The organism is Lactobacillus sp. ESL0228, assembly GCF_003692825.1.
Taxonomy (GTDB): domain Bacteria; phylum Bacillota; class Bacilli; order Lactobacillales; family Lactobacillaceae; genus Lactobacillus.
This window is the reverse complement of the sequence record NZ_REHJ01000011.1, coordinates 115,343-173,013: the sequence shown is the minus strand read 5'-3', so window position 1 is coordinate 173,013 and position 57,671 is coordinate 115,343. Positions and strand designations below refer to the sequence as shown.

At 34.5% G+C, this 57,671-nt stretch carries 50 protein-coding genes, 1 pseudogene and 1 riboswitch (1 of these 52 cut by a window edge); of the genes and pseudogenes, 27 read left to right on the top strand and 24 right to left on the bottom strand.

Annotation, left to right across the window (positions count from 1 at the left end):
* Nucleotides 1–48 precede the first annotated feature (48 nt).
* Nucleotides 49–690 carry a hypothetical protein gene (locus F5ESL0228_RS07880; RefSeq protein ID WP_122023403.1) on the bottom strand — a complete coding sequence of 214 codons (642 nt, stop codon included), beginning with the start codon at nt 688–690 and terminating at the stop codon, nt 49–51.
* 222 nt (nt 691–912) lie between these two features.
* Here F5ESL0228_RS07880 and F5ESL0228_RS07875 point away from each other — a divergent pair, with 222 nt between their 5' ends.
* A complete protein-coding gene (locus F5ESL0228_RS07875) occupies nt 913–1,938 on the top strand; it encodes a branched-chain amino acid aminotransferase (RefSeq protein WP_122023402.1) in 1,026 nt (341 codons plus the stop codon).
* A gap of 328 nt (nt 1,939–2,266) precedes the next feature.
* Here the strand turns inward: F5ESL0228_RS07875 and F5ESL0228_RS07870 are convergent, their stop codons facing one another.
* Together F5ESL0228_RS07870 and F5ESL0228_RS07865 are read right to left on the bottom strand one after the other, a co-directional pair.
* Nucleotides 2,267–2,788: a DUF2812 domain-containing protein gene (locus tag F5ESL0228_RS07870; protein ID WP_158592506.1), complete on the bottom strand. Its 522-nt coding sequence runs from the start codon at nt 2,786–2,788 to the stop codon at nt 2,267–2,269.
* A 1-nt stretch (nt 2,789) separates the two neighbouring features.
* On the bottom strand, nt 2,790–3,107 hold the full coding sequence (locus tag F5ESL0228_RS07865; RefSeq protein ID WP_199688591.1) for a PadR family transcriptional regulator: 318 nt from the start codon (nt 3,105–3,107) through the stop codon (nt 2,790–2,792).
* 552 nt (nt 3,108–3,659) lie between these two features.
* On the opposite strand from F5ESL0228_RS07865, the gene F5ESL0228_RS07860 reads away from it, so the two are divergent.
* Nucleotides 3,660–5,252, top strand: a complete 1,593-nt coding sequence (locus F5ESL0228_RS07860; RefSeq protein WP_122023400.1) for an ABC transporter ATP-binding protein — start codon at nt 3,660–3,662, stop codon at nt 5,250–5,252.
* 789 nt (nt 5,253–6,041) lie between these two features.
* On the opposite strand, the gene F5ESL0228_RS07850 is transcribed toward F5ESL0228_RS07860, so the two are convergent.
* The 5 genes from F5ESL0228_RS07850 to F5ESL0228_RS07830 are packed head-to-tail and all read right to left on the bottom strand — an operon-like array spanning nt 6,042 to nt 9,193.
* Entirely contained in the window at nt 6,042–6,812 is a 771-nt protein-coding gene (locus tag F5ESL0228_RS07850) for a class II aldolase/adducin family protein (protein ID WP_122019336.1), read from the bottom strand.
* A 3-nt stretch (nt 6,813–6,815) separates the two neighbouring features.
* Nucleotides 6,816–7,025 (bottom strand): hypothetical protein, encoded by a 210-nt coding sequence (locus F5ESL0228_RS07845; RefSeq protein WP_122019332.1) that lies wholly within the window; start codon nt 7,023–7,025, stop codon nt 6,816–6,818.
* A gap of 10 nt (nt 7,026–7,035) precedes the next feature.
* Nucleotides 7,036–8,388: a PTS galactitol transporter subunit IIC gene (locus tag F5ESL0228_RS07840; RefSeq protein ID WP_122019329.1), complete on the bottom strand. Its 1,353-nt coding sequence runs from the start codon at nt 8,386–8,388 to the stop codon at nt 7,036–7,038.
* 27 nt (nt 8,389–8,415) lie between these two features.
* The gene (locus F5ESL0228_RS07835; protein WP_122019326.1) at nt 8,416–8,739 is read right to left on the bottom strand and encodes a PTS galactitol transporter subunit IIB; all 324 of its coding nucleotides are present in this window, start codon (nt 8,737–8,739) and stop codon (nt 8,416–8,418) included.
* 1 nt (nt 8,740) lies between these two features.
* Complete coding sequence (locus F5ESL0228_RS07830; RefSeq protein ID WP_122023399.1) at nt 8,741–9,193, bottom strand: PTS sugar transporter subunit IIA; 453 nt, start codon at nt 9,191–9,193, stop codon at nt 8,741–8,743.
* 163 nt (nt 9,194–9,356) lie between these two features.
* Here F5ESL0228_RS07830 and F5ESL0228_RS07825 point away from each other — a divergent pair, with 163 nt between their 5' ends.
* The 5 genes from F5ESL0228_RS07825 to F5ESL0228_RS07800 all read left to right on the top strand — a co-directional run bounded on the left by F5ESL0228_RS07825 (nt 9,357) and on the right by F5ESL0228_RS07800 (nt 17,989).
* Nucleotides 9,357–10,100: a DeoR/GlpR family DNA-binding transcription regulator gene (locus tag F5ESL0228_RS07825; protein WP_122019320.1), complete on the top strand. Its 744-nt coding sequence runs from the start codon at nt 9,357–9,359 to the stop codon at nt 10,098–10,100.
* Between the two features lie 22 nt (nt 10,101–10,122).
* Nucleotides 10,123–11,076 (top strand): 1-phosphofructokinase family hexose kinase, encoded by a 954-nt coding sequence (locus F5ESL0228_RS07820; RefSeq protein WP_122023398.1) that lies wholly within the window; start codon nt 10,123–10,125, stop codon nt 11,074–11,076.
* Nucleotides 11,077–11,333: 257 nt separating this feature from the next.
* A complete protein-coding gene (locus F5ESL0228_RS07815; protein WP_122023397.1) occupies nt 11,334–12,224 on the top strand; it encodes a DUF3737 family protein in 891 nt (296 codons plus the stop codon).
* 9 nt (nt 12,225–12,233) lie between these two features.
* Nucleotides 12,234–13,394 (top strand): MalY/PatB family protein, encoded by a 1,161-nt coding sequence (locus tag F5ESL0228_RS07810; protein WP_122023447.1) that lies wholly within the window; start codon nt 12,234–12,236, stop codon nt 13,392–13,394.
* 365 nt (nt 13,395–13,759) lie between these two features.
* Complete coding sequence (locus tag F5ESL0228_RS07800) at nt 13,760–17,989, top strand: BspA family leucine-rich repeat surface protein (RefSeq protein ID WP_122023395.1); 4,230 nt, start codon at nt 13,760–13,762, stop codon at nt 17,987–17,989.
* Between the two features lie 284 nt (nt 17,990–18,273).
* Here F5ESL0228_RS07800 and F5ESL0228_RS07795 read toward each other — a convergent pair whose 3' ends face one another.
* From F5ESL0228_RS07795 to F5ESL0228_RS08335, 3 genes and pseudogenes are all read right to left on the bottom strand, one after another.
* Nucleotides 18,274–18,828 (bottom strand): hypothetical protein, encoded by a 555-nt coding sequence (locus tag F5ESL0228_RS07795; protein WP_122023394.1) that lies wholly within the window; start codon nt 18,826–18,828, stop codon nt 18,274–18,276.
* Nucleotides 18,829–19,029: 201 nt separating this feature from the next.
* Nucleotides 19,030–19,269 (bottom strand): annotated as a pseudogene (locus tag F5ESL0228_RS07790) (NAD(P)H-dependent oxidoreductase); the annotation flags it as partial.
* 15 nt (nt 19,270–19,284) lie between these two features.
* A complete protein-coding gene (locus F5ESL0228_RS08335; RefSeq protein ID WP_158592505.1) occupies nt 19,285–19,455 on the bottom strand; it encodes a hypothetical protein in 171 nt (56 codons plus the stop codon).
* A 284-nt stretch (nt 19,456–19,739) separates the two neighbouring features.
* Here F5ESL0228_RS08335 and F5ESL0228_RS07785 point away from each other — a divergent pair, with 284 nt between their 5' ends.
* From F5ESL0228_RS07785 to F5ESL0228_RS07760, 6 genes are all read left to right on the top strand, one after another.
* The gene (locus tag F5ESL0228_RS07785) at nt 19,740–20,630 is read left to right on the top strand and encodes an SDR family oxidoreductase (protein WP_122023392.1); all 891 of its coding nucleotides are present in this window, start codon (nt 19,740–19,742) and stop codon (nt 20,628–20,630) included.
* Between the two features lie 280 nt (nt 20,631–20,910).
* Complete coding sequence (locus F5ESL0228_RS07780) at nt 20,911–21,303, top strand: cytidine deaminase (protein ID WP_233553592.1); 393 nt, start codon at nt 20,911–20,913, stop codon at nt 21,301–21,303.
* Complete coding sequence (locus F5ESL0228_RS07775; protein WP_122023391.1) at nt 21,303–21,746, top strand: ASCH domain-containing protein; 444 nt, start codon at nt 21,303–21,305, stop codon at nt 21,744–21,746. Before F5ESL0228_RS07780 ends, F5ESL0228_RS07775 begins: the two co-directional genes overlap by 1 nt.
* A gap of 280 nt (nt 21,747–22,026) precedes the next feature.
* Entirely contained in the window at nt 22,027–23,586 is a 1,560-nt protein-coding gene (locus F5ESL0228_RS07770) for an ATP-binding cassette domain-containing protein (protein ID WP_122023390.1), read from the top strand.
* A 93-nt stretch (nt 23,587–23,679) separates the two neighbouring features.
* Nucleotides 23,680–24,408, top strand: a complete 729-nt coding sequence (locus tag F5ESL0228_RS07765) for a gamma-glutamyl-gamma-aminobutyrate hydrolase family protein (protein WP_122019267.1) — start codon at nt 23,680–23,682, stop codon at nt 24,406–24,408.
* Between the two features lie 12 nt (nt 24,409–24,420).
* Complete coding sequence (locus F5ESL0228_RS07760; protein WP_122023389.1) at nt 24,421–25,818, top strand: APC family permease; 1,398 nt, start codon at nt 24,421–24,423, stop codon at nt 25,816–25,818.
* An 87-nt stretch (nt 25,819–25,905) separates the two neighbouring features.
* On the opposite strand, the gene F5ESL0228_RS07755 is transcribed toward F5ESL0228_RS07760, so the two are convergent.
* The 5 genes from F5ESL0228_RS07755 to F5ESL0228_RS07735 form a co-directional block, all read right to left on the bottom strand.
* The gene (locus F5ESL0228_RS07755; RefSeq protein WP_122023388.1) at nt 25,906–27,087 is read right to left on the bottom strand and encodes an MFS transporter; all 1,182 of its coding nucleotides are present in this window, start codon (nt 27,085–27,087) and stop codon (nt 25,906–25,908) included.
* A gap of 75 nt (nt 27,088–27,162) precedes the next feature.
* Nucleotides 27,163–28,041 (bottom strand): helix-turn-helix domain-containing protein, encoded by an 879-nt coding sequence (locus tag F5ESL0228_RS07750; RefSeq protein WP_122019256.1) that lies wholly within the window; start codon nt 28,039–28,041, stop codon nt 27,163–27,165.
* A gap of 68 nt (nt 28,042–28,109) precedes the next feature.
* Nucleotides 28,110–29,006: an alpha/beta hydrolase gene (locus F5ESL0228_RS07745; protein ID WP_122023387.1), complete on the bottom strand. Its 897-nt coding sequence runs from the start codon at nt 29,004–29,006 to the stop codon at nt 28,110–28,112.
* Nucleotides 29,007–29,160: 154 nt separating this feature from the next.
* Entirely contained in the window at nt 29,161–30,171 is a 1,011-nt protein-coding gene (locus tag F5ESL0228_RS07740) for a CAP domain-containing protein (RefSeq protein ID WP_233553586.1), read from the bottom strand.
* Nucleotides 30,172–30,396: 225 nt separating this feature from the next.
* The gene (locus tag F5ESL0228_RS07735; RefSeq protein ID WP_122019252.1) at nt 30,397–31,389 is read right to left on the bottom strand and encodes a GMP reductase; all 993 of its coding nucleotides are present in this window, start codon (nt 31,387–31,389) and stop codon (nt 30,397–30,399) included.
* A gap of 192 nt (nt 31,390–31,581) precedes the next feature.
* On the opposite strand from F5ESL0228_RS07735, the gene F5ESL0228_RS07730 reads away from it, so the two are divergent.
* Nucleotides 31,582–32,874, top strand: coding sequence for an adenylosuccinate synthase (locus tag F5ESL0228_RS07730; RefSeq protein ID WP_122023386.1), 1,293 nt, complete (start codon nt 31,582–31,584; stop codon nt 32,872–32,874).
* Entirely contained in the window at nt 32,875–34,170 is a 1,296-nt protein-coding gene (gene purB, locus F5ESL0228_RS07725; RefSeq protein WP_122023385.1) for an adenylosuccinate lyase, read from the top strand.
* 158 nt (nt 34,171–34,328) lie between these two features.
* Here the strand turns inward: purB and F5ESL0228_RS07720 are convergent, their stop codons facing one another.
* Complete coding sequence (locus F5ESL0228_RS07720) at nt 34,329–35,243, bottom strand: MFS transporter (RefSeq protein WP_305018332.1); 915 nt, start codon at nt 35,241–35,243, stop codon at nt 34,329–34,331.
* A 519-nt stretch (nt 35,244–35,762) separates the two neighbouring features.
* Between F5ESL0228_RS07720 and F5ESL0228_RS07715 the strand changes: the two genes are divergently transcribed.
* From F5ESL0228_RS07715 to F5ESL0228_RS07705, 3 genes are all read left to right on the top strand, one after another.
* Nucleotides 35,763–36,620, top strand: coding sequence for a helix-turn-helix domain-containing protein (locus F5ESL0228_RS07715; protein ID WP_122023383.1), 858 nt, complete (start codon nt 35,763–35,765; stop codon nt 36,618–36,620).
* 185 nt (nt 36,621–36,805) lie between these two features.
* Entirely contained in the window at nt 36,806–37,264 is a 459-nt protein-coding gene (locus F5ESL0228_RS07710; RefSeq protein ID WP_090092622.1) for a LytTR family DNA-binding domain-containing protein, read from the top strand.
* Nucleotides 37,261–38,016 carry a hypothetical protein gene (locus F5ESL0228_RS07705; RefSeq protein ID WP_122023382.1) on the top strand — a complete coding sequence of 252 codons (756 nt, stop codon included), beginning with the start codon at nt 37,261–37,263 and terminating at the stop codon, nt 38,014–38,016. Before F5ESL0228_RS07710 ends, F5ESL0228_RS07705 begins: the two co-directional genes overlap by 4 nt.
* Before the next feature lie 184 nt (nt 38,017–38,200).
* Here the strand turns inward: F5ESL0228_RS07705 and thiE are convergent, their stop codons facing one another.
* The 3 genes from thiE to thiM are packed head-to-tail and all read right to left on the bottom strand — an operon-like array spanning nt 38,201 to nt 40,480.
* Nucleotides 38,201–38,863, bottom strand: a complete 663-nt coding sequence (gene thiE / locus F5ESL0228_RS07700; RefSeq protein WP_122023444.1) for a thiamine phosphate synthase — start codon at nt 38,861–38,863, stop codon at nt 38,201–38,203.
* A gap of 5 nt (nt 38,864–38,868) precedes the next feature.
* Nucleotides 38,869–39,678 (bottom strand): bifunctional hydroxymethylpyrimidine kinase/phosphomethylpyrimidine kinase, encoded by an 810-nt coding sequence (gene thiD / locus F5ESL0228_RS07695; protein ID WP_122019238.1) that lies wholly within the window; start codon nt 39,676–39,678, stop codon nt 38,869–38,871.
* Between the two features lie 13 nt (nt 39,679–39,691).
* Entirely contained in the window at nt 39,692–40,480 is a 789-nt protein-coding gene (gene thiM, locus F5ESL0228_RS07690) for a hydroxyethylthiazole kinase (RefSeq protein ID WP_122019236.1), read from the bottom strand.
* 71 nt (nt 40,481–40,551) lie between these two features.
* A riboswitch (TPP riboswitch) is annotated at nt 40,552–40,655 on the bottom strand.
* 91 nt (nt 40,656–40,746) lie between these two features.
* On the opposite strand from thiM, the gene tenA reads away from it, so the two are divergent.
* The gene (tenA, locus tag F5ESL0228_RS07685; protein WP_122019233.1) at nt 40,747–41,403 is read left to right on the top strand and encodes a thiaminase II; all 657 of its coding nucleotides are present in this window, start codon (nt 40,747–40,749) and stop codon (nt 41,401–41,403) included.
* 33 nt (nt 41,404–41,436) lie between these two features.
* Here tenA and F5ESL0228_RS07680 read toward each other — a convergent pair whose 3' ends face one another.
* Both F5ESL0228_RS07680 and thiD (F5ESL0228_RS07675) read right to left on the bottom strand, forming a co-directional pair.
* Nucleotides 41,437–42,108 carry a type 1 glutamine amidotransferase gene (locus F5ESL0228_RS07680; RefSeq protein WP_122019231.1) on the bottom strand — a complete coding sequence of 224 codons (672 nt, stop codon included), beginning with the start codon at nt 42,106–42,108 and terminating at the stop codon, nt 41,437–41,439.
* 64 nt (nt 42,109–42,172) lie between these two features.
* Nucleotides 42,173–42,985 (bottom strand): bifunctional hydroxymethylpyrimidine kinase/phosphomethylpyrimidine kinase, encoded by an 813-nt coding sequence (gene thiD, locus F5ESL0228_RS07675; RefSeq protein ID WP_369916874.1) that lies wholly within the window; start codon nt 42,983–42,985, stop codon nt 42,173–42,175.
* Nucleotides 42,986–43,127: 142 nt separating this feature from the next.
* Between thiD (F5ESL0228_RS07675) and glpK the strand changes: the two genes are divergently transcribed.
* The 3 genes from glpK to F5ESL0228_RS07660 all read left to right on the top strand — a co-directional run bounded on the left by glpK (nt 43,128) and on the right by F5ESL0228_RS07660 (nt 49,310).
* On the top strand, nt 43,128–44,630 hold the full coding sequence (gene glpK / locus F5ESL0228_RS07670; RefSeq protein ID WP_122023380.1) for a glycerol kinase GlpK: 1,503 nt from the start codon (nt 43,128–43,130) through the stop codon (nt 44,628–44,630).
* Between the two features lie 33 nt (nt 44,631–44,663).
* On the top strand, nt 44,664–45,437 hold the full coding sequence (locus F5ESL0228_RS07665) for a tyrosine-protein phosphatase (protein WP_122023379.1): 774 nt from the start codon (nt 44,664–44,666) through the stop codon (nt 45,435–45,437).
* Between the two features lie 966 nt (nt 45,438–46,403).
* A complete protein-coding gene (locus F5ESL0228_RS07660; protein ID WP_122023378.1) occupies nt 46,404–49,310 on the top strand; it encodes a MucBP domain-containing protein in 2,907 nt (968 codons plus the stop codon).
* Between the two features lie 790 nt (nt 49,311–50,100).
* On the opposite strand, the gene F5ESL0228_RS07655 is transcribed toward F5ESL0228_RS07660, so the two are convergent.
* Nucleotides 50,101–51,036, bottom strand: coding sequence for a class A sortase (locus F5ESL0228_RS07655; RefSeq protein ID WP_233553583.1), 936 nt, complete (start codon nt 51,034–51,036; stop codon nt 50,101–50,103).
* A gap of 259 nt (nt 51,037–51,295) precedes the next feature.
* On the opposite strand from F5ESL0228_RS07655, the gene F5ESL0228_RS07650 reads away from it, so the two are divergent.
* From F5ESL0228_RS07650 to F5ESL0228_RS07635, 4 genes are all read left to right on the top strand, one after another.
* Nucleotides 51,296–52,186 carry a PRD domain-containing protein gene (locus F5ESL0228_RS07650; protein WP_122023377.1) on the top strand — a complete coding sequence of 297 codons (891 nt, stop codon included), beginning with the start codon at nt 51,296–51,298 and terminating at the stop codon, nt 52,184–52,186.
* 127 nt (nt 52,187–52,313) lie between these two features.
* A complete protein-coding gene (locus tag F5ESL0228_RS07645; protein ID WP_122023376.1) occupies nt 52,314–54,272 on the top strand; it encodes a beta-glucoside-specific PTS transporter subunit IIABC in 1,959 nt (652 codons plus the stop codon).
* Between the two features lie 24 nt (nt 54,273–54,296).
* Entirely contained in the window at nt 54,297–55,742 is a 1,446-nt protein-coding gene (locus F5ESL0228_RS07640; RefSeq protein ID WP_122023375.1) for a glycoside hydrolase family 1 protein, read from the top strand.
* 33 nt (nt 55,743–55,775) lie between these two features.
* On the top strand, nt 55,776–56,600 hold the full coding sequence (locus F5ESL0228_RS07635) for a histidine phosphatase family protein (RefSeq protein WP_233553581.1): 825 nt from the start codon (nt 55,776–55,778) through the stop codon (nt 56,598–56,600).
* An 89-nt stretch (nt 56,601–56,689) separates the two neighbouring features.
* On the opposite strand, the gene F5ESL0228_RS07630 is transcribed toward F5ESL0228_RS07635, so the two are convergent.
* Entirely contained in the window at nt 56,690–57,541 is an 852-nt protein-coding gene (locus F5ESL0228_RS07630; RefSeq protein WP_122023374.1) for a helix-turn-helix domain-containing protein, read from the bottom strand.
* Between the two features lie 98 nt (nt 57,542–57,639).
* Between F5ESL0228_RS07630 and F5ESL0228_RS07625 the strand changes: the two genes are divergently transcribed.
* On the top strand, nt 57,640–57,671 hold the beginning of the coding sequence (locus F5ESL0228_RS07625) for an MFS transporter (protein WP_122023373.1). It continues 1,198 nt past the right edge of the window; the window shows 32 of its 1,230 coding nt (coding positions 1–32); the start codon lies at nt 57,640–57,642; its stop codon lies off the right edge, out of view.

Genomic DNA, 57,671 nt, shown 5'->3' with positions numbered 1-57,671 from the left:
AGTGAAAAGGAATTAGCTTTTCTCTGGATTCCCTTTTGCCATTTTTCTTTACAAACTACCAATTAAAAGTGTAGGTATTTTGGCATAGCGCTCATCCTTAGACCATTGTTTTAATTCTTTTAGTGATTCACGTGCAAGTTTTCGATCTTTACCTTTTAACTTAGTTGTTGCTTTTTCTGCTTTTCCAAATTGCTTTAATGCTGCTTGGGGATGGGCATCTATAATTATCTTAGTTTCAATATTAATTAGTGCCTTCAGTGACTTTTTATGACCATTAACATTATCAATATCAGTTAAAAAGTTCGCCCAAAAGCGATATTTACCATTTTGTGAAATGATATGAACAGCACTACCATTCTCAATCGATTTAGCTTGATCTACTTTAAATAACATTTTCTTTGCAACTATCTTTTTAGCATATTTTTTACTATAAGCTTGATGATCTATCCAGTTATCAGGATAGAGTGTTGAATATACACTCTTAGTTAGTCTAAAAACATAACCAGCCTTAGCTAATTTCTGTGACCAAGCTTGATCAATTGTTTCATCCTCTTTAGTTTTACTAGTAGTAGCAATTTTAGTATCTGGAACTATATCTGACGCTTGAATGGTCCCATTAAAACTGCTAAGCACACTAATACCAAACAAAAGTAGAATAGCTACTTTACTAATTATTTTTCTCATCTTCATGCTTTAATCCTTAATCTAATATTAATTTATATTGGCTATATGTAATAAAAATATTTAATAATTTAATTATATGCTTTTAATTGCTTAAATGTAAACATATGGGGTATGACTAAATAAAATAACCAAATTATCTTTACTGACTATTGACATTAGGAGTTTTATAGCATAAATTAGTCAATAATTAAATTGTTATTAAATAAATTGGTTAAGCAGGAGGCTTTTATGAAACAACGAGTAGAAGATCTTGATTGGAAAAACTTAGGTTTTGTGTATCGCGATTTGCCATATCGCTATGAAGCAAAATTTAAAGATGGTCAATGGCAGGAAGGTAAATTAGTCGAATCTTCAACTTTGACGCTGTCTGAAGGAGCTGAAATTTTACATTACGGCCAGGAAATCTTTGAAGGTCTAAAGGCTTATCGTAGAAAAGATGGTAAGATCAACTTATTTCGTCCGGAGCAAAATGCCCATCGTTTTACTTTGTCAGCTGAGCGCTTGGCGATGCCACCATTCCCAGAAGAGCGTTTTGTGGCAGCAGTTAAGCAAGTCGTTTTGGCTAACCAAGAATTTGTACCACCGTATGATAGTGGAGCCACCTTATATTTACGACCATTCATGGTAGGAACTTCCAATGTTTTGGGCGTTCAAGCCGCCAATGAATATACTTTCCGTATTTTTGCCGTACCAGTTGGCGCATACATTAAGGGGTTAAATCCGGCGGCTTATATTGTCAGTGACTACGATCGGGCTGCTTATGCTGGGACAGGTCAAGCTAAGACTGCCGGAAATTATGCCAGTAGTTTATTGCCATCAGTTGAAGCCCATCAAAAAGGTTATGCTGATTGTCTTTATCTTGATCCACGCGAGCATAAATATATTGATGAATTTGGCGGAGCTAATTTCTTTGGCATTACGCAGGAAGGGCAATTTGTGACACCTAAGTCACCATCGATTTTGATTTCCATTACTAAAAGATCACTGCTCGAATTGGCCAAAGAGCAAGGGTTAAATCCAGTTGAACGCCAGATTACTTTAGAAGAAGCCTTTGGGATGAAAGAAGCTGGGGCAATGGGTACGGCAGCTGTTATTTCGCCAGTTGGGTCAATCACTTATCAAGGGCAAAAACATGTGATTTATAGTGAAGAAGAAACAGGCCCGATTACGACCAAGCTGTATCAAGAATTGGTTGACATTCAATATGGTAATGAAGAAGGTCCAGAAGGTTGGGTACAAGAAGTTAGTGAATAAGGGAATAAAGGATGAGTACGTTATTGCTGTTTTATCATTCTCGCTTTTGAACTTTTACCAATAGACGACTCTTTGGCTAAATAAGCATAATCTAATCTATGTTATCCCTGTTTACTATAGTATATTGCTGATTTTAGTTTTGCTACTTTCCGTATTTGGTTTTACGAATGCTTTCCATTGATGCGACTATGTAATAGCAATCATTGCCTTTATTTATGAATGGCTTGTACTTTTTAAAAGTATTAGAAAAAATTAGGTATCTTAATAAAAAACAAGCGGCAACGATTATGATGGTTGCCGCTTTTATTTACTGGCATAAATTAAAAAATTAACTAGCAATTAATTTTTTAATACGGATCGACAAAGTACTTAGTTTGAGTAGAAAAAATAATTCAAACAAGGTAAAGAAACCTAAGCTAAAGTATCTTGCCCAGCCACTATTGCCATTACTAATATCAGTCATGAGCATTTGAATTAGTGGTAATGGAAATAGCGTTGTGAGTAATATTTGTCTGCGAATGCGTTTTAAATAGCTTAACTTGGAGTCATTATCTGAATAAAGTTGAAAGTCTCCTTGAACTGCGGGACGCCGGAAATAGATCCATTGGCCAATTTGAGCAATTTTTTCGGCACCGGTCTCTTCAATAAAATTAATATAATCTTGTTGTTTCGTTTTAGAAGCTTTAGGATCAAGAAAATCAATGCGATAAATATACTTGGGCTTTTGATTAGTAAAATAATAGAGTAACCCCTTAATTTTGGTTAACTGCCAGCCAGCAGCTGCCATTTGATTAAGCCAAGTTTCTTCTTGTTTGTCACTAAAAAATAGCCGGAACTTCTTCTTTTCCAATTTAGTTATCCTCCATAATTTTGTGCCCATTATTTACCAATTCTTCTAATCGCTTAAGTTCATTGATTACAATTTCTTTTCCTTGGGAAGTAATAACGTATTGTTTTTTGTGATCAAAGTTGTTTACGGGCAAGGCTTTAATCCATTGATTTTGCTCTAATTTACTCAGTGCACCATACAATGTACCTGCAGCTAGCATGACTCTGCCGTCAGATAGCTCAGCAATTTTCTTCATAATGCCATAGCCATGTAATGGTTTAAATAATGATAATAGGATGTAGTAATAGGCTTCTGTTAAGACGATATGTTCAGGATTCAAAATTGACACGATCCTTTTTTATTATCAGTATATCGGCATCCGATATATAAGTAAAGTATCAAATGAATTTTAGTAAGATATTTATAAAAACAAGAGTGTCTGGGAAAAAATATAGACCAAGAATTCCCTTTTGGAAAAACTTGATCTATTTTTTACTCTTTTAGTGCCTTTTTTCAGACAATTTTTGTTTGTTCTTTTAATGTAATTGATCCAGTAAACGTAATCATGCAGCACTGCAAAGGCAGGCTAAGATCAGGGCTTTATTAGTTTACTCGTGTTTATACTTGAAAAAATAAATTAAATATGATAATTTTATTAACAAAATTAGAGCAGCAAACATAATATAAAAGTAAGTTTATTGATAAGTCTGGAAGCAGATTTAAATCGCAAAAAAAATTATTAATACTCCTCAATTAATTTATTTTTAGGACTAACTATGATAGAACGTTAGAGCCTAGCTTAAAGTTTAATAATCTGTGCTAATTATGGGGTTTAGATTAAGTGTTTTCCATTACATGAAGAGTGAGTTTGAAGCAGATTCGGGAGAAAATTATGGTATATAAATATTATTCACACTTTAAGTTTTTTTGCTTAAATATTTTTGGATTAATTTCCAGTATGCAAAATATTGTTATGGCGTATAGCATTGGCACATTGATTAATATGGCAACAGCTAAAAATTTTGACGGCATTCCCACTTTTATGGGTGAAACTGTCCTAATGTTACTGCTAGTTTTAGCATCGGCTTTAATTTTTGATTATCTTAAAGCAGATGCTGTTAAGCAGGTCAATACTGAGTTAAGGCTTAAAGTGATGAGGGGCATGCTTTTTGATGAGCAAGAAAATGCTTCTAATCTAGGTTTTTTAACTAATGATTTTAAACTTTTAGAAACAAATCGATATAATGCCGAAATAGAAATCTTGGTTTATTCATACACGGTTGTACTTGCTATGACGTATGCTTTGTATTTAAATTGGCAGCTCACAATAATATTTTTTATCGGTTCGGTTATACCAACAATTGTCTCCAGCTTTTTTCAAAAACCTATTCAAAATGCTGCACAAGCTTGGACAGATGCTAATGATAAATATGTTAGCCAAACCAAAAATTTGTTATCTGGTACTGCTACCTTTAACTTGTATGATAAGCAGGATAATGCGGTTAAACAAAACCAGCGTAAAGTTAATCAATTAGAAGAAAAATTAGCCAAGATGAATTTGCTTAATAATAATACTAATGCTTGTCTTAGCGCGATTGCAATTATTGGTACTTATTTACTGCCGTTTGCAATTGGAGTTGTATTAGTAATTAAAGGCCAGACTACTTTAGGAGCCCTTTTTGCAATAACGCAGTTATCTAATTCATTTGTAAATCCAATTTTACAAATTTTGCAGGAACGAAATAATCTGTCTACTACAAAGCCAATTGTTCAAAAGGTAAAGCAGTATGTACAAAAAGCAGATAAGGTGAAGCAGAACCAAACCGATATTCCGGCATTTAATGAACTGCAAGTACAAGACCTAGATTTAATGCGCCAGGATAAGGTGTTAGCACAACATATTAATTTTAATATTAAGTCTGGTCAAAAGATTGCAGTCATCGGACCTTCAGGATCAGGGAAATCTACCATGTTACAGTTTCTGATGTATGGTAAGTATGGCAACGCGAAGAAAATTATACTTGATCAGAAGGAAGTAGCAGCAGGATCATTTACTAAGTTGTTTGCATATTCTAGCCAGAGTGCGGTTATTTTCTCTGATACACTTTGGTTTAATCTGACTTTAGGTGCCAATATAGCTAAAGAAAAAGTTCTTGAAGTGTGTCAAGGACTGCAATTAGGTCAATTAATTGAAGAAAAAGGCTTTGATTATCAATTAGGTGATAATGCGGATCAACTATCCGGTGGCCAATTGTCCAGAATTGAGGTGGCACGGGCTATTTTGGCCAATCGCCCAATTTTATTACTGGATGAAATTAATGCTTCGCTTGATAAAACTTCGTCAAAGGCAATTCATCAATATATTTTTGATTCAAATTTTACTTTTATTGAAGTTATCCATCATTACGATCCAGAAGAACTACAAAAGTATGATGTAGTTGTTGACTTTGACCAATATCAATTTAATGGTAAACATAAGCTATAAAAAAGTTTTTAGAAATCTGTATTATCTAACATAGAAATAATTTTCTTTTAAATTTTTATGATGATTTTAAGATTTTTTATTTTGAAGGCTGTAAAATGAAGTTAAAAACTTTTCCTAATTAGAAAATAAAAAGTTCATAGGATTCTTTTGTAGATAGAATGAATTAAAATATAATTTAGTGCCAGCAGAGTCAGATTTGCTCTATCTTTATCGTTACTGCGCTACGACTGCCAAGCGAAAGTAAATTCTTAACTTACGTGAAAAAAGAAGAGATTGCGCGATATAGCAACTTGATCAGATTGCTAGAAAATGGCATTACAGTGGACAGTATGATTTTTATGATATGGAAAATGATCCTTCTGTCAGTGGCTAGCTTTAATAAACGTGCAATTAAAGTCTATCAGAGAGCAGGATTTAAAAAAGCAGGTTCTAAAATGCAAAAATCAAACGATGGGATATATGAATTTATTAACTTAACAAAAAGAATAGAGGATTGTAAATAATGAAGAATGAACTTTAAAGAACTTTTGACAAGTACTTTTCTAAATTTTCAAAAAAATATTTTTGAAAATTGTAATATTAAGTTTAACTCCTACATTAATTTGATAGATACAATCTAATTGGTGTTCAAATAAGACAAAGAAGCCTATGAATTTTAGTAAGATATTTATAAAAACAAAAAAATCTGATCAGTTGATCAGATTTTTTGTTTTTTTAAACTTAGTAGTTGCAATTTAATTTAATTTATTATATTGTCAAAGTAGTCAAACTTTATGAGAAGGGTACTTTTTAATCGCCCTTTTTATTTTGGGCAATTTTTTTATTATAAAGTGCTTTTCCAGCTTTTACATCTTCCCATGTACCAATTTTAGTTCCTTCAGAATAATAACCATCCATTACACCGATTTGTTGAAAAACGGTTTGTTTGTACGCAACTTTAGCGTTATATTCGGTAATGTCAACATCTGCTAGAGATTTGTGTAGCGCAGTTATAGCATCCATATCCTTACCACCAGAAGTAAACAGTGTACCATGTGAATTTAATATAAATCCATTTCTTAAGGCTTTTGAACCAAGCTTTTTAATTTCAGTAGCAACGTACTGTGCTAAGTCTTCTGTACACATTGGGTGCCATGCCAATGTTCTAATTTCTTTCAACTTTTGGGTTGCTTCTGTCACATTAGGCATATTTAAGCCACTAGTTCCCCAAAACATACATTGATCTGCATGAGAGTGGAAAACACATTTAATTTCAGGATTAGTGTCATATATTGCTTCATGCATGTTAATTTCACGTGTAACTTTGCCATTTCCAGAAATCACTTTACGAGTGTGCGGTTCAATAACTAAAATTTGATCAGCTGTCAAGTATCCCATATAGGCTTCAGACATCATTGTTGGTGTCATGACATAATAGTTTTTTCCAGTTTCATCTTGAACTTTGATGCTGATATTGCCACCTACTATATTGGTATCACGTCGTTCCATAACTTCTCGGACAACTTTAGCTAGATCTTCACGCTCATATTCAAATGGAATTCTTCCTGCTGGATATTTCATAAATTATTTCCTTTCTAGTTTATTATTTTTGTTAAATATTTTTGTTTTTTTAGTGAATAAAGTATCGCTTCCTTTCTTATTAATTAATAGTCCGAAAATAATAACGAAAATATTTATCCAATAATTTTTTGAAATAATTGCTAGACTAAATAAACCAAAAGTAAGAAAAGATAAGCATGTCCAAAAAAACTTTTTATTCGATACTTTCTTCATAGCTAAACTCCTACTTTAATTTGCTGTATTTTAAAGCTGGAATAGGATTCTTTTTGAAACTACGGTAGAGTAGCCAAAACAGGGCAATTAGTGCTACTAATCCAACAATAGCCCAAATATTGCCACGTCCAGCCCAAGCCATTAAAAACCTTAATTCAGGAGCCTCAATGGAACTCCAAGAAACTTGTGAACCAGTAGGAACTTTAATAGAAGTGCTTGATTTAGCTAATTTTGTAAATACATTTGCAAAGTAAGAAGCTCCATATAGGAAGATAGGTTCATAGATAATGCCTAAAACAAGCATTCTTAAAAGATTACCGCCAGTAAGAAGTAAGCCACCAACTCCAATACAATAATTGATAACGCCAGCAATAGGTAAAATTTTATTTCCAGGTAAAATTGCAGCATAAATAATAGAAATAGGAATCATTAACACCATAGTTACCCATAACTCTGTACTTTGACCTAAAATAGGCCAATCTAAGCCAATAGAGAATGTTCTACCTTTGACATGTTTTTTCATAAAATTACTCATGGTTGAACCAAATGGAGTCAAAGCATCCATAAAGAATTTAGCCATGACAGGAAAAATAGCCATAACTGCGCCAACAGTAACAGATAAGTTGAGAGCGTCACCAATACTATAACGACCAGCAAGTGCAAGAACTAGGCCAATAATAGCTCCCATAGTTACAGGTTCACTAAATACACCTATTTTGCGCTTTAAAGAAGTGGCGTCCCATTCCCGGTTAAAAACAGGAATGTAATCCATTAACTTGTTAACAGGTGACATTATAATTGCAGTAAATGCTTCAATATGTGTTACGGTTACTCCTTCGTAACCAAGCATGTTGGCAATTTCCTTACTCCACATGTCACCTAGTTTTAGACAAATTATTACTTGAATTGCACCACAAATGAATCCCCAAATTAAGCTTCCAGAAATTTGATAAACAATGTAAGCTGTTAATGCAATTCCCCAAACATTCCACATATCCGCATTCATAGTATCAGTTAACTTAGTAAGAAGCATAACTAAATTAACTGCAATTTCTACTACAAAGAATAAGAAAGCCAATGTCCAACTCCAAGTTATTGCTGCAGCACCGGTCCATCCAAAATCAACAGCTGGTAGATTAATTCCAGTATATTTGGCTAAGGCTTTTGCTGCTGGACTAACAGTTTCAGTGAGTTGGTTGATAGCCATTGACATTCCAATAAATCCAGTACCTAAATAAAGTCCGGATAGTATTGCTTTTGATGGTTTCATTCCAAAGATTAATCCCAAAATCATAATTAAGATAGGAATTAATACTTGAGCTCCGACTCCCAAAATACCTTGAACTATCGAATTCCAGTCCATAAAAAATCACCTCCAAATTATGGATTCTTACTTAGTAGCTTGTTTAACAATGTCTGCAACTTTTTGGTTAGCTTCATCTTGCCCCATTCCTGTTAACCATGGCAATCCAACCATGCCAACAACATTGTTGGCGTCGAGAACTTCTTGAAGCTCCCCATCGGCAGGAGCTATTCCAACATATATGATTACATTTGAATCATTTTCGATAGTAGTTTTCGCTTCGCCAATTGGTTCAGGTGTTGCCTTTGCTAATTGATCTAATCCCTGTTCAGCTAAAAAATCATTTATTTTATTAGAAACTTGCGGACTTGTGGCAACTCCAGTGCCACAACAAACTAGAATAGTTTTCATTTTATAACTCCTTAAATTTTACTTCTAACAGTTTAAGCATATCGCTAGCTGTCTCTGTACTTTTAAATTTGTCTACAAAGTGTCCATCTTGAAAAGCAGATATAATTTGTGATAAAAGCTCGGGTTGTTTTTCTCCATTTTTCAAACCTAAGAACAAAAAGTTGCTAGATTGCATCTCTAAACTATCTCCCATTTGTTTTACTTTTAGCGCTTTATTAGTGCGTGCTATATAAATAAATGGTTTATTAACATATTGTGGATCAACGTGTGGTAGAGCTAAAGAAATTTGGGGGAATTTTAATCCAGTAGGATAGGATAGTTCCCTTTTTTCTAGATTGGATATGTATCCTAAGTTAGCGTAAGCTGAGTTAATAGTACGGGACCCAATCAAGTCAAATAACTGTTCTTCTGTGTTGACAGAAATATTTAAATCAATTAAATCTTGATAAAACATAATTTAACCTCCTTTCAATCTGAATACGTTTTCAATATAATACGCTAGTTGAACAATGTCAACCTAAATTTAACAAAGTTTAACATATACGAACTTTAATTGTTTTAGATTGTTTGATATACTTGCATTGTGATGATAATATTAAGTAAAAGAAGTGATTTTTATGAGTTTACAAGAAAAAAGATTAACAGCTATAAACAATCTTTTACATAAAACTGGATTTATGACTACCGTTGATATTGCTGAAAATTTACAAGTTTCTGCAATGACAATAAGGCGTGATTTAAAACGATTGGAAGAAATGGGGACAATTACCAGAATTTATGGTGGTGCAAAAAGTAACGATCAAACTGAATCAACGACAAATGAGAAGTTACAAAAAAATATTGAGGAAAAAAAAGAAATTGCTACATTATTGACAGAGCAAATAGCTAATAATTCAACAATTTTTTTGGGAGCAGGAACAACTTTATTGATGGCAGTTCCTTTATTGGTGCAGAAGAATTTAACTTTTGTTACTAATAGCCTGTTGGCTTTTAATGAAATTAATAAAAGTAAGTGTCGTTTACTTTTAACTGGCGGTGAATTACATAGAAATACTGAAGAATTTCTAGGAGTAAAGGCTGAAAATATTTTTGAAGGTTTAAATTTTGACTATGCAATATGCTCTACGAATGGTATTAGCAATAATAATGTTACGACCAGTATGATACCTGAAGGTACTATTCAGAACATTGCAATGGAGCATGCTGAAAAATCTATTATTGTAGCAGATCATACTAAGCTTAATCATTCAGACATTATAACTTTTCAGGATCTTGATAAATTCGACTTTTTAGTGACTGATTCTAAAACCAAAAAAGATGATGTTATAAAATATTCGAAATATACAAAAGTAATTTATTGATTATTGTGGAATAGGAATAGAAATGGACATTACAGTTACAATTAATCCATCAGTTGATCGATTATATAGATTAGATGAACTAAAAGTAGGGGGACTGAATCGTGTACATCTAATTAAGAAAATGGTTGGTGGCAAGGGTATCAATGCTGCACGTGTCTCTGCCTGCTTGGGGGCGCCAACTTTTGCAACTGGTTTTTTAGCTGGTTCCAATGGGAAATACATTTTAGATCAAGCAAAAAATGATCATTATACTTGTGATTTTATTAAAGCAATTGGGAATACTCGTAATTGCTATACGATCATCTCAAAAGATGGAAAAAAAACAGAGATTAATGAACATGGAGATTGTCTTGTACAAAGTTATTTTGATGAATTATTAGAAAAACTTACTTCGCTTATTAAAAATAATGACGTGAATGCTATTTCGTTAAATGGAAGTTTACCCGTTTCAGAAGTTGAAAATGTTTATTCTAGAATTATTGTTAAGATTAGAGAACTTAATCCTCAAATTAAAATTGTTTTGGATACTTCTGGACAAGCTTTGAGAGAAGTTTTAACAAGTAATAATTTACCAGATGTTATTAAGCCAAATGAACACGAAGCAGCTGAAATATTATCAATACCTGTAACATATGATAGTCATTTGTTGAAAAGAGAAATTGAAGTAAGCGATCTAAGTAGAGTTGATAATATAATTATTTCCTTAGGTGCTAAAGGAGCATTAGTTAAGCAACAAAATGATTTTTATAAAGTCAGTTTTCGACCTGTTTCTGTTGTAAATACAGAGGGATCTGGTGACTCTGTAGTTGGGGGATTGCTGTATGCTCTTGATCAAAAATATGATTTTAAGGATGCTATTTGTTTAGCAATAGCTGCTGGTACAGCGAATGCAATGGAAATTAAGACTGGATTTGTGCAGCCAGAACGTGTTTTTGAAATTATGAAAACAATTGAAATAACACCAATAAACGACTAAATAAAGATTAGTAAGTCATTTATATAAGAAATGTAACTATATATAGATTGCTTTTAATTGTGACTAATTTATGATATTTATCATAGTTAGTTTTTTTGACAAGTCCCTAATTAAGTAGGTAATTTTTTTAAAATCTAATTGTCCTATCCTTAACGATAACTTTTAGTAATACTTGGTACTATGCAATTGATATTTTGAATTAAGTGATTTTTGCATGATAATTAAAATATGCAAAAATCATGATAGAAGGAATAACAATGAATAGTATTAAGAATCATTATTTTACGGGAGAACGAATTCTTTATGGTCTTAAAGATACAGAATTGACTGGAATTACCTTCGGACAAGGTGAATCACCACTTAAAGAAGCAGGTCATATTGCTGTTAAAGATTCGATTTTTCAGTGGAAATATCCTCTTTGGTATGATACCGATGTTGAAGTTGATAGTACCACGTTTGAAACGATGGCACGTAGTGGAATTTGGTATACCAAAAATATCAAAATTACTAATTCCGCACTGCAAGCGCCAAAATTATTTAGGCGAGCTTCTGACATTGTATTAGATCATGTGCACTTTGCTAATGCAGAAGAAACCATGTGGAATTGTCAAAATATTAAAATGACCAATTGCCAGGTTAATGGTGATTATTTTGGTAAAGATAGCGAGAATATTTACCTTGACCATGTAAGTATTATTGGCAACTATGCTTTTGACGGTGCTAAAAATGTTGAGGTTCATCATTCTACCTTAATTTCAAAAGATGCGTTTTGGAATTGTGACAATGTTACAGTTTACGATTCTACCCTCGATGGCGAGTATTTGGCATGGAACTGTAAAAATATCAAGTTTATCAATTGTAAAATTGAAAGTAATCAGGGATTGAATTATGTCGACCAGCTTGAAGTAAAAAATAGCAGTTTACTTCATACAGATTTGGCTTTTGAATATGTGTCAAATCTTGATGTTGAGGTGGTAACTAAAATTGATAGCGTCAAAAATCCCATTTCTGGAAAAATTGTTGCACCAGAAATTGGTGAATTAATTATTGATGCAACTAAGGTGGATCCAAGTCAAACGCAGATTATCTGTGATAAGATTGGCATTAAGACTATACATTCAGATTTAAATCAGAAACCAGAGGATTAAATAATGGAAATCAAGTATGATTTTGTCAATGCACCGGATCGTAAACAAGTTGATTCTGTTAAGTGGGATGTAAACCCCGGTGAATTACCAATGTCAATTGCTGACATGGATTTTAAAACGGCACCAGAAATTGTGACAGCGATGAAAGAAAAAATTTCGTTGGGCTGTTTTGGCTATGAGTGGCCACGAAATGATTATTTTAAGGCCGTTGCTGACTGGTATGAAAAAGAACACAATCAGCGTCCTAGAACGGAGTGGATGATTTTCACTACAGGAGTTGTCCCGGCAATTTCTTCAATTGTGCGACGGGTGTCGCATGTGGGCGACAATGTCGTAGTGCAGGAACCGGTTTACAATATTTTTTACAATTCAATTGAAAATAATGGTCGGCATGTGTTGAGTAACGACTTAAAATTTGATGGTGCTGAGTATACTATTGACTGGCAAGATCTAGAAGAAAAATTAGCCCAGCCTCTGACCACCTTAATGATTTTCTGTAATCCGCATAATCCAACGGGTAAAGTCTGGTCAAGAGCAGAAGTACAACGCATTGCTGAACTTTGTCAGCAATATCACGTTATTTTGCTATCAGATGAAATTCATGGTGATTTAGTAAGACAGGGACAGGACTATACACCCGCTTTTGCCGTTAAAGGGACTGCACAAGCTAGTGTTATTTCACTGGTTTCGCCTAGTAAAACTTTTAACGTTGCTGCCTTACATGCTGCTACGGCAATAATACCCGATGCTAATTTGCATGCTCAAGTAAGTCGCGGGATAAATAGCGATGAAGTAGGCGAACCAAACTTGCTGGCAATTCCTGGAACCATTGCTGCTTATGAAAAGGGTCATGAATGGCGCCAGGCTTTACTGCAGCAACTCAATAAAAATTTTGCTTATGCTCAAGATTATCTTGCTCATGAATTGCCGCAAATAAAAGTTGTTTCGGGCAGGGCCACATATTTAATGTGGCTTGATACCTCTAAAATTAGTAGCGACTCACATAAGTTAGCAGACAGTTTACGTCAAAAAACCGGACTAATTGTTTCTCCTGGTAGCATTTACCGTGGCAATGGGCAGAACTTTTTACGGATGAACTTTGCTTGTCCATTAACAATGGTTCAAGATGGTCTGACTCGCTTAAAAGTTGGTTTTAAAAATAATAATTAATGTTGTAGTTGATTTTTCTAATCAAGCTCAAAAACACCTAGCTGGTTTATTAGCTAGGTGTTTTTTTGCTTTTATTTTTAATCATCCAAATAGCAATATTGAGATATGGCAGGCTAAGATGGTGTTTGGTTTTAAATGGTTTTCGTTATTGAATTATATTTTTATAGTTATTAAAAACTTAATGATATAACTGTGCTTATATAACTTTGCTAATACCTAAATAAGGAGCAGATTATTATTTGGTAATATTGCTATTTTATTATATTTAACGATGTTTATAATATAATAATTTTGTGGAAATATTTTAATATTTGTGAGAAAATTATACTTAATAAGTGTATTATAATAGGAATAGAGGCCATGTTTTGAATAAACATAAACTAATCGAAGATGTTAAAAACACAAATTATAAAATGCATAAAAGTAAAAAAGGATGGGTAGTTAGTTATTCTTTATTAACTTTAATGCTGGGAGGATTATTTTATAGTAACACCTCACTTGTACAGAATGTAAAGGCTGCAGAAATCCAATCGCCGATTAACCAAAGGCTAGGACATTCTGCCCACGATAGCCATCAGATGGCTGATGATCAAGAAATAAGTGAGGCTAAGAAAAATGCTATTAGTAGTTTAGAAGTAGAAGCTGCGAAGATTAGGGACAAAATTCGTACTGATAAGCAGCTAAACAATCTTAAAAAGCAAGAACAGCTTGCTGGCGTAGATACGATGCTCAACCAAGCTAAAGATAAAGTTGAGACTGCAACTACCTTAGTAGATATTAAAATAATTACTGCCAATAAAATTTTAAAGATTGATTCGTGTTATAAAGCTGTTACAGATACAGTAAATGTTAGAAGCAGAGAATCAGCTGTTTCCCTCAACAAGCGTGTAGATAAAGATGTTTCAATTGGTAACATACATGTTGCAAGCGATACCCGAACAACAATTACGGCAACATATGAGGATAAAAACGGCAATAAACTTGAACCGAGTGAAGCAATAAAGATTACTGGTACTATCGGTGAAGAAGTAGCCATTCCTAAAGCTCCAAAAATTCCAGATTATACATTTGACCATGTGGAAATAGATGGTCAAGAAGTAGCTAACGATGCAAAGATTACTATTAATAGTAAAACAAAAGTTAAATATGTTTATCATGCATTAGCAGATGATAAGGACATTGGCAAACGAGCCATTGATGACGTAACCGGAAAGCCAAAGCAAAAGGACAACGTAGATCAAGTAGAGCCAGAGGCCAAAAGCGCAGGCACCAAACTAGACCAAGCAAAGAACCAAGCGTTGCAAGCTCTCAAGGACGAACACGATAAGATCATGGGTAAACTCGGCGGTGATAGGTACTTGATAGCGTCTGAACGCTACCAGCAACTGCGCGTTCTTGAAGATGTCTACATGAACGCTAGAGTGCAGATAGACCAGGCGATAAGTGCGGATGAAATAAATCAAATCGTACGCGCAACTAAAACTGCCATCGATCAGGCGTATAAACCAAGCATAGACGTATATCCAGCGTTCGAGGAGGAAGCCGCCAAGATCAACGCTGATCAATCGGCTAATACTGCAAATTTAAATCAAATTGCAAATACAACTAGTGGTGCTGATGATAATTTATCAAATCAGACAGGTAGTGAAACAAATGAAAAAGTTCAACCTCCTGTTAATGATAATCAACCAGCGCAACCAAAACAGACTATAAAAACGGTAGCTGCTTCGTCAACATCAATAAAATGGAAAGATAGGACAGGAAAAGATAGCAATGTAACTTTGACGCTAACTGACGATGGTAATGATGGTTACGAGTTAGACATTTCCGGTGGTACTATTACCGCTCCTGAGCTTTTATCAACTGCTTGTGATCAAATCGGTAGCATTAGTACGAAACTTAAAAAAATAAAAATAACCGGTAATTTAACAATTACAGGGAATGCTTCATATTTATTTAGTGGCCTAGGAGCTTTAACTCAAATTGAAGGGCTAGAGAAATTAAATACTTCAGGTGTGACTGACATGAACAACATGTTTGGGTTATGTTATGGTTTAACTTCATTAGATGTCAGCCACTTTGATACGTCAAAAGTAACTAGCATGAGCGAGATGTTTTGGGGATGTGAAGGTTTAACCTCATTAGATTTAAGCAAGTTTGATACGTCAAACGTGACTGATATGGGCAGCATGTTTAATTATTGCTCTAGTTTAACCTCATTAGATTTAAGCAAGTTTGATACGTCAAACGTGACTGATATGGGCAACATGTTTTGGGGATGTGAAGGTTTAAAAACATTAGATGCAAGTAACTTTAACACATCAAACGTGACTAATATGTCCATCATGTTTAGTGATTGTAAAAGTTTAAGCTCATTAGATGTCAGCCACTTTGATACGTCAAAAGTAACCGCGATAGGCAGCATGTTTAGTGATTGTGAAAGTTTAAAAACATTAGATGTAAGTAGCTTTAACACATCAAACGTGACTAATATGTCCAGCATGTTTAGTGATTGTAAAAGTTTAAGCTCATTAGATGTCAGCCACTTTGATACGTCAAAAGTAACTGACATGTCCAACATGTTTAATGGTTGCACTACATTGAATACCTTAAAGTTAGGCTCTAACTTTAATAGAAAAAATAATACTTTAGACCTTAGCGGAAGCTGGCATAGAGTAGGTTCAGGTACTTTAAATAATCCTGAAGAAGTGACCGGGCAGCCAGGTACTCGCTTTGATAGTTCTACGGTTTCAGCGGATACTTATGTTCGTTTCGGCTGGGTTACTGTTCATTACCTAGATAGTAGTAATAAAGAGATCGAAAAAGAAACATGCAGCGGATTGCTTGGTGGGGAATTTAGTCCAAAACAAGAGATAACTGACAACAATGGTCAAAAATATTTTTTAACTACCGATAGCAAGAATTCTCAGAATGTTATTTTTACTGATATTAATCCTGATGTGTATTTTTATTATGCTGGCGCAGCAGAGCAACAGAGCCAAGCTAAAGCTGAGATAGACCAAGAAGCTACAAAGATCAAGGAAGACATAGCAAAAGATCCGACCCTAGATGATGAGGCTAAGAAAGCGCAACAAGGTCAAGTTGACAAGGATGCCCAAGCTGCCAAAGATGCCATTGATCAAGCAACGAATGCGCAAGGCGTAAAGGATGCCAAAGCTAATGGGATAACGAAGATTGATGGTGATCATCAACCAAATAAGACTTCACTAACTGATCAACAGAGCCAAGCTAAAGCTGAGATAGACCAAGAAGCTACAAAGATCAAGGAAGACATAGCAAAAGATCCGACCCTAGATGATGAGGCTAAGAAAGCGCAACAAGGTCAAGTTGACAAGGATGCCCAAGCTGCCAAAGATGCCATTGATCAAGCAACGAATGCGCAAGGCGTAAAGGATGCCAAAGCTAATGGGATAACGAAGATTGATGGTGATCATCAACCAAATAAGACTTCACTAACTGATCAACAGAGCCAAGCTAAAGCTGAGATAGACCAAGAAGCTACAAAGATCAAGGAAGACATAGCAAAAGATCCGACCCTAGATGATGAGGCTAAGAAAGCGCAACAAGGTCAAGTTGACAAGGATGCCCAAGCTGCCAAAGATGCCATTGATCAAGCAACGAATGCGCAAGGCGTAAAGGATGCCAAAGCTAATGGGATAACGAAGATTGATGGTGATCATCAACCAGGCACCGGTAAGGATAATAATTCTAGTTCAAATAATATTCCTCTCCCTAATGCTGGAAATGGCAACTCAAGTTCAAACTCAAATCCAGGTGACAGTAAAGTATCAGAAGTTAGTCCTAAACCTATTCCAAATGCCGTAGAGAAGACTTTAAAACACAATGCTTACTTCTATAATAAAGAAGGCAAACGAGCTAATCTGTTAATTGCTAAGAAGGGGTCAATCATTGCCACTTATGGCACAGAAAAGATTAATGGTCATGATTTCTACTTGACTGATAATGGCTTATATGTTGATATTTACAACGTTATCGGACAAAAGCGGAATTTGGTTCATAATGCCTTTGTTTATAACCGCTACGGCAAGCGAATTAGTTCTAAATTGCTTAAGAAGAATACAGCAGTTATTACTTATGGAGATCCTGTCAAGATTCATGGTAAAGCATATTACCTGACAATTAATAATCACTATGTCAAAGTCGCTAACTTTGCCCCATCTATTACTAGACCAAATAGAGAAGTAGCAGATGGTGTAACGGCCAATGCAGTGATTAAGCATAATTCTTATGTGTACAATGATGAAGGCAAACGGATTAATCAAGTTATTCTTAAGATAGGTTCTAGATTTACCATTGGACAAAGAAAAGTAGTGAGCGGTCGTGAATTTTTAGAAATTGCTCCTAATCAGTATGTGGCAAGTGGGAATGTTATTGGTACAAAACGGCGGTTAAAAGTAGCTAGTCATATTTATAACAAAGATGGTAAGCGTTTAGCTGGCAAGCAATTAAAGAAGCATAAGACGATTAGAACTTATGGCAATGCAGTCAAAATTCATGGTAAAGCATACTACATAATTGGGCATAACCAATATATTAAAAAGAGAAATTTTTAAGGAGGATAGTTTAATTATTTTGAAATAAGAAAAGAAGCTCTCATAGCAATGGGGAGCTTCTTTTTTGTTTAATAAAATTCAAGATTGGTTAAAGATAAAATGATGTAAATAGATTACTATGAACAAACTATTTTAAATCCAAAAAAGTCTTCTATTTTTCTTTGAAAGAATTCTATCAGAAAATGGTAGTTAGTTTTAATAAAGGGCTTGAGGTAATAATTTGATTAATTTTTCTAATCAAGCTCAAAAACACCTAGCTGGTTTATTAGCTAGGTGTTTTTGAATTATTTATTTTTATTATTTTGAAAATTTTTAGCTAAATCAATAGCGGTCATGACATAATCTAAAATTGTAATGACTGACATTAAAGCTTTTTTAGCACTAAAGGTTCCCTTAAAAAGAAGTGGTACTTGTGTCCCTAGAGCGATGAAAAGAACTATAACCAGTAAAGTTCCGGAAGAAAATGAACCATTCTTTTGATCAAATTGATCTAGTAAAGAGGTAATCGTTTGAATAGTATGCGGTGAAAGTTTCATTTTATGTGCTAGTAGTTTTAAAAATTTTTGATTTTTGAAAACAGGAATCAGCTCAGAATTGGCAGGTTGCAATAAACTGGTTAGTTGCTTTTGTACGTGTTTACTGTGTTTAGCACATACCAGTAACAGGTGTTGTACTTGCTGCAAACCAGTTTTTGTCCAAGTATAGTTTTTATCACATAATTTTTGCCAAACTTTGGGAACAAAATTAGTTACTTGTTGAACTCGTTTTAACAACTCTTGTGTTGGGTTGGCACGCAACAGGTGTTGTGGTAAATTGGTAAAACTATTTTTGTTATGCATTAACTCTACCTCCTAGAGGCCCCATTATAGCAGGAATATCAACTAAATGAATTAAATATGCTTGATTTATATTGCAATAACTTAAGTATATTATACTTATTTAAGAATCAAAAAGAGTGAAAGGTTCTCATGTGAGAACCTTTCACTCCGTTAAAATTTATTCAATTTTGCCATTTGTTTTTAGATGATTTTGCTGAATTATTAATGCTGAGTAAAATTTTGTTGAATATCAATATATTCCATGTGAGCGACTTGGGCAAATCTTTTGATAATTGAAGTCACTGGTTTAATCGTATCTGCAGGATTACTACCTTGAATAAAGACGGAAAGTTTTTTTCCTGCTAAAGTGTCCAGTTCGGGATCTTGACCAATTCGTTCAATTAAGGTTTTGAGATAACCGCTCATATCATGCCAATAAGCAGGTGTACCAAGGACAATCCAATCTGTTTTTTGTAATCAGGCTAATACTTTTCCAAATTGATCATCGGGATAATGTTGATTGATTTGGTAAATTTTATAATCAACTAAATTGATTTGCTCAAAGGCTTTGTTCTTAAGAAAAGCCTTTCCCATCCGGCTAGTGTTACCTGCTTGATTTTGACTAGCATTAATGAATAAAATTTTCATTTATACCTCCTTTTTGTTACTTACCAAAAGTATATGACCTTAGAGCAACTCTAAGTCAACTTTTTTAAAAGCTATTTTAGTTAATAATTAAATTTACCTAGTATTAGATAGATATGAATTTTTAAGAGCTATTATGGAAAAGTATCAAATAAAAGATGTTAATGAACTATTATGAAAGGATTGGTTCGCTAATGCAAATTTTAAAAATTTTCCTTTCAAGCATAATTATTGCTTTATTTTTGTAAGCGCTATAAATTATAGATAGGTTAAAAAAGGAGACGATAATGATGGATAATAATTTAATAAACCCGTTAACCCGTTATCATGCTGATGATTTTTCAAAGCAGTCACAAAAATATCCAGGAATTCAAAGTAAGATGAATCCGTTACCTAATGGTGATATGCGCGACTATGAGGGACATAATTTACTTACTGGTCGCCATGCCTTAATTACTGGAGGCGATTCAGGTATTGGTCGAGCAGTAGCGATTGGTTTTGCTAAAGAAGGTGCCGATGTTGCTATTCAATATTTACCAGAAGAAGCTGATGATGCCAAAGAAGTTGCAAAATTAATCGAACAAGAGGGCCGCAAGGCAGTGCTGATACCGGCAGACTTTCGTAAACGTGGTGAAGCATCCCGGGTGAGTGAACAGGCAATTAAAGAATTTGGTAGTATAGAATTACTGGTAATGAATTCAGCAATCCAGCAAAACTCTGCTAGCTTGGAAGATTTATCAATGGATCAAGTTCATGATACGTTTGAAGTTAACATTATTTCAATGTATGAAATGGTCAAAACCGTGGTACCAAAGATGAAACCAGGTAGTGTGATCTTGACGACGACCTCACTTCAGGCATTTAGTCCAACACCAATTTTACTTGATTATGCCGCAACTAAAGCAGCCATTGCTAACTTTTCAATCAACTTGGCGCAGGAATTGGCGCCTAAAGGGATTAGGGTCAATAGTGTTTCGCCAGGTCCCGTTTGGACACCACTTCAAGTGGCAGGGGGACAACCGACCGACGCTTTAGAGAAATTTGGACAAGAAGAACCATTGAATCGTGCTGGTCAACCCGATGAATTAGCTCCAGTCTATATCTTCTTAGCCTCTAATATGGCTAGTTATATCACTGGTCAAGTTTATGGTGTGACTGGTGGTCAATCAATTAATTAGATTAAAAGTTATCTTGAAGCTCCATTGCTATTTGAAAATTATCAAGTAACATTTGGGGCTTTATTTTTATTTAATTTTTTGATAAATTATATTTAATAAAATGATGGAAGTAATAGAAGAGTATCTTAATGAACGCTTTTACTTTGTTTCATTGTTATCAGCGGTAGCCAAATTTAACAAACGCATATTGAAAGTATATTAAAAGGGTTATAGAGTGATTGGCTCAGAAAAAGAATCTACAAATAGCTCTATTATTAGAAAAAAGCTTGAGGGAGCAAAAATGGATCAACAATGGCAAGAGATGCTTGCGGCAGCAAAGAAAGTCCAAGGCTTTCGCTTAATTGGTAATCACATGGAGGTCGGCGGTGTAGCAGCCGCTGTTTTATCGGAGTCTGGTAAAATTTATACTGGCGTTTGCGTTGATACTGCCTGTGGGTTGGGGCTATGTGCGGAAAGAAACGCCTTAATGAGTATGCTTACTCATGGCGAAACAAGAATTACTAGAGTGTTAGCGATTATGTCAAATGGGCAAAATGGCGCCCCATGTGGAGCTTGCCGTGAATTTATTGTTCAATTAATGGAAAAAGATTATCAAAAAGTTGAAGTAATGCTAGATTATAAGCAAGCAAAAGTAATGACAATGGGTGAATTAACACCACAATGGTGGCTCTAATGAATGAAGAAACAATTAAATATTGGCAAGACTTTTGTCAAAAGCATCAATTACCTCAAAATACTCCGGTTACTGCCTGGTCATTTGACACTACTAGTGACAAATTAGCTAATTTAGTAAAGCAGGGGCTTAAAACGGCAACAACTTCTGCATATGAACTTTATGCAAAAGATGAGCCACTGCCACAAGTTGGGGATTGGAATATCATCCTTGATCATGCTGCTAGGCCAATTTGTGTAGTTCAAGATAAAGTAGTTGAAATAATTTCCTATGAGCAAATTTCAGCTGAGCATGCTTATCATGAAGGTGAGGGAGATCGCAGTTACCAATATTGGCGCCAAATTCATGATGAGTTTTTTAGGCAAGAATATCAACAAGAAGGAAATAAGGAATTTTATCCGCAAGCGCCAATGGTCTGTGAAGTTTTTGAAAAGATTGATTAGATTTTATTTAATCTTTTAACAAATATGATATAATAATTAAAAGATGAAGAAAGAGAGACTACTACTAAAATGAAAAATTAATTTCTGAAATATTATTATGCGAAAAAGATTGATAACCCATACATTTCGGTGTGTGTTTTTTTGCTGATAATCAGAAATTAGTATTGAATTTAGTTTAGGTAGTCGTATTTGACACTGGCTTTTTTGTGCACTGCTAATTTAGGTTGGAAGCAACTGTTATCAGTGCTTTTTCTTTACTCAAGAAAGCGAGTTGTTAGATATGGAATATCTCAAAATTAATCAATTACTACTTGAATACCAAGGAGAAAAACTATTATACATTGATAAGCTAAATGTACAAGATAGACAAAGGATTGGCCTGATTGGTAAAAACGGTACGGGTAAAACGACCTTGTTTAATGTAATCAGCCAAAAGCCAGTGGCGTTTAATGTTACGGGGCAAATTCAACGTAATTGTCAGTTAGTAATGGTGTCACAAATTATTAGTTACGGTAAACAAAGTGGTGGTGAAAGGGAACGACAGGAAATTGTGACGGCAATTGAGCAAATGCGCCATAGTAGTAAGAAGACTTTACTATTATTGGATGAGCCCACTTCAAATTTAGATATTGGTCAGCAGCAATGGCTCATTGAAATTTTAAATCATCTCAAAAACCCATATATTGTAATTAGTCATGATCGTCATTTTTTAACACAAACAGTCAATACAATTTGGTATTTGAACAATAAAAAAGTTATTGCGTATAAAGAATCATTTTTGAATTTTGAACAAGATATCAAAAAAAGAAGAGAAAATGAAGAAATACAATACCATAATCAGATAAAGCAAATCAAAAAATTAAAAAAGGCGCAGCAGCGAAAGAAACAACAAGTGGATCGTGCAAATTGTAAGAAAAAAGATTTATCTTGGTCGGAATGGAAAAATCGAGATTATGGTGGTAAAGAAAAACATTTGGCGCATACACAAAAGATAATCAAGCAACGCATTGAACAAGAAACCACAAGCATAGTAAGACCATATATTCATAAACCAATAACATTAAATAATTTAAAGTGGCAATCTTCAGCTGTTTCTATAAACGATACTTTATTACGTATTGAGCCACAAAAAATAACTATTGCCCAGCATGAATTATTTACTATTACAACGCAACTAAAACTTAAAACTGGCCAAAAAGTAGCTTTGACGGGTTCTAATGGCTGCGGAAAGTCTGTTTTTTTAAGCCAGTTAGTCGCGAAAACTTTGGCCGAATGGATTAATCCCCAAGCCCAAATTGGCTTTTTTAAGCAGAATATGAGCAAAGAAATAGAAAACAGAACAACATTGCAAGTAGCAATTCAAAAAATTAGTCAATTTGATCGGACAACTACCATGCAGCTTTTAGGGGATTTACATTTAACTAAGTCGTTGACAAATGAAATTCGCACTTTGAGTGGTGGCCAGATGATCTGTTACAGATTGGCCCGAGTTCTTCTGGGCCAGCATAACTTATTAATTCTAGATGAACCAAGCAACTTTCTTGATCTTAAAAGCCTTAAAGCAGTAGAGAATTTTCTTAAAAGTTATCCTTTTGCGGTGCTTATTGTGACTCATGATCAACAGTTACTCGCAAATTTAAATTTTAAAACCTGGAAAATTCAAAATAATCAATTAGTTTCAGCAACTTCTAATTTAAGCCAAAAAGCAGTACCAGTAAGTAATGAACTTGCGCTATTAAAATTTAAACTTGCTCAAGCAATTACCGATCCCAAGATTTCGATTGCCGAGATACAGCAGCTTAGGCAACAAGTTGTGCGATTAGGTAAAAAAAGTAATTAAGCTGCTTCCAAACAGATAAATGCCAAAATTCACAAATTACTCTTATAATAGAATTAAGATAATTAATAAAGTAGACAAAAAGCAGGTGAAACAATGATAAAACCAGTTATTGGTATTTCGGGTTCAGTAATCGTTGATGCAGGAGGAATGTTTCCGGGCTATCGTCGCAGCTATGTCAATGAAGATTACGTTGATTCGGTTGTCCAAAATGGTGGCGTTCCATTTATTATTCCATATACTGATGATGAAGAAGTTATTAGGACACAAATGAAACAAGTTCAAGGGCTAATTTTGTCAGGTGGACATGATGTTGATCCTCATTTATATGGGGAAGAGTTAGATCCAAAAATTGGTGAAATTTGGCCTGCACGAGATCACTTTGATATGTTATTACTCAAATTTGCAGAAGAAATGAATAAGCCAATATTAGGTGTTTGTCGAGGAGCCCAAATCGTTAATGTGGCACATGGCGGTAGTCTTTACCAAGATATAACCGATCGCTCAGAGAAAACATTTAAGCATGAACAAGGACATACACCAGATTTGCCCACTCATCGTGTACATGTAAAAGAAGGCAGTTTTCTAGCGCGGACTTTGGGTAAAACCGACTTCTTAACTAATTCTTTTCATCACCAATTAATTAAAAAGGTTGCTCCAGATTTAAATGCTGTTGCGCAGACTGAAGATGGTGTAATCGAAGGACTTGAAAATGAGTCTGGCAATATTTTGGCGGTTCAATGGCACCCCGAAATGTTACATCGCAATCCCGACGTTAAATTTATGAATAACTTATTTAAATTTTTAATTCAAAATGCGAATTAAAGGGGGACTTTGATGAATAAGGAAAGTGGAATAAATGATAAGCTTGGCTTTTGGTCGATAGTTTTATTAGCGATTAATTCGATTATTGGTTCAGGAATTTTTTTAACGCCAGGCAGTGTTGTTAGACAAGCTGGTAGCAAAGCGTTAATAGTTTACTTAATCGCAGCAACTTTTGCGGCGATTTTGGCTATTTCGTTTTCGGCCGCAGCTAAGTATGTTACGAAATCGGGTGCGTCCTATGCTTATGCCAAAGCAGCTTTTGGGGACAATATCGGTTTTTATGTTGGGATTTTACGTTATTTCTCAGCCAGTGTAGCATGGGGCGTAATGGCTGTGGGAGTAATTAAGTCAACTATTTCTATTTTTGGTGGCAATCCAGATAATATTAGCAGCGTCACTATCGGATTTATTGTCTTGATGGTATTGATTACGATTATTAACGTTTTTGGTCAAAGATTTGTTAAATTAGTCATGAACATGGCTACTGCAGGTAAATTAGCTGCTTTGGTATTAATTATTGTTGCAGGTGTGGTACTTTTACTTATTAGTGGTGCTTCTCACCAGTTAACTGAAGTCGACCAAATTACGCAAAATGGGCAAAGAATTGTCCCTACATTAACTACAACAGGATTTGTAATGGCAATCGTTTCAGCCTTTTATGCCTTTACCGGTTTTGAATCAGTTGCGTCGGGTTCAGATGATATGCAAGAACCTGAGAAAAATTTACCACGGGCGATTCCATTAGCTATTTTTGTGATTGCAGCAATCTATATTGGTGTGGTGGCAGTTGCTATGGTGTTAAATCCTAGGGCATTGATGACAACTAAGCAAGTTGTAGCAATTAGTGCAATCTTTAATAATGAAATTTTGCGCGATGTAATTTTGATTGGAGCTTTAATATCAATGTTAGGGATAAACGTAGCTTCAAGTTTCAATGCTCCAAGGATATTAGAAGCAATGGCGCGTGAGCATCAGCTTCCAATGTCTTTAACGAAGAGAACCAAAAATAATTTTCCAATTAGAACATTCTTTATTTCTGAAGCATTAGCTTTGTTAGTGCCTCTTGCCTTTCAATATAACTTGGTTAATTTAATCACTCTCAGTGCAATGGTAAGATTTTTGGGATTTATCATTGTTCCACTTGCAGTTATTCTATTTTATTTTGAAAAAAATAAAGAAGCTGTTTTACCAGCTTCTAAAAATATTTGGACAGATATTGTTGTTCCGATTCTTTCAATATTACTAGTTATTTTTTTATTAATTAATTATAATTGGCAAACTCAATTTGGAATTGTGGTTAATGGCAAAGTTGTCGGTATCAACTGGTATGCCATTTTAATGATGGTCTTTGGGTTTATCATTTTACCAGCGTTTATGTTTTGGCTTTCTAGAAAAGAAAGAAATAAATGATAGTTATTTTAAGCCGTAAATTCAAGATAATAACTTGATTTACGGCTTTTACTTGCCTAAAAAAGTTATACGCGAATGGTCCTTAAACTAATGCTGCTTTTGTGTTTTGAAATAGTGCATGATACTGTAACAAAATAAAATTGTCATCCCTAAGCCAGCAATTGTCATATCTGCTCGTGGAGATCCATTACTTAAATTATTACCTAGCCAGTTAATAATCGTTGGTGAAACTGCACAGCCTATGTTGACTAAAATCAAAGTAATTGTTGTTGCGAAGTTAACTGAATTTTTCGGAGCAACTTCTCCTAGCCAATTAAAAATATATGGTACTGATAAGCCAAAGCCAGCTCCTAGAACAATTGCAGCAATCATTAGTATTGGAAGATTAACTGCAAATGCAATTGCTAGTAATCCAATGACTTGTAAAAATAAACCAATTGGTAAAATTAAATCCTGTAATTTTTTCTTCAGATAGCCATAAAACATACCAACGGGAATTCCAATAAGAGTCACTATAGTAGAAACAAAAGCTACTTGACTAACATTAGCAATTTTTTGAGTAATTGCTAATTGTGGCAACTTAAAAGTCATTGGCATAAAGAAAACGTACATAAAGAACATTAGTAAAGCAATTTTAATTACAGCTATATTTACTTTGTTTTCATCTTTAGTCATAGGTATCTTTTGAGTCGATATATTTTTTTGCTCATGAGGTAGAACTACTATCCAGCCAAACAAAATTAAGATAGGCAATGCTGCTAAATAAATGGAAAAAGTAATATGCCAACCTTGAAAAGCTAAGCACCCTACACAGAAAGAAAAGATAGCAGCACCAATGCTACCCATTGAGTTTTGAAATCCTAGCATAGTTGATAACTCATTGCCTTGATAAAATTTTGATAAGAGACTAACTGCTAAGGAATTAAATAATCCAATTCCAGCTCCTAATAAAAAACGTGAAATTAAAATTGTGGGATAATCCGTGGCATATATGGGATATGTACCTGCTATTAAAGTAATTACAAGTCCAGCTATGATTGTTAGCTTAGTTCCAATTAATTTTATTAAAAATGGGCTTAGTACTAATCCAATAACGATTCCAATATTAGGAATGGTACTTAATGTTTCAACGCCAGCTCGTGAAATGTTAGGGAAAGCTGAGTACATTAAAGGTAACACTGGTGAGATTTGTGGTGCAATCATTAATAGTAGTGAAATTGATAATAAAGAAATCTTGAATAGTTTAGATTTTGGCTCGGCTTTTTTCATATTAAATTCCTCTTTTCTTTAGTTTTAAATTGTTTACTTACATTATTACGCATATTTTTATTTTAAATAGCGCTTTCAGTAACTTGCATGTGGCGCTGAGAAACTTTTACGAATTTGCTTACTAGGCTGTCCATAATTGGCAACTAAAGCGCGATTCATTGAACGAATACCGCTAAACCCATTATTCATTGCAACGGTGGTTAAAGTATTTGAGGTATTACATAATTCCTGATAAGCCATTTGCGCACGATATTTTTTGAGGTATTTTCCTAAAGTAATTCCCATATTTTTGTGGAAAATTCTTTGTAAGTATTGTCGAGCCAAATGGCAATTATTTGCAATGTCTTGTAGAGAAATTTGGTCTTGATAATGAGTATGAATAAAACTTAATGCATGACGCAAGTGACCAGTAATAATTAAGTTATCGGATAGTTGACTGTTATGATTACGAGGGTATAAGAAATGCTTAAGCAAAATTTCTAGAACTTGATAACTAAGAATTGTTAATTCTAAATCCTTAAGTGTTTCGTTATTATTTAAACTTATTGCAATTATTTGACTAAGCATAGTTTGTAATTGATGATATTTGGTTACTTGGTTAACTGATAGTTCAGTTAAGTTTTTTATACAAATTAAATATTGATCCATTGCTGGAAACATGCGTCGAACTAGGGAGTAAGGGAAAAGCAGGGTTAACATTAAATCTTTTTGATTGTTGTTTGTATTTTGTATACTATGAACAATTTGGGTATTAATGATTAAAATTTCACCAGGCTGTGTTTGATGATCAATCCCTTCAATTACAAAATGATCAATTTTACCTTGTAAAGTAAAACTTAATTCAATACTTTGATGCCAATGTGGGGCTACTTCAGTTTTTCCTACTTTTTGATGTACTTTAACATAAATGGGCAATTTATCTAGTTGTACTAATTCATGTATATTAGAGTTCATAGCTCCTACCTTTATTAAAAAAGGTTGAGCATGTGTTAACCATGTCAACCATTATATCTATCAATACGTTAATTAATATACTTACGGAAAAAGTCTAATTCATCTAGATTACATTGTTTAGCTAGGTCGTCTTTTTGGTTAACGTGAAACACATGTCCAAGCCGGTGGTTATCATCACCATAAAAATGCATTTCATGAAAAATGTTTTTAGCGTGTAAATATCCTGAAAGCATATATGCACTATTACGTAAAAAATCATCATTACTGGTCATTAAAAAAATTGGTGGAAGTGCTTTGGTTAAGTATTGTTCTACATTTAGTTGATCATGTTCAGTTAAACGAATTTCTGGACGAAAATAAGATTCTGGTGCTCCTACAATTAAGTCAGTTTCGGTTAAAAAGTATAGGCCACAATTTAGGGCAGCCGCTTTTATTGTTAATTCAGGTACGCTGTAGCCAAAATATTTGCGATATTCACTGTTGGTGTAAACGGCTAAAATTTGCTCTGCCATTTGCCCTCCAGCACTATCCCCAACGATAAACACATTATTAAGGTCAAAGTGGTATTTATTTGCGTTCGTACTTTTTGCTATCCAATGGAAAACTCGATTTATATCATCAAGTTCGCCTGGATAGACTACATCAGGCGCTAAGCGATAATTGGCGTTAACTACGGCAAAGCCTTTTTTAGCTAAAAAAAGACAATAAAATTGGTATGTTTCTTTTGTACCATAAACCCAACCGCCACCGTGAATGTTGACAATTACAGGTAACTTTTCATTAGTTCTTTTTTTAGGTAAATAAACATCAAGCAATTGAAATTGTGCGACATTACCGTACGGTAAATTATCAAAACGCTCAACTTCAGGAATTTGCGTTGGTAATCCCGCATCGCGTTTATCATCTCCTTGTTTAAATTCACTCCGCATTTCGTTAACTAATTTTTGATAATCTGGTTCTGTCATTTTCAAACTCCTTTTATGAAATCGTTTTAATAAACCATATTTTAGGTCATTACGAAGAAAAATAAAGGACAAAAAGATACTTTAAAATGGCGATTAGGTATTTTTATGGATAATAAAAATGCATCCTTTAAGAAAAAAAGATGCATTTTTTAGATTATTTCTTCAGCCACTTAGTGACTAATTTTTTATATTGATTGAAACTAATAGCACTAGATGAGTCTTTATAGTTGGCATTAAGAATGTCAACAAAGCCGTAATTACTTTTGGTCATATGAGCCATTCCCATAACGCGATGTTGTTTGTTTACCAAATTTAAATAATGACCGGCAGTCCTATAACCATTTGTACCAAAAACGGCATTATCATATTTGATATTAGACCAATTAGGAGAAAATTCATTCGGTGCTAGACTTGGTGTTTTTTTAACATCCCACTTCCAATTGATTTCTTCACTCAGCCATTTAGCAACTGGTTCAGTACCTCCCGCAATATTTTCTAAGTTGTTGGTATATTCATAATAATGTGGCTGTGTTAAACCACCACGTTTTTGATAGTCAGCATCAATCATTGAGATTGCTATTAAGGGTAAAGAAACTTTAAGGGCCTTTTCACCAATTGCTGTGCGTGCTTGATTAACTTTAGCCAAATTTTTTAGTGAGACACGAATATTACTACTATTTGTAGCGTCTTGGGGACTGGTTAAATCAACATACTTCTTAAACCAAGATGGCGCTGGTTGGTTATTTGATTTTCCGGTTTTTAATAAATTAGCAGCATTTTTAGCCGCTTGTCTTTGTTTAACAGTCAAAGAATTATCGTTTGCAATAAAAATCATTAAGCTTATAGCATTTTTAGTTGCTATGCTGGGTTGTTTATTTGGTGTAGTCGAAGATGTCTCTTTATTAACTGTACCATTAGATTTTTGGTCCTTGAGATACTTTTCGTAGGATGGTTTTAATAACTTTAATAGTTGTTTAAACTGCTCATTAGTTAAGTAGGGGTTCTGAGAAATAGGTTGCTTAATTACCTTAGCCTTTTGCATATTAGTGTTTGCTTTGGTGTTAGATATCTCGGTAGCAGATATTTCTTGAGCAGTTTGAATTACAGTGATACCACTCCAAAAAATAAAACTTACAGTTAAAAATATTAAAAACTTTTTTTTCATATATTTCAAAAACTTTCTAGAATAAAAAATCATCGTGTATATTCTAGCATAAGAAGAAATAAAATAACACTAGCAAATTATTTACTGAACTTAGTTTTTGAATTCAATTGTATAAAAAAATCTCAGTATCGACTACCTAACAATACTGAGATAAATAATATTTTAACGGAAAATGCGCTGTATTACCACACCAAAAGATAAGTTTATTAAAAATTATTTCAAAAACTATTTATCTCCACTCATAATTGTGTTTTTAACGATAACATAATCGACTAATTTAATTGAATTAAGATCCTTGCCACCAGCATAAGAGATTGAGGACTGCAAATCTTCTTGAATCTCTTGCAAAGTATTACGAATGGATCCTCGAAATGGTACTAGCATCTGCTTACCTTCAACGTTACGATATGCGCCTTTTTGAACCTCAGAAGCGGAGCCCCAATACTGTTTATAAGTTTTACCATTAATTTTAATGATATTACCAGGTGATTCTTCGTGACCTGCAAGCATTGAACCAATCATGACCATAGTGGCTCCGAAACGAATTGATTTGGCAATATCACCATTGTAGCGAAGACCACCATCGGCAATTAATGGTTTGCTAGCAACCTTGCTACACATCCTTAAGGCAGCTAATTGCCACCCACCGGTTCCAAAACCGGTCTTCAGCTTGGTAATACATGCTCGCCCTGGTCCAACACCAACTTTAGTTGCATCAGCACCAGCATTTTCTAATTCACGCACTGCTTCTGGTGTTGCAACGTTGCCAGCAGTTAAGAATGTATTTGGAAGCTTATCCTTAATATACTTAATCATCTCAATTACATAAACTGAATGACCATGAGCCACATCAATTGTAATGTATTCAGGGATAATTTGTTCTTTTACAAGTTGATCGATAAAGGTATATTCTTCTTCTTTAATTCCAACAGAAATTGAAGCAAAAAGGCCCTTACTTTGCATCATTTTGACAAAGTCAAGACGTTTTTCTGGGTGGAAACGATGCATTACATAGTAATATCCGTTTTTCGCTAACCAGATAGCTAAGTTTTCATTAATCACGCTTTCCATATTTGCTGGAATGACTGGTATTTTAAATGTTCGGGTTCCAAATTTGACACTTGTATCGGCATCGTGGCGACTTTTGATAATGCCTTTATTAGGAATAAGCTGAATATCATCGTAGTCAAAGGCATCCATACTGAAATAATTGCTCATAAATGTGTTTGCTCCTAAATTAAATCTTTTTCAACGATGTAACTATAATCAAAAACTTTCCGCATGTCAATTAATAAATCGAATTATGTTTATTGAACTGCTGATAATAGTTCGTATTTAAGTTTGACTAAAGTTGAAATAGTTGCTAGACTATTAATGTAAAATTGCTAGATTATTATGAGGTGAATGAAAATGACGGCAGTGGCAGTAGTTGGTAGTCAATGGGGCGATGAAGGCAAAGGAAAAATTACTGATTTTTTAAGTAAAGATGCAGCTTATGCAGTTCGCTCAAATGGTGGAAATAATGCGGGGCATACAATTGAAATTGATGGTAAAACTTTTAAAATGAGATTGTTGCCATCAGGAATCTTTGCTGCGGATAAGGGTGCAGTAATTGGCAACGGCGTTGTTATTAATCCAAAAGTTTTACTTGCAGAGTTAGAAAACTTAGCCAAAAATGACATTGATACTAGCAAATTAAGGATTTCAAATCGGGCGCATATTATTCTGCCGTACCATATTAAGCTGGATGAATATCAAGAAGAATCAAAAGGTGACAATAAGATTGGTACAACAAAGAATGGTATTGGACCCGCTTATATGGATAAGGCTTCAAGGGTTGGAATTCGAGTTTGTGATCTACTTGAAAAAGATACTTTTTCTGTTAAATTACAGGCCAATCTAAGAGAAAAAAATGCGTTGTTTACTAAAATTTATGATAAACCTGCTCTTGATTTTAATGATATTTTTACTGAATACTATGAATATGGACAAAAATTACGAAAATATGTGACTGATACTTCGGTTTTGGTAAATCAGGCTTTAGATGAAAATGACAAAGTCTTATTTGAAGGTGCACAAGGAATTATGCTCGACCTTGATGAGGGGACATATCCCTTTGTTACTTCATCAAATACAATTTCTGGTGGCTTAGCTAGCGGAATTGGGGTTGGCGGTAATCGCTTGCAAACAGTAATTGGTGTGTGCAAGGCTTATACGACTCGTGTTGGTGCCGGTCCTTTTCCAACAGAATTACTGGATGAAGTAGGAGATCGTATTCGAGAAACTGCTCATGAATATGGAACGGTTACTGGTCGACCACGTCGAATCGGTTGGTTTGATGCAGTTGCTTTAAGACATGCTAAACGTGTTGCGGGCATCAATGCTTTAAGTTTGAATTTACTTGATATATTTAGCGGTTTTGAGACTGTCAAAATTGCCACTGCTTATGAACTAGATGGGAAAAAGATTGACTATTATCCTGCAAGTTTAAAAGAACTTGAACGTTGTCATCCAGTCTATGAAGAACTACCTGCTTGGCAGGAAGATATTACAGCTGCTAAAAAGTGGAGCGATTTACCTGTAAATGCTCAAAATTTTTTAAACCGAGTTGCTGAACTAGTTGGTGTACCGTTAGTGACTGTTTCGGTGGGACCAGATCGCGAACAAACAATTGTATTACAAAATCCATGGGAAAGAGGATAAATGTTAGAACGATATACACGACCTCAAATGGGAAAAATTTGGTCAATTGAAAATAAATATACGGCTTGGCTAAAGGTAGAAATTGCTGCAACTAAGGCATGGAGCGAAGTAGGAGTAGTACCTAAAACAGACGCTGATAAAATCACGCAAAATGCAAAATTTACGGTTGACAGAGTTGCTGATTTTGAACAGGTGACACATCATGATGTTGTAGCATTTACAAGAACTATTTCCGAAAGCTTGGGTTCAGAAAAGAAGTGGGTCCATTATGGATTAACCTCAACAGATGTGGTTGATACGGCTCAGGGCTATATTTTAAAGCAAGCTGATAAAATTATTCGTCAAGATCTACTTACTTTAAAAGAAACAATTGCACAGAAAGCGCGCAAATATAAATATACTGTTGAAATGGGACGTACTCATGGTGTTCAAGCTGAGCCGACTACTTTTGGTCTCAAACTTGCTCGTTGGTATGCTGAAATTAATCGTGATTTTGAGCGCTTTGAACATGCGGCTAAAGGCGTTGAGTCTGGTAAGATTTCTGGAGCAGTTGGGACTTTTGCTAATGTTCCTCCGGCAATTGAAACTAGTGTTTTAAAGCAATTAGGGTTAACACAGCAGCTAATTACTAGTCAAGTATTACCACGGGATTTGCATGCTGAGTATATTGCAACCTTGGCACTAATCGCGACAAGTATCGAAAATTGGGCTACAGAAATCAGAGGACTTCAACGTTCAGAAATTCATGAGGTTGAAGAGCATTTTCGTGCAGGTCAAAAAGGATCCTCAGCAATGCCCCACAAACGTAATCCAATTGGATCAGAAAATTTATGCGGAATGGCTCGTGTTTTACGTGGGCAAATTATTACGGCATATGAAAATATTAGTTTATGGCATGAACGGGATATTTCGCATTCAAGTGCTGAACGAATTATTTTACCAGACGCTACTATTGGGCTCGATTATATGCTTGATCGATTTAATCGTATCTTGATGAATTTGGATGTTTTTCCAGAAACAATGCGTAAGAATATGGATAGAACATATGGCTTGATTTATTCGCAAAGATTACTGTTAAAGCTGATTGATGAAGCGGGATTATCGCGTGAAGCTGCCTATGATATGGTGCAAAAATTAACGACCAAATCTTGGAATGAAGGTCGCTTATTTAGAGAACTGGTTGAAGATAGTGACGTAATGACCTATTTATCCCAAGAGGATGTGGCAGATGCCTTTGATTATCATTATCACTTAAAGTATGTTGATGAAATTTTTAAAAAGGTTGGATTAGAATAAAATCTAATTTAATAATTTTAAATATTCTATATATAGGTATTAATGGATTCGATCTAGTGGTACAACCACACGATTTATAGCACAAATGATTTGGATATTAAATAATTAATAAAAAAGAGTAAATGAATTACTCTTTTTTTAATACTCATAAGTAATTGCTATTTATTGACCTTAATCATTACGATCAGAGTAGCAATGAAAACTATGGCACTAAGTCCCAAAACACCGTATAGGGCATAATTAACATTGATTGTACCAGCAATCGTGGTAAATAATGTTGTCATTAATGGACCAGCAATTGCTAAGATTGTGTTTAAAAGCCCTGCTGAAGAAGCTAAAATTTTGCGATCTACGGAGATAACCAACCATTGCATTAACTTAGGGCTGCTCGTACCAGCTAAGAAGCCAAGAGTGGTCATTAAGATAAGGCAAAGTATGCTGCTCTTGTTCAAAATGACAACGGCCATAATGGCACTATTGATAGTAGATAATAAAGATAGCTGGAAAAGCGACGTGTTTTTAAGGAGTTTGGTGCCGACTGCACTGCCAAGAGCTAAGCCGATTGCTGCAGCAGCTCCTAGAAGTGCGATGGTGAAACTATAGCTGCCGATAAGCATGCTTTTGTTGCCGGCAATAACGATTGAAATTAATGGCTCAACAGAGCTGAGCAAACCATTAAGCATAGCTACAACTAAAACAATTGTTAAGAGTCCGTGGGCTTGCCGTACTTGCTTGAGTGATGAACCAATCGTGGCAAAAAAGTTTTGGTCATTGACCTCTTCTTTCTGGTCAGGCTGCTGCTTGCGAACATTTGCCCCAATGTTGGCGTAGAGTAAGCCAGCTGCTAAGAAGGTTAGAGCATTGACAATGGCTAGTTCTGAATATGACATGAAGAGCAGGAGCCCGGAACCGACAAATTGTGCGACTAGCGTAATTAGTTGTGATACGCCGCCTGTAAAACCCTGGGCTTCGGCCATTTCATTTTCACCGACGAGGCCAACGATTAGAGGCGTTTGTAAACCGCTAGAGTACATGCCGGATAGATCAGATACAAAGTTGAGTCCGATAACCATTAAAACCAGGTTCCAGCCGGCAATATTGGTGACGAAGAGCAGGCCCACCAGCATGTACAAAGCAAAGCGAATGACTGCAAGCCAGACAATTACGCGGTATTTATTGTGTGTCCGGTCCGCTAGGTAGCCACTGAGACTTTGAATTAAGTCTGGTAGTGACTCGGTAATCGCAATTAAAGATAATGCCAAGGAATAATTTTTCAATTTACTAGCATAAGTCATGAGAGCCAGGTAGAAAAGGATGTTGCCTGCGCTGGATAACCAGCTGGCAAGAGTAAATTTTCTGTAGTTTTTATTCTTTAAAAAGATGTTCATAATATTTGCCTCTCATTTCTTAATTTGATGATATTTTTATTATAAAAGGGCTATAATTTTAAGCATAAAAATGTCGTATTCGAAATTTTATAGTTAAATAAGAAAGAGGCAAGTGAATCAGAACAAATATAATATTAATACTTATTGGGAAAAATAAATTCAGGCGTAATAAAAATTAAAAATATAGTATTACAAGTAACAGGAATGGAGAAAATTATGACTATTGGTAGCTTATTAAGAAAATTTCGACTGAATAAAGAAAAAACTCAACGAGAGTGGATTGGGGATATTGTAAGTCCTTCCTATTACTCTAAGGTAGAAAAAGATATTCATCGTATTTCTGCAGAAGATTTAGTAAGTTTACTGAATTATAATTCTGTCTCTTTACTTGATTTTTTTGGTGAACTAAATAGTTCTAAACAATCAAAATATAATCAAGAACGCGAATTAATGACTGTAATAAGTGATGCTTATTATCGGAATTCAAAAAACGAATTGTTAAAGTTGAAAGAATTTGTTAGTAAAAGTGATCTTCCTAATAAAGAGACTGACTTGCTTTATCTTGATGCTTATATTGCTAATGTAAATAATGAAGATTTAAATGATATAGAAAAAAAGGCTCTAAAAGATCAAATCTTTAGTAGACCTAATTTTGATAAGTCTAAGTTAGTGCTGTATTGCAATTTTATGATGTTCTATGATCTTGAAAGCAATTTATTAATTACTAGAAGGATAATTAAGCAATTCCAAGGATCCAATGATGTGAAGACGTTGGCAATAATTTTAAGTGTTATTGGTAATTTATTAATTCAGTGTATTGAAGAGAATGAATATGATGCAACACACTTTTTAATTATGGCTGCAGATCAAATTGATACTAAACCTGAATTGTTTTTTTATAAAAATGTCATTTTGTTACTCAAAAATATGATTGAGTATCATTACAAAGCAGAAGATAAATATTTAGATATTTGTCGAATAGCAATTGAGAATTTTTCTTTATTGGGTATGCCTGAGTATGGCAAAGAATTAGAACGATTTTTTAAAAAACAAAATGGCTAATCATTAGCTGGTGATCTTTCTTGGCAGAATCTTTTCAATTACTTGTAAAAAAATTATGACTATTATATTCACTTATTAAAATTGACCGCTTACTTAGATAAAGGAACCACTTGCACCATGTTGCTGGCTTTTACGTTTAAATTAGGGTTTAATTAAAATTACCAATTGAAGGGCAGGTGAGAGTTTTGAAAGTTAAAATTGATTTGAATGCGGATACTGCTGAAACAATGGTTACTATTCAGGCACCAGAATTAACAGCTGAAGTGGAAGAAATCTATCGGCAACTGCAAGAACTAAGTGAACGACCCAATCAATTAGAATGTTACAAAAATGAGCTGACATACTATTTAAATTTAGATGATATTCTATTTTTGGAAACTGAAGGTCGCCAAGTAGTTGCGCATACAAAAGGTAATTCTTTTAGCGTTAATTATAAATTATATGAATTAGAGAAATTACTTAGCTGGCAGTTTATGCGTGTTTCTAAATCAACTATTTTAAATTTAAAACAGGTTTATGCATTAACTAGATCAATTTCTAATTGCCAAGTACATTTTCGAGATTCTTACAAAGTTGTCTACGTTTCACGCCGTTATTATCATAATTTGAGTGATAAATTAAATGAGAGAAGGTCCTTATCATGAGAAAACAAAAGATTAAAGAAATTTTGTGGGGCATTGGTTTAGTGGCAGCAGCCGTTTTCTTAATTCTTAATCAATTACAGCTTTTATCTTTTCACTTAGGCTTGGCCACTATTTTTTGGACAGTGATTTTTGCAGTAAGCTTAATCAATAGCCTCGTTAATCATAATTTATTTGGTACAGTATTTTCAGTCGCTTTTTTATTAATTGTTTATGCTGAGCCACTACACATCACCAGTATTGTTCCGTGGACGTTACTTTTAGCAACTTGCTTAGTGTATGCGGGATTACATTTGATTTTTGCAAAAAGTTGGCATCACTATCACACATCTTATTTTTTCAATAAGCGTCAAAGCAGAGGTTGGACGGATGGCGAATTCACCTCTACCAAAAGTGATTTTGGTGATGACGACAATGAAAATGATGAACGTCATATCGTGATTAACCAAAAACTATCGGAAGTTTCGCGCTACGTTCATTCACAAAACTTAGAAACAGTCACTATTAATTCAACAATGGGTACAACTAGTGTCTATCTAGATTCTGCTAAACCTGCTGGCGATACGGTGGTAATTAATGTCAATGCTTTAATGAGTGAGATCGCAATCTACTTGCCGTTGTCATGGAAACTTAAAGACAATTTAGCTACTATTTTGGGTGAAGTAGAAATCAACGGTACAGCAAAAGGCGATGGTCCAACGGTAATTCTTCAAGGATCAAGTAGATTTGTCTCAATTTCGATTAATTATGTTTAAAAGAGCCGTAACAATGCACCTAACTGTATTAAAAAATGCCCTAGTATCGAAAAAATTTGGAGCAAAGTAAAGATTACTCTTATGAAGTATATTTAAAGAAGTTAAAAAAGGCAGTACTTAAGGTAGTACTGCCTTTTTTGAAGATAACTAAGGCTTTAAATAACGAGGAAGAAGCTAACAGCTATTATTGTCGCTGCCAATTGGTGGTAAGCATTGCTGTAACAGTCTTTTGAATGTTCTTACTTTGGGAAATCATTGAAATAACTGCTGCGCCAGCTACATTAGTTTGGGCAATTGCTGGTAAATCTGTAACCTTAATGCCACCAATTGCAACGATTGGTCTACTAGTGCGCTTGACTAGTTTAGCTAAACCAGTAAGACCTATTTCTGGATCAGCATCGTCTTTTGATTGTGTGGTAAAAATTGGACCACTGCCATAATAATCAATGCCAGTAATAAAGTCGCCTTTGGCAATTTCTGTCATAGTAGAACATGAGTATCCCACAATCATCTGGCCGGCTACTTCATTTATTACCTGGGCAATATCTTCATCATCTTGACCAACATGGATTCCTTCAGCGTGAACTTTTTTGGCTAAAGCAACATCATCATCGATAAAAAATGGCACATCATATTTTTGACAAAGTTGGTGTAGTTCTTCGGCCATTGATAAGCGGTCACTTTGTTTCAAAGTTGATTTAGGACCCTTGTCACGGAATTGATAAGCAGTGATGCCAGCTTTGAGAGCTTCTTCTACTAATTCTGGTAGACTTTTGTTTGCGGGCAGGTCTTGTGTTCCACAGACAAAATATGCGGTTAACTGTGTGGGATCAAATTTTTGCATAATTTCTCCTAGTTTATTTTTACCCAATGATTAAGTGGTCCGTGACCATGGCCAACTTGGATGGTTTCTGCGATAGCTTTGGCTACGTATTGTTTACCAAGTTTAATTGCAGCACTTAAAGTTTGACCGTGAGCGAGCTGAGCTGTAATTGTTGCAGCTAAAGTGTCACCGGTGCCGTGAGTTCTTTTGGTGTGGGTACGTGGACTGCTAATCCAAAAATCGGTACCATCGGCTAAGAGGGCATAGTCGCGTACTAGTTCATTTTCAGCATGACCACCTTTGATTAGAACATTTTTCACACCCATCTCTTGTAAGGCATGAGCTAATGCTGGATACTGTTTTTCGCTGCTTGCCTTAATTCCCGTCAGTACTTCAGCTTCGGGCAAGTTGGGTGTTACTAAATCTGCAAGTGGTAAAAGTTCATCTTTGACAGTTTTAACAGCATCTTTACTTAGCAGGGGTGCACCGCCTTTAGCTACCATTACAGGATCAATTGTAATGGGACCAAAATCATACTTTTTTAGGTTAAGAGCAACTTGATGCACGTGAGCTGCATCGCCAAGCATTCCTGTTTTGCAGGCGCGAATCTTAAAATCAGCGGCAAGTGAGGTAAATTGTGCATCAATTAGTTCTAATGGTATTAAAAAAGAGTCTTGTACACCAAGGGTATTTTGTGCGGTAACTGCTACCACCACTGCTGTACCAAAAACTTTTTGCATTTGAAAAGTCTTAAGATCAGCCATAATACCAGCACCACCACCAGAATCGGTCCCAGCGATTGTTAATACTTGAGGGAAAGAATTAATTTTTTCAGTCATAAAAAGTCGTCCTTTAGTCAAATTTTGCTATTTTTTCAATATCGGCAACTTGAACTTTAGCCAAGTAGTCTATCAGATGCATACCGAACGTGCCAGGGCCAATTTCTGGCTGGCCTTTAGCTAGTAATTCGCCAGTAGCTGCAAATACCAAGGTGGCAGTTTGAGCTGCTTCAAATGGATCAGTCCCAACTGCTGCAAAAGCTGCCACAATACTAGATAGTACATCACCTGAGCCAACATGGGCTTGAAATAGCGGGGTGCCGTTGTAAACATGTGCAATCTTCTTGCCATTGCTGATTGTGTCTGTTGCACCACTAGCAATAACAACACAGTCCAATTTTTGAGCCGTTTTTTGGGTGATTTGGTCAAGATTACCTGAACCCGAACCAGCATCAATCCCTCGGGCATTCCATTCAAAACCCCCTAAAGCTGCAATTTCACCAGCATTACCACGGATTATGCTAACTGGAAATCTGTGGAGGAGGGCCTGCGCTGTTTGCAGACGATAATTAACCGCTCCTACAGCGACAGGGTCAAATACGATAGGCTTTTTATCTTGGGTAGCTAAAGCGCCTATTTTTTTCATTTGGGCAATTTGCAACTGGGTTAAAGTGCCGAGATTAAGGGTGACGCTTGAAGCCATCTTAACCATTTCTTCGGCTTCGGCAATTTCCTTACTCATAATTGGTGAAGCACCAATAGCATTTAAACTATTAGCAACATCTTGAACGGTGACAAAATTAGCAGCATTTAAAACAACCGGATTTTTTTCTCGTAATTCATTGAGAATATTTAACTTCATTTCAACCTCCAACAATTGCACTAGCCTACTTGCGTAAATAAAAAACTTTGACACTATCATGTGTCAAAGCTTAACGGTTATTGACACGTTCCTACGCAAGAATTAGCTTACAGGTTCAAAGGGTCTAGAACGTAGTTCCATCTCAGCCTTGATGGGGGCTCCCCTCGTGTTATCGCTTTCTATTATAATGACTTTTTAAGTTTAAGACAATTAAAAATAGGCATAAAATAAGAATAAAATTAATAAAGTAGAAAAGAGGCAAATTAATGAGTTTCACGCAGCAATTGCATCAAGCAGCACAAAATATATGGCAAAAAAGTCTGGTGCATCCTTTCATTACAGAATTACAAAGTGGCCAACTACCGTTAACAAAATTTCGGTTTTATTTACTGCAGGATCGGTATTATTTAGTTGAATTTAGTAAGTTCCATCATCTATTAGCTGAACAAGCAGGTAATCCGCAAATTAAAAAATTTTTATTGCAGAGTGAAGCAGATCTTAGAGCTTGCGAATGGTCTGTCCGCAGTGATTTTTTTACGGAATTAAAAATTACTCCAATGGAAATTAGACAAACAGCGATTGCGCCTACTGCGTATAATTATGTCAATCATATGTATCTGACACTCGAACGTGATGGCTTTGCTCCAGCAATCGCTGCAATTGTTCCTTGTTATTGGTTGTATCAAGAAATTGGGCAAAAATTAGCTAAAGTTGGCTCACCCGTAACACTCTATCAAACATGGATAGATACTTATGATAGTGACTGGTATGAGGTCAATGTGACGCATATTTTGCAATTAATAAATACTTTGGCTAGTCAAGCCACCGTAACTGATCGTCAAATGATGCAAACAGCTTTTGTTCGCAGTAGCTACTACGAATTACAGTTTTGGCAAATGGCTTACGCAAAAGAGCGATGGTAATAAAAAACTGAACTAGCTAGTAGTTCAGTTTTTTTATTGAGCCGCAAGTCGTTTTTCATGCCGAGCCAAAATCATGTCAACAATTGCTTGGGCGACATTAAGGTTTTTTAATAATGGTCCATGAGAATAGGTACCAATAAAGTTATGATAACGTAGCCCTTCGACTTTATCTTGGGGGTTATTACCATAACCTTCAATCATTTTGCCTAAAGGATGCAGTTTTTCTTTATCATCAAAATATGTTTGTCCTGAATGGTTTTCAAAGGCACTAACTTCACCCCAGTCGCTCAGATACCTAGTATCACCAATCATTCGCTTATCTGACTTAAAAACGGTGTGGAAGGGTAAGATATCTAGTCCTTTAATTGTAATGCCAGAATTAGTTTTGTAATAAGAACCAACTAATTGATAGCCCCCACAAACACCTAACATTGGGCCGTCACTATTGATATAGTTGGTTAAAGTATCTTTATGACGTGGTAAGTCTTTGGCAACTACAGTTTGTTCAAAATCTTGGCCACCACCAAAAAAAACAAAGTCATAGTCAAAAGCGTCAAAGCTATCGTTTAAAGAAATATTATCTATTTGAGTTGTATAATTTTGTTTTTTTAGTAAATAGCGAATAATTTTGACATCACCAGAATCACCATAGGTATTCATTAGGTCTTCGTATAAGTATGCAATTTTAATTGATTTATCTGCCATTTTATCTCTACCTCTATTCTTTGGTTAAAGTATATCCTAAAGGTAAAGCGTGAGCAAAAGATAATTATTCAATATCTTCTTGGGCAGCGAAATGATTAATTGGACCATATTTTGAGCCAACTTCAATTGGATGAGCGATTGCTTCATAAGTAAAATCTTTAGCAATTTTAACACTGTCAATAATTGACATTTTTTTGGCAAGTTCAGCAGCAATAACTGCTGATAGGGTATCGCCTGTGCCGTTAATTCGTTCAGTATTAATAAACGGCTTAGTAAATTCATAAACCTGACCGTCAGCAGCCAGCAGTACATCGGTTACTCGGGTTTGGTGAGGACTATCGTGGCGCCCCTTCATTAAAACATTCTTCGCTCCCATTGCTTGTAACATTTTTGCCCCCATCAGCACTTCTTCTTTTGAATCCAAAGAAAGCCCTGTTAATTTTTGTTGTTCATAAAAATTAGGTGTAATGATATCAGCAAGTGGTAGTAGTTCATCTAAGAAAGCTTGGTAAGCGTCATCGTCAAGCAGGGTATTGCCATGTTTAGTCATAATAACAGGATCAATGACAATCTTACCCATATCATATTTACGCAAGTTAGCTGCAACGCAAGTAATAATTTCTTTATTAGCCAGCATTCCAGTTTTAAGAGCTGAAATTGCAAAATCATCATTTAGAACATCAAATTGCTTTTGAATAAATGAAATGGGCATTACTTCTTGGGCGTAGATTCCCGTGGTGTTTCCAGCAACAGCGGCAGTTAAGAGCCCCATGCCATAAACTCCGCGAGCATAAAATGAATGTAAATCTGCGGTCATTCCTGCACTACCGTCACTATCGTTTCCAGCAATTGTTAAGGTAATTATTTCTTTTTTCATAATTTTGTTATCCTCTTTTTAATCAAAGCTTGATGCTCACAGTATAACTTAAAAAATAGATCCCATGCTATAATTATTTCTTGTAAAAGTGGGCTTAGGTAGTAAAATTATAGTAAATCGCTTTCTTAAGAAAGGACAATTTATGGCAAAAAATTACATTATGGCAATTGATGAGGGTACTACTTCGACACGGGCGATGATTATAGACCATCAAGGTCATAAGATTGCTTCTTCGCAAACAGAATTTCCGCAGTATTTTCCTCAACCTGGATGGGTTGAGCACAAGGCTGAAGAGATTTGGCATGCAGTACAAACGACAATTGCTAATGCGATTATCAATTCCGGAATTCGTCCTGAACAAATTAAAGGTATTGGAATCACCAACCAAAGAGAAACTACAGTTATTTGGGATAAAAAAACTGGTAAACCTATTTATAATGCAATTGTATGGCAATCACGGCAGACAACCGAATTAGCCGAAAATTTAAAAAATAATGGCTATAGTCAAATGATTCATAAAAAAACGGGATTAATCATTGATCCTTATTTTAGTGCAACCAAAATAAGGTGGATCTTGGATCATGTAGACGGGGCACAGAAACGCGCAGAGCAAGGTGACTTGTTGTTTGGAACTATTGATAGCTGGTTGTTATGGAAGTTGACTGATGGCACAGTTCATGTGACGGACTATACTAATGCTTCTAGAACAATGCTATTCAATATTCATGATTTACAATGGGATGATGATATTTTGAATTTGCTTAATATTCCTAAAGAAATGCTTCCCAAAGTCAAATCAAATTCTGAAATTTATGGTTATACCAAGTCTTATACTTTTTTTGGTGAGAAAGTTCCAATATGTGGAATTGCAGGCGATCAACAAGCGGCTTTAGTTGGACAGTTGGCATTGAGAAAGGGTATGGTAAAAAACACCTATGGAACAGGTTCATTTATTGTAATGAATACAGGTGAGCAGCCAACCGAATCAGATAATAATTTACTTACAACCATTGCATATGGACTTGATGGTAAAATAACATATGCACTTGAAGGATCGATTTTTGTTTCTGGTAGTGCCATTCAATGGTTACGAGATTCAATGAAAATGATTAAAACGGCAGCAGAGTCGGAGAAAGCGGCTAGTTTATCAAAATCTGAAAATGAGGTTTATGTTGTTCCAGCATTTACAGGACTTGGCGCCCCGTACTGGGATTCAGAAGCTCGAGGTGCCGTATTTGGAGTTACACGTGGAACAAATAGAAATGATTTTATCAAGGCCACGCTCCAATCGTTAGCTTATCAAACTAGAGATGTAGTTGATACAATGCAACTTGATTCCGGAATTCAAATTCCTACCTTGCGTGTCGATGGCGGGGCATCAAATAATGATTATTTATTGCAATTTCAAGCAGACCTCTTAGGAATAAAAATTGAGCGGTCGCAAATGTTGGAAACGACTGCTTTAGGGGCGGCTTTTTTAGCAGGTCTTGCCGTGGGTTATTGGAAAGATGTTGATGAGCTTAAAGATATTTTTGTTGTCGGTAAGACATTTGAAAGTCAAATGGATGATGGCGAACGAAACCGTTTATATCAAGGCTGGAAAAGAGCCGTTAAGGCAACGCAGATTTTTGCTCATGATGAATGAATTTGATATTTGAGTTAAGAAAGAGTGAGTTAATTGGTACATGATCGAATTATTAAATTGGATGGGCCGTTGAATTTTAGAGATGTTGGCGGCTATCAAAATGAAAATGGCCAGAAAGTTAAATGGAATAAAATTTATCGGTCTGATTCGCTTAGTTCATTGACTGCAACTGATCAAACTAAATTAGTTCAATTACGAATTGCAGTTGATTGCGATTTGCGTTCCCAGTACGAGAAAAAATCTTCTCCAGATATACATTGGTCAAATGTTAAATACGTTGATGTGCCAATATATGATGAAAATGAGTCAGGAAGTCAGAGTAACCACCACATTTATCGCTTTCTTCATCACATTCCCAATTTGAATAATAATTTTATTGGTCGAATTTATCAGCAAACATTGCTTAATTCACATAGTCGGGAGATGTTTGCTCAAATATTTACCGAGTTATTGAAACTAAAGCCAGATCAGGCATTGGTCTACCATTGCAGTGCAGGTAAAGACCGAACGGGGATGGTCTCAGCACTAATTTTGATGGCTTTAGAAGTCGGTGACGATACAATTGCTCGCGATTATTTATTAACTAATAAACTCTATGACTTTGCTGTTTCGCGTCAATTGCCCAGCAATGATGAAATTACACAGATGGTCGCTAAGATGAATGTTACTAAAGGCGAAGGTATTGCTATTCGTGGTATTACTGAAACTATTCGTGGTGGCTGGGGCGATTTTGCTACTTTCTTTGAAAAGGAATTAGGATTTAATAGTGCTGATCTGACTCAGTTAAGACAAATGTATTTAGAATAATGATATCTTTTTATGAAAGATAACAAAAGTTTAGGCATTTATAATTCAGATGAATTCATTGTAAATATTTTGGTAGTCGAATCTTATTAAAATGAGAGGAACAATGTTTATCTACCAGATTGCTTTTTTGCTATAGCATGCTTACCACAATCTTGTTAGATAATTCGTTTCTTATTCAGTCTAATGTATATTATGGGAAATTGTCATTAGCACTGGAATAGTGGCAGACATTAACAAAGATATGACCGTTGTTAGTGTGATGACTAAGCATAGTAGACATAATAATCAAGTTTTAAGATTACATGATGGACCTTAGTTTTAACTTAATGAAGCAAATTAAAAGAAAATCAGTAAAAATGAGGTCATGATCTTCAACATTGAGCGACAATTTAAAACAATAAACAATTTCTGATGTGAATCTGAAAAGTGGAATCAACAGTTTTTTAATGTAAAGAAAAACTTATGTTTCTTTTTATCATAATGCGGCGGTAAATTGATAGCTTAAAGAAACTACAAATAATGAATCTTTCTTTTAAACCAGATAAATGTTATTACAATAGTAATTTTAATCTATTTAGTTAACGTAAATAATTTAAAAATAAAATAACTTATTAAAGTATCTATAATCTTTTTTAAAAATTTACTTGTGTAATATATAATTTTGTTATAAATAATATATTGTATTTTGCGTTATAATATTATGATTTTATAGTAATATAATTAACGAATATCTTGTTTGCTTTCCTAACTTATGGGCATGTAAAGAAAAAGATAATTTAAAACAGTTTTGCAGTATTTATAAAAACTACTTACTTACGGCAAACTGTTAAAATAAATAACACTGTAATACATAATTGAATTGTTTATATTTATGGAATTAAAACCGTTTGACACGTAACATAATCATTTTTATAATGAAGAAAAACATATCTATACTAACTTTAATTAAATAAGATTAGTAAACCGATGGTTATTAGAAATGGTCAAATTATGAAAAATGAACAAACAGCTATTATAAAACAATTTTCGCATCTAGGTAAAGTTAACGTTAGTATTGCCGGTGCTGTTTTAAGCGCTGCTTTATTTCTAGCTAATCCCAATGTTAAGGAAATAAAGGCGGATACGGTTACCGATAAAGAAAGCCAAGTCAATGATCATAAAGTTATAGATAATCACGAATCCAGTCAAAATCAAAATAATCAGGTTGCTAAGGTAAAATTGATTGCAGATCAGATTACTACTAATTCTGGCAATAAAGAATCTACTGCTCAACGATTAAGTCAAACTGAACAATCTAAGCAACAACCTCAATTAAACGACAAAAAAGATCATACAAAAATTAGCAGTCAAAGTGAGGAGCCGAGTAATAATACTTGGAATGGTCTAAAAGTAACTTATAATGATCAAACAAAAGCATTAACTATTAATAAAGGTGGAAGTATAACTGATCCTGATCCAATTGCTTCCAATATACCACACTATCAAGATATTGAATCTATCAATATTGCTGATAAAATAAAAATTTGGGGCAAAGCAAATAATTTGTTTGCTAATCTACCAAATTTGAAATCAATTAAAAATCTAGACAACTTAGATACATCACAAGTTACTCATATGACTGGAATGTTTGCTAATGATTCCTCTCTTCAATCTCTTGATTTAAGTTCTCTTGATACCAGCAATTGTGGGGCAATGGATCGGATGTTCAGTAATGATGCTAATCTGACCACACTTGCTTTAAATAAATTTAATACAAGTAAAGTTAAGTACATGCAGTATATGTTTGACGGTGATAGTAGTTTAACTAAATTAGATTTAAGCAACTTTAAAGCTATCGAAACAGTTGATTCAAGTTATATGTTTAGAAATTGTGCTAATTTAACAAATCTTACTTTTGAAGATTTCGGAGGTGAAAAGATTGTCTATTTTATGCATATGTTTGATGGTTGTACTAAATTATCTGAATTAGACTTGAGTAGCTTTGAAAGCAAGGTTGCATCCGATACTAGCTATATGTTTAGTGGATGTACTAATTTAACTAACTTAAAAACTCCCGACATTAACACTAGTCAAGTTGTGTATATGAATTCAATGTTTAAAAATTGTGGAAAACTAGAAAAATTAGACTTGAGCACTTTTAACACAACCTCAGCATTAAGTATGAGTTATATGTTCTACAATGATCTCAGTTTAAAATATTTAAACCTTAGTAGTTTTTCAATGCATCAAGTTATTTATAAAGAGAATATGCTTAGTGGACTTAAAGATTTAGCTGTTTTTGTTCTAGGCAAAGATTCCGTTATTTCAGGAACCGGTTTAGATACACCAAAAGATTGGATTCGTGTCAAAGGCGGTACTATACAACATCCTAAAGGTACAATTAAAATATCCTCTACTAATCTAGCAGCTAACTATAATGGTGAAACAGATGCTGATACCTATGTACATAATAATTTACAATCGTTATATAAGGCGACAATTAATTACATCGATCTGGATAATAATTCGGTACTTGAAGCAGATAAAGTAGATATTGTATCCGGAACTATAATTCAATATAAAGAAAAATACAACCAGATCGTCAATTCTTTAATTTCTAAAGGATATGTACTAAATTCCTCAAAATCAAATTTACCTTTAAATAATGAGCAAAACATTTCAATTCCTGATAATGTAACTGGTGACATTACTTATACTGTTGCCTTTAACCATCGAGAAGCTCCTAAACAAGGGAAAGCTGTTACAATTCATTATCAAGATACAACTGGGAATGATTTAATTCAGCCAATTATAATTAATGGTAAAATTGGTGATCCATATACAAGTCAAGAAAAAAAGTTTTCAGATTATCAGTTAAAAGAAGTTAAAGGTAATAAAACCGGTACAATTAGCGACACTGAGCAAAATATTTATTATATTTATGAAAAAATCACCAAGCCAGCTCCTGATCCTTCAATTCCTACTTCCTCTAAGGCGACAATTAATTACATCGATCTAGATAATAATTCGGTACTTGAAGCAGATGAAGTAGATATTGTACCCGGAACTATAATTCAGTATAAAGAAAAATACAATCAAATCGTCAATTCTTTAATTTCTAAAGGATATGTACTAAATTCCTCAAAATCAAATTTACCTTTAAATAATGAGCAAAACATTTCAATTCCTGATAATGTAACTGGTGACATTACTTATACTGTTGCCTTTAACCATCGAGAAGCTCCTAAACAAGGGAAAGCTGTTACAATTCATTATCAAGATACAACTGGGAATGATTTAATTCAACCAATTATAATTAATGGTAAAATTGGTGATCCATATACAAGTCAAGAAAAAAAGTTTTCAGATTATCAGTTAAAAGAAGTTAAAGGTAACAAAACCGGTACAATTAGCGACACCGCACAAAATATTTATTATATTTATGAAAAAATCACCAAGCCAGCTCCTAATCCCTTACAACCTAGTCATAAAAGTCCTATGTCGCCAAATAAATCTGATTTAAATCAGTCATCGGCGCCTGAGAACCGTCACAGTCATCAAACAGAACCAAGTAATGAACAAAAGCAATTGATACTGCCAAATAAGCATCGTCGCAATCTGTCAATATGGGAAAAGCGTGAGCAACAACAATCATCGGAAAAATCAAAGCAAGACCTAGCTAATGCAAGTAACCACCAATTGGTCACAATCCCACGTTTAATGAGCAACAAGTTAACAGTTCCACCGGATGATAAAGTAAATAAAAATTCAATGCTACCGCAAACGGGCAGCAACCAAAAAGAAAAAAACTTGTTTACTTTCAGTGGAATCATTGCTTTATTAATGACACTAATAGGTGGTTTAGGATTTAAACGCAAGAAAAAACAAGATTAATTCATAAATGTTGATCTATAGATACAATTAATCAAGTTAGCCTTTTTAATAAGTATACTTATAAACTTAAATAGTTTCTTTTCATGTCAGTTCTTAAATTTGTTTGATTATTAAAAAATATTGCTGATAGTTAAACTGATGTTTAATTAAGGCTCTGTGATAAAACCTGTTGATAGATATTCCTATGATATCCAATCAATAGGTTTTTTATTTGGATAAAAAAGACATAAGCTTTTCTTTATATTTAAAAATTTGTTAATATCACTCTTCAGATTAATATTGGAAATTACATACGTTTTTTAGTGATGTATTAAATTGTCTCTCAATATTGCGAATTTTGATCACATTTTTACTGACTTTTCTTTTGAGTTGTTTATTATTGGCTATAATTTAATTAATTTTTTATAAGTATAAAATATAAGATTGCAATTAAAATTAATAGCTAATTATGGTTCTCGACTGTTAATTATTTATCAATAATTAAGAAGTTATAGGTAGTTCATGACTATCTACTGAATCACGTCAAATGTAAAAGTAATAATATGTATTTCTTCTTCTTTTTTGTGCAACAATAAACTGTGATATTGGTTTGGAGTGTTAAATCCATAATAATTTTGAATGCCATGTTATTTTGCCTGAAAAATTAGATTATCTAATATAGACTATTATGAATCGATTGTTTGATAGTCTTAATTCATAGATCATAGCCATTACCATTAATTTCGAGCTTAGAATATTGTGGCGTGATGATCTTAGGGGTAAGCAAACTTAATGATGAAAATTTAGTCGATTACCAAATTTTTATAAGTAACCAACTAATGATAATTAGAAAAATAATATTGAATGTGATAATTGAAATTTTAATAAAGGACTGGTTTTGATAGAACTTGGGTTGAGCAGCTGCCCGAGGACAGCTTTTATGAATGACTTTTTTATTTGTTAAAATTAGCTTGTTTTTGGCACTATAGGCCTTATTCTTAGATTTAATTAGCTCAGCGATCCTTAGATTGGTTATACTAGCGCTGGCTTGACCGACCAGTTTTCCCTGAGCTACCGTTCGATTAGCACCATAGCCGTATTTTGATGTATTAAAATCAGAACAAGTTATTAATGTGATCATTGGTTTGTTTCTGACATTATTTTCTACTTCAATTTGGTTAGGTTTGATTTCTACAGAAATCTTTTTAATGCGATAAAGATAGATGTTGCGTAAATCTGTGATATAAACAAGATCACCTGGTTTAGTTAAGTGCAGATTATCTAGAACCGCTGCATTGGCTGAACCCATATAATGTCCGGCAAGAACATAATTATTATTCCCTCCCATGGATCGATTAGGAAGGCAAGTAACGACACCATATGATAAATTTTGATTGTTTTTGCCATATCCAGCAAATAGCGGCACATGAATATTAACAGCAGGAATTGAAACCTGCCCAATACTATATGCCTTTTGAGACTGTGATTTAATTAGCTTAACGGTACTAACAGATTCAGTTTTACTGGCATCATAAGTAGTCTTATGCTGTTGATTCTTGCGGATTTTTTGGGCTGTTAGATTGGAGCTAGCTTTTTCGGAATTATTTTTGATAAGATATGCATTACCAATTCCAGAGCCAAAAAATACTAATGTGATACCCAAATAAAAGAGCATCCCCAAGAATAAAACAATAATTGAATTTAAAAAGCGTTGTTTTAACGAATAATTTTGTGTCTTCGTGGTCATTAAAGTAAACCTTTTTTCTATTTGGTGGGAACAAAAAGTAGTAATTAATATTAAAATATATATTTTGCTTAAGTACAAATATTTATAACTAAATAAATGCTGATGAAAAATACGTAAATAAGTATTGAAATCGCTTTAACAATGATGTATAATTTTATAAGTAAATAAGTGTGTTACTGATTCGATCAGGCATGAACCTATGAACAACAAGTTTTTTGTGCTGCTCATAGGTTTTTTTATTGGGACAGGAGTATGCTGAGTGAAATTTCGTAAAAATTTTAACAATAACGCTGCTTTGGTGTCGGATAAATCTGGTGTCGATTGGGTAGTAATTGGTAATGGAATTGGCTTTGGCAAAAAACCAGGTGATGCCATTGACGAAGAAAAAATTACTCGTCGTTTTGTTGCGGTTGAGAAAAATATTAAAATGATTGATAATATCAAAGATATTGATCAACGAACCTTGTCTTTAACTTCTATTGTTACTGATCTAGTTTCAAAGCGACTGCAAGTAAAGTTTTCTGATTATCAGTATATGGTTTTAGCTGATCATATTGATTTTATGCTTAAAAGAACTGATGAAAGGTTTGAATTGGGGCCAGACACATTAAGTTGGGAAATGAATAAGCTCTTTCCTAAAGAGTATGGTGTTGCTAAAGATGCATTAAAGCTGATAGAACAAAAAACGAATCTAGCTTTTCCACAATCGGAAGCAGTTTATTTAACCTATCACTTCATTAATGCGGGTTCTAGTCAAACCAAGTTGCAGGATACTGTAAAAATTACCAAACTGATCCGTGGAGTAGTTGAGATAATCGAATATCAGTATGGCATGCAGCTTGATACCGAATCCTTTAATTTCAGTCGGTTTATGACTCATTTGCGTTTATTTATGGTACGGCATCTTTATCCAATTGGTGATGAAGATACTGGTAGTGAACTTGATCATTCTTTGCTTGAATTAATGAAAGTTAAGTACAATAAAGCATATGAGACAGTTTTAAAGATCGGCACTTATTTATCAAATCAAGCTGGTTGGAAATTGCAACCTGATGATGAGGTTTATTTAACGCTTCATGTTTGGCGAGTTACTCATCGACAAAGTAACAAGCAAGCCAAAAATTCAGGTCAAGGTCCAATCAATAATTAATCAAAGTTTGAACGGTGTGTTACTGTTTACAGGCATTAACCCGAGAACATAAAGAAAATTCTATTGTTGTCTTAACAAGGAGTCTTCTTTGAGTTCGCGGGTTTTTATTTTTTAGATGGAGGAAGATATGGCTTACGAAGAATTAAGTCAAGAAATTATCGCCAACGTTGGTGGTAAGGATAATGTTGCCAGCGTGGTGCATTGTACGACACGTTTGCGTTTCAAATTGAAAGATGAGAAAAAGGCAAATGACGAAAAGATGAAAGCGACTGATGGAGTACTTTCATTAGTTAAATCTGGTGGTCAATATCAAGTTGTTATTGGTAATAACGTTGCTGATGTCTATGATACTTTAATTAAAGTTGGTGGCTTTAGCGATGGTGGCACAGTTAGTGATGATTATGTTGATAACAGCAACATGAGTTTAGCTGATAGATTTATTGATTTAATCTCTGGCATTTTCAATCCAATCTTAGGACCTCTATGTGCAGCTGGAATGATTAAGGGCTTTAATGCTATGTTTCTATCTTTTGGCTGGGTTGCAGCCAATTCAGGAACATACATTATTTTAAATGCAATTGGCGATAGTTTATTCTATTTCTTACCTGTTATTTTGGGGATTTCTGCTGCTAAGAAGTTTGGCATTAATGAATACTTAGGAGCGACAATTGGCGCGGCACTTTGTTATCCAACAATTGTGACCATGGCAAGTAGTAAGACGGCACTATTTACTGTTTTCAAGGGCACAATTTTACAGGCTCCCGTTCACATGACTTTCTTAGGTATACCTGTAATTTCGATGAATTATACTTCATCAGTTATTCCGATTATTTTATCAATCTGGTTTGCTTCGAAAGTTCAAAAATTGGCTAAGAAGATTATTCCTGACGTTGTTAAGACTTTCTTAGTACCATTTGTTGTTCTTTTGATTACTGTTCCGGTTACTTTTTTAGTCATCGGACCGGTGGCTACGTGGCTTGGTAATGCAATTGCAGCTATAGTTAGTGCGCTTTACAACTTTAGTCCACTGTTAGCTGGTATTTTAATGGGTGCTTTCTGGCAAGTCTTTGTGATTTTTGGTGTCCACTGGGGCTTTGTAGCTGTGATGATGACCAATATTGCCGCTATGGGATATGATCCGATTTTAGGATTATCTTTAGCTGCTTCATTTGCGCAAACCGGTGTTGTTTTAGCAATTATTTTCCAAACTAAGAATGAAAAAACTCGTAGTATTGCGATTCCTGCTTTTGTTTCTGGTATTTTTGGTGTAACTGAGCCAGCAATTTACGGAGTTACTTTATCGCGTAAAAGACCATTTATCCTTAGTTGTATAGCTTCTGCTATTGGTGGTGGAATGATTGGTTTCTTTGGTACTAAAGTTTACTTAATGGCTGGTATGGGCATCTTCTCAATTCCTGATGCAATTGGGAAAAATGGTGTTGATGGTCGAGTTTACGGCTTAATGATTGCCATGGCCGTTGCGACAGTTCTTGGTTTCATTTTACAAATGCTGTTTGGTAAAAGTAGCGTTGATGAACCACTTGTTGGTGCAACAACTTCTGCTGATGCTGGTACTCAAGCACCGGCTAATGAAAATGGGGCAACAACTAAAACAGCTGTAGTAACATATAATGAGGCAGAAAAGCTGGTTGCTCCGTTAACTGGTCAAGTATTGCCGTTATCTGAAGTTAAAGATGAAGTTTTTGCTAGTGGCTCAATGGGTAAAGGTGTAGCGATTGAACCAGCAGAAGGTAAAGTTTGTGCGCCATTTGATTGTCAAGTTATGATGGTATTTCCAACGGGACACGCTATTGGTCTTAAATCGGCCACTGGTGCTGAAGTAATGATTCATATTGGAATGGATACAGTTGAATTAGATGGCAAAGGGTTTACAATCTTAGTTAAGAAGGATCAAACAGTTAAGGCAGGTGAACCTTTAATTGAATTTGATATAGCAGCAATTAAAGAAGCTGGATTCACGGTTACAACACCAATTGTTGTTACAAATTCAAATAATTATCATGATGTAAAGGTACTTGCTAGTGGCGATGTTAACTTCGGCGATGCATTGCTTGATCTAGAATAAGCGGTTAATGAAAGGAGATTTGCTATGAATACTAATAATTTTCCTAAAAACTTTTTATGGGGTGGCGCAACTGCTGCTAACCAACTTGAAGGAGCATATCAAGAAAGCGGTAAGGGGTTATCATTACCTGATGTTTTACCAGGTGGAAAAGATCGAATGAAGATTATTGCTTCTCCTGATTTTGATTTTTCGATTGATCCTAAGCGGGTTTATCCAAACCACGTTGGGATTGATCATTATCATCATTTTAAAGAAGATATTGCTTTATTTGCAGAGATGGGCTTTAAATGCTATCGTTTTTCGATTGCTTGGTCTCGAATTTTTCCCAATGGTGACGAAAAACAACCTAATGAGGATGGTCTTAAGTTTTATGATGCAGTAATTGCTGAGTGCTTAAAGAACCATATTGAACCAGTAATTACTATTTCACATTACGAATTACCACTAAACCTCATTAAGCAATATGGTGGCTGGAAGAACAAAAAATTAATTGAGTTCTTTGAACGCTTTGCGCAAACTGTTTTGACTCGTTATAAAGATAAAGTTAAATACTGGATGACTTTTAATGAAATTAATAGTGCTGCACATTTTCCAATTATGAGCCAGGGATTAACTGTAAGTAATGGCGCCTTAGACAAAAAGAATATTTATCAAGCTTGGCACAATCAATTTGTTGCCAGTTCAAAGGCAGTTAAGATAGGTCATGAATTAAATCCTGCTATGAAGATTGGTTGTATGATTCTGTATGCAACAACTTACAGCTATGATTCAAATCCTAAGAACCAATTAGCAACCTTACAGGACAATCAAGCTAATAATTTCTTCTGTGCTGATGTTCAAGTTCGAGGACATTATCCAGCTTATACTAAGAGCTTACTAGCTCGGCAGGGCGTCAAGCTATCCGATCTTGATTATACAGATGAAGAGCTTGATTTATTAGCTAAATATCCGGTTGATTATATTGGCTTCAGTTATTACATGTCATCTGTTGTTGATGTAACTCATGAAAACCAAGAAACGGCTAACGGCAACTTAATGGGTGGCGTCAAGAACCCATTCTTAAAATCAAGTGATTGGGGCTGGCAAATTGATCCAACTGGTTTAAGAATTGCGCTCAACCAATTATCTGATCGCTATGAAAAGCCACTATTTATTGTTGAAAATGGTTTAGGAGCAGTTGACGAGCCTGATAAAAATCATTATGTAACTGATAATTATCGAATTGACTATTTGCGCCAACATATTGAGGCAATTTCTGAAGCAATTGATGATGGTGCTGATGTAATGGGATACACACCATGGGGCTGTATTGATTTAGTCAGTGCTTCAACAGGTGAAATGTCCAAGCGTTATGGCTTTATCTATGTTGATGAGGATGATGAAGGCAAAGGAACTTTCAATCGTTTCAAGAAGAAGTCATTTGACTGGTATAAACAAGTGATTTCAACCAATGGGGCAGATTTAAGCTAAATTTTTACGAATTTAAAAAAGTGGAGAACAAGAATGAAACGTAAATGGATAAAAATTTTAGTATTATCTATAAGTATTGTTAGTGCATTCTCTTTTGGTGTAAATTCAGCGCAAGCTAAAGGTAAGAGTGAGAGACCGGTAACAATCTATTTAACTCGTCATGGCGAAACAACAGCTAACGTGATGCATTTGGCACAGGGTTGGAGTGATTTTACTCTAACTGACAATGGGGTTAAGGGCGCAGAATATTTAGGTAAAGGTTTAAAAGGTATTAAATTTAACGCTGCTTATTCTGGTGATTTGACTAGACAAGAAAAAACTGCTCAAGGAGCATTAAAGTATTCTGGTAATACGAAAGTGAATTTAAAAGTTGACACACGTTTACGTGAATGCAATTATGGGAGTTATGAAGGACGTCCCGACATAGCACAAAATGTACCAGAAATTGCTCAATATTTTGGCTATAACAGTGTTCAAGATTTCCAAACTAAGACTGGAAAAATGTTTCAAAATAAAATGCAAGATGGTTATTATGCTTTAGACCAACAAAACAAGTTGAATACTAATTTGCCATCTCAATATCGTGCAGAAAGTTCTGAAGCAGTTCAAAAACGTATGACTGATGTATTGACAGTTATTGCTAAAAAACAACAGAAAAGAGGCGGTAACGTCTTAGTTGTTAGTTCTGGTATGTCGATTAACATGTTTCTTTCAGCACAAAATTACCCAGAATATCAAGGTGTAGGAATAGCTAATGATGCAGTTACTAAATTGGTTTATAAAAATGGTAAATTTAGTTTAACTGGACCTATTGGAGACTTACGTTACTTTAATAAAGGCAGAGAAAATCGTAAGTAAAGTTTATTCGGTATTAGGTAAAATTTGACTATTAATAAAGAGCGGGATTTAAATCCCGCTCTTTATTTGCTTCAATCATATTTAGTATATTAATCATGATATTGAGCAACAAATTTTTGCCAATCTCGACTACTTTCAGTCATACCTAGCATAGATAACTGTTCAATTTCTTTTTGGCAGTTATCAAGAAAAATCTGTTGGGGATCATCATGATAATTTATGAGATTTTCTAAAATTAAGATTGCTATTCTAAGAAAGCATGTTTCTGGTTGTGTGGGAATTTTTTGTGCCATTATAAGTAATTCCTTAGCCTGATGGTAGACATGGTTCTCAATACACATAGTGATCATATTGGATAAAATTGCTAACAGTAGGTACTGGATTTCTATATTCGAACTATTTTGAAATTGTTTGATAATTTTTTTAGTTATCACTAGGTTACTATCGAAATCATAAAAGTACATAAAATTGCAAAAAATTATTAAGGAATTTTGATCAAAATTTTCAGTAGAGAAAAATAAACTTTTACTTGCCATTTTTTCTTCTTCAGTGAATTGAGTGTCAGAGCCACTTATTAAAGCTATGCACGCATCAAGTATTAATGCAATTTTTTCTTGTTTTACTAAAAGAGTACTGGCTAACTCATGTTTGATTTTTTTAAGTTGACTCAGATTATTATGGTAATAGGCACTAATAATTCGATCATTAAGTTCTTTAACTGTTAAGGAGACATTTTTTTCTTGATTAGTTACTTGACTAAAAAAATCAGCTAAATTAACTTGATTGTAATTTAAAATTTCAATTAAATCACTTGCTGAAATTCTGGTCGTGTTTTTTTCAATTTTAGAGTAAAAAGATGGACTAACAATATCACCAATCCATGCTTTTTGTGTTTTGCCAGCTGCCAAACGGTAACTTTTAAGTAATTCAGCAATTGTCATTTAGTTTACTCCAGATTTCATATATGACATTTTTACACATCAAATTATAGCCTAATTAAAATAAAGATATCAATAAAAAGAAAGATGGAGCTAAAATTATGGATATCTTTTTAAAAAATAGTAAGTATCG

Bases quoted from the DNA above. Each gene is read 5' to 3' on its own strand.
- F5ESL0228_RS07745 (WP_122023387.1), bottom strand. From the start codon at position 29,006: ATGACAGAACCAGATTATCAAAAATTAGTTAACGAAATGCGGAGTGAA.
- F5ESL0228_RS08335 (WP_158592505.1), bottom strand. From the start codon at position 19,455: ATGAAAATTTTATTCATTAATGCTAGTCAAAATCAAGCAGGTAACACT.
- F5ESL0228_RS07825 (WP_122019320.1), top strand. From the start codon at position 9,357: ATGAGTTTACAAGAAAAAAGATTAACAGCTATAAACAATCTTTTACAT.
- glpK (WP_122023380.1), top strand. From the start codon at position 43,128: ATGGCAAAAAATTACATTATGGCAATTGATGAGGGTACTACTTCGACA.
- F5ESL0228_RS07680 (WP_122019231.1), bottom strand. From the start codon at position 42,108: ATGGCAGATAAATCAATTAAAATTGCATACTTATACGAAGACCTAATG.
- F5ESL0228_RS07860 (WP_122023400.1), top strand. From the start codon at position 3,660: ATGGTATATAAATATTATTCACACTTTAAGTTTTTTTGCTTAAATATT.
- F5ESL0228_RS07780 (WP_233553592.1), top strand. From the start codon at position 20,911: ATGGATCAACAATGGCAAGAGATGCTTGCGGCAGCAAAGAAAGTCCAA.
- purB (WP_122023385.1), top strand. From the start codon at position 32,875: ATGTTAGAACGATATACACGACCTCAAATGGGAAAAATTTGGTCAATT.
- F5ESL0228_RS07755 (WP_122023388.1), bottom strand. From the start codon at position 27,087: ATGAAAAAAGCCGAGCCAAAATCTAAACTATTCAAGATTTCTTTATTA.
- F5ESL0228_RS07820 (WP_122023398.1), top strand. From the start codon at position 10,123: ATGGACATTACAGTTACAATTAATCCATCAGTTGATCGATTATATAGA.
- F5ESL0228_RS07645 (WP_122023376.1), top strand. From the start codon at position 52,314: ATGGCTTACGAAGAATTAAGTCAAGAAATTATCGCCAACGTTGGTGGT.
- F5ESL0228_RS07735 (WP_122019252.1), bottom strand. From the start codon at position 31,389: ATGAGCAATTATTTCAGTATGGATGCCTTTGACTACGATGATATTCAG.
- F5ESL0228_RS07730 (WP_122023386.1), top strand. From the start codon at position 31,582: ATGACGGCAGTGGCAGTAGTTGGTAGTCAATGGGGCGATGAAGGCAAA.
- F5ESL0228_RS07835 (WP_122019326.1), bottom strand. From the start codon at position 8,739: ATGAAAACTATTCTAGTTTGTTGTGGCACTGGAGTTGCCACAAGTCCG.
- F5ESL0228_RS07850 (WP_122019336.1), bottom strand. From the start codon at position 6,812: ATGAAATATCCAGCAGGAAGAATTCCATTTGAATATGAGCGTGAAGAT.
- F5ESL0228_RS07875 (WP_122023402.1), top strand. From the start codon at position 913: ATGAAACAACGAGTAGAAGATCTTGATTGGAAAAACTTAGGTTTTGTG.
- F5ESL0228_RS07765 (WP_122019267.1), top strand. From the start codon at position 23,680: ATGATAAAACCAGTTATTGGTATTTCGGGTTCAGTAATCGTTGATGCA.
- F5ESL0228_RS07660 (WP_122023378.1), top strand. From the start codon at position 46,404: ATGGTTATTAGAAATGGTCAAATTATGAAAAATGAACAAACAGCTATT.
- F5ESL0228_RS07845 (WP_122019332.1), bottom strand. From the start codon at position 7,025: ATGAAGAAAGTATCGAATAAAAAGTTTTTTTGGACATGCTTATCTTTT.
- F5ESL0228_RS07635 (WP_233553581.1), top strand. From the start codon at position 55,776: ATGAAACGTAAATGGATAAAAATTTTAGTATTATCTATAAGTATTGTT.
- F5ESL0228_RS07840 (WP_122019329.1), bottom strand. From the start codon at position 8,388: ATGGACTGGAATTCGATAGTTCAAGGTATTTTGGGAGTCGGAGCTCAA.
- F5ESL0228_RS07720 (WP_305018332.1), bottom strand. From the start codon at position 35,243: ATGGTTATCGGACTCAACTTTGTATCTGATCTATCCGGCATGTACTCT.
- F5ESL0228_RS07630 (WP_122023374.1), bottom strand. From the start codon at position 57,541: ATGACAATTGCTGAATTACTTAAAAGTTACCGTTTGGCAGCTGGCAAA.
- thiM (WP_122019236.1), bottom strand. From the start codon at position 40,480: ATGAAGTTAAATATTCTCAATGAATTACGAGAAAAAAATCCGGTTGTT.
- F5ESL0228_RS07830 (WP_122023399.1), bottom strand. From the start codon at position 9,193: ATGTTTTATCAAGATTTAATTGATTTAAATATTTCTGTCAACACAGAA.
- F5ESL0228_RS07775 (WP_122023391.1), top strand. From the start codon at position 21,303: ATGAATGAAGAAACAATTAAATATTGGCAAGACTTTTGTCAAAAGCAT.
- F5ESL0228_RS07785 (WP_122023392.1), top strand. From the start codon at position 19,740: ATGATGGATAATAATTTAATAAACCCGTTAACCCGTTATCATGCTGAT.
- tenA (WP_122019233.1), top strand. From the start codon at position 40,747: ATGAGTTTCACGCAGCAATTGCATCAAGCAGCACAAAATATATGGCAA.
- F5ESL0228_RS07655 (WP_233553583.1), bottom strand. From the start codon at position 51,036: ATGACCACGAAGACACAAAATTATTCGTTAAAACAACGCTTTTTAAAT.
- F5ESL0228_RS07715 (WP_122023383.1), top strand. From the start codon at position 35,763: ATGGAGAAAATTATGACTATTGGTAGCTTATTAAGAAAATTTCGACTG.
- thiD (WP_369916874.1), bottom strand. From the start codon at position 42,985: ATGAAAAAAGAAATAATTACCTTAACAATTGCTGGAAACGATAGTGAC.
- F5ESL0228_RS07750 (WP_122019256.1), bottom strand. From the start codon at position 28,041: ATGAACTCTAATATACATGAATTAGTACAACTAGATAAATTGCCCATT.
- F5ESL0228_RS07640 (WP_122023375.1), top strand. From the start codon at position 54,297: ATGAATACTAATAATTTTCCTAAAAACTTTTTATGGGGTGGCGCAACT.
- F5ESL0228_RS07795 (WP_122023394.1), bottom strand. From the start codon at position 18,828: ATGCATAACAAAAATAGTTTTACCAATTTACCACAACACCTGTTGCGT.
- F5ESL0228_RS07740 (WP_233553586.1), bottom strand. From the start codon at position 30,171: ATGAAAAAAAAGTTTTTAATATTTTTAACTGTAAGTTTTATTTTTTGG.
- F5ESL0228_RS07760 (WP_122023389.1), top strand. From the start codon at position 24,421: ATGAATAAGGAAAGTGGAATAAATGATAAGCTTGGCTTTTGGTCGATA.
- F5ESL0228_RS07705 (WP_122023382.1), top strand. From the start codon at position 37,261: ATGAGAAAACAAAAGATTAAAGAAATTTTGTGGGGCATTGGTTTAGTG.
- F5ESL0228_RS07880 (WP_122023403.1), bottom strand. From the start codon at position 690: ATGAAGATGAGAAAAATAATTAGTAAAGTAGCTATTCTACTTTTGTTT.
- F5ESL0228_RS07815 (WP_122023397.1), top strand. From the start codon at position 11,334: ATGAATAGTATTAAGAATCATTATTTTACGGGAGAACGAATTCTTTAT.
- thiD (WP_122019238.1), bottom strand. From the start codon at position 39,678: ATGACTGAAAAAATTAATTCTTTCCCTCAAGTATTAACAATCGCTGGG.
- F5ESL0228_RS07770 (WP_122023390.1), top strand. From the start codon at position 22,027: ATGGAATATCTCAAAATTAATCAATTACTACTTGAATACCAAGGAGAA.